This window comes from Enterococcus sp. AZ080, assembly GCF_051714945.1.
In the GTDB taxonomy this organism is placed as follows: Bacteria; Bacillota; Bacilli; order Lactobacillales; family Enterococcaceae; genus Enterococcus_B; species Enterococcus_B pernyi.
Map to the genome: position 1 here is coordinate 2,126,616 of NZ_JBIOSV010000001.1, position 57,056 is coordinate 2,183,671.

A 57,056-nucleotide genomic window follows, 5' to 3' on the forward strand; every position below is an offset into this window, starting at 1 on the left:
AAAATTTATTTCTCTAAGTTTGTCGACTACAGCATTTCCAGAAGAAAACACCTTTTCACCTTCTTTTTGATATAATAGCTATAAATAAAGTTTTCTCAGAACTTTATTGCCGAGTGTTCCTCCAGTCCGCAAACTTTCGGGAGCACTCTTTTTTATTTTTTTTTTAACATTTTTAATACCCTTTTCTGCATGTACACATTATATTGATCGAATTGGATTGAAGATAAATCTCGATTTTTTTTAATCAACTTTGCTACTCCATCATCACTCATATAATCACTTTCTTTTTCATATCAAAAGCACGCCACGCAACTTTTTTTATACTTCATATTCTTTGATAAATCTTGATAAATCTTGCTAATTCTTCTTTTCTAATAAACTGACAATCATTGATAATACTGACTTTCAATCCTTTTTCACGTATAAATTTCTTTAATGTACTTCTGCTCACACTTAAATATTCACATGCTTCTCCCAGCCTAAAAATTTCTTTGTTAAAAGAAGTTTCAATACGAACTTGATCAACAGCTTCTTTAGCAACTTGATAAAAATATTTGCGCAATGATTGATCCATTTCGTCTGGAAGTATCACTTGAATTTGTTGAACCTCCATAATCCCCCTCCTTCAGTTGTGTTTTTTCGCAACTTAATCAGCAAAAAAAATTTCATCAATGGTTATATCGTTTTTTACTTCTTTAAAAAGTTTTTTGAGCTTAACCTTTTCATTGTCACTAAATTTAATTTTACCTCGTTCCTTTAAACTATAACTCTGCTTACTAATTCCTATCAGTTTAGAAATCTGTTCTTGAGTCAAACCTAGCATTGTTCTATAGCCGCGAACTCTCATTGCAATTACCTCCCCCTTTTCCAAGTTATGAAATATTACAACTTAAATATTACCATAGTTTATCCCGATGTCAACCTCAGGTAATAAAATTGTGTAACTTCTTTATCATTCATGTTAAACTTAAATAGGAGGTGACAAGTAATGCCTGATGACAATAAAAATATTAAAATGATTGGACAACGCATAAGGGAAATAAGAAAAAAAGAGAATATGACATTAGAAGAATTCGGAAAACTGTTCTCTCCTACGGCTGATAAAGCTGTTGTAAGTAACTGGGAAAATGGTAAAAACCTTCCAAACTCAGAAAGAATTAAAAAGATTGCAGAAATTGGCGGGGTTTCTGAACTTTATCTTACGACTGGCGTCGATTCAAGCGTCACAGAATCAATGTATTTTCTATCCGAAGTAGCACTAGACTCTTTGGAACACCTCTCTAGCGAAGAAGTAAATAGAACAATTAAAAGCTTCGCTACGTATCTTAATGCAATTTCAAAAATTAATAATCCCGATGTAAAAGAAATATCGCTCAATCTTATTGGTTTGATTCAATTTTTATTAACTGGGAAAAAAGGAAACCGTGAATTATCCCCCACAGAGCTTTTCGAACTAAAATCTGTAATTGACCATTCGCTAAATGAAATTGTAAAAAAACATTTATCATAAATATTTTTCCTATCAAAAGCACGCCACGCAACTGATAGGAGGAAAAACAATGGCAACAATTAAACAATATGAAAAGAAAGACGGAACCAAAGCATGGTTGTTTCAAACTTACCTTGGAATCAATCCATTAACTGGTAAAGAAGTCCGTACTACACGTAGAAATTTTAAAACAAAAAAAGAAGCTCAAATCGAGCTTAATAGACTACTTGTAGACTTTGAAGAGAATGGACTTAAACAGGATACGAACGAGACTTTTCAAGAAATCTATGAACTTTGGTATGAAAGCTATAAAACCACTGTAAAGGAAGTCACTCAATTAAAAATTGAGATCAAGTTCAATAAATGGATTCTTCCAAAATATGGTAAATTCAGGATCAAAGAAATCACTGTAAAACACGTTCAGAAAATATTGAATCAATGGGCGAAAATGACAGATCAATATAAAGTCCTACATTCTACTGTAAGCCGTATTTTCAAATACGCAATGACTTTGGGGCTAATTACTAAAAACCCCTGTGAACTTGTAATCATGCCCAATAGAAATGTTGAAAAAAAGAAAGATACTGTCAAAATTTATTCACGGAATCAATTAGAAATTCTCTTCCAATACTTGGAATCAAAAAGAAGTACCTATAGAGCAGATTACGATAAAACGCTACTTCGCTTTCTGTTTTTTAGTGGTTGTCGAATTAGTGAGGCTTTAGCTTTGAACTGGTCAGATATTGACTTTGATTCAAACATCGTCACTATAAACAAAACCTTAAGTCAAACAAAATATGGGTACAAAATTTCAAGTCCAAAAACGAAAAATAGCTATGGTACTCTATCTTTAGACAATAAAACCATTAATTGGCTAAAGAAATGGCAAATCAATCAAAAAAGATATATGTTAACCCTTGGTATTACTGATCCAACAATGATTTTTTGTGGAATCTACAAGGAAATCATTACTAAACACGCTATTTATTCTCGTATGATCACAATCTGCAAGAACTCTGGTATTCCATTTCTAGGAAACCATGTAACCAGACACACTCATGCTAGTATGTTGTTAGAGTCAGGAGTTTCCATGAAGGAAGTTCAAGAACGCCTTAGACACTCATCAATCAAATTAACAATGGATACTTATGCTCATCTAACTAAAGAAACCAAAGAAAAAACCGTTGAAAAGCTTGCAGAACACCTAAATTTCTAGCGGAACGTATTCAATCTCGTATTCAAAACAAAACACAAAAAAGCTGAACCCTTATATACCAAGGGTTCAGCCATCATTTTAATACTATTCTTCTTCTTCAGCCATGAATGTATTGAAGACCTCTTCGATCATATCCCATTCAGCATCTGTTTCGATTTGTTCTAATTCGCCTTCTGTTCCGTCTTCGTTTTCAACGTAGGCATAGGCTTGTAATTCTACATCTTCATCTTCCGGTACGCCGGCTGGATAAAGCAATACGTAGTTACGACCAAATTCTTCTTGTCCATCGACTGTTAACAAGATTTCGTATAATGTTTCATTTCCTTGATCATCGACCAATGTGATATGTTCATGTCCTTCATGATCATGTGTATGATTGTGTTCTGCCATTAGAACCCCTCTTTTCATTTTTTAAAATAGTTGTTTTCCCGAACCATCTAAATAATTTTGTAAAATCATCACCGCAGCAAGCTTATCGATGACTTTTTTTCTTTTTGCTCTTGACGTATTTGCCTGTTCGACCAACATGCGTTCTGCTTGGACGGTAGTCAGTCGTTCATCTTGATAGTTGACTGGTAGAGAAAACATTTCTTTGATCTTTTCTCCGTAAACCATTGAGCTTTCTGCTCTCGGACCGATTGAATTATTCATGTTTTTCGGCAAGCCTACAACAAAACGATCTACTTCGTACTGTTTGACCAGTTCTGCCAATCGTTCAAATCCAAATTCTTCTTTATCTTCATCGATACGAATGATCTCTACGCCTTGTGCAGTCCAGCCAAAAGGATCACTAACAGCGACACCTACAGTCTTTGAGCCGACATCCAAGCCCATCACTCTCATAGATTCACTCCATGATTTGAGAGATAGTCTTTGACGATCACTTCCATGATTTCATCGCGTTCATGACGACGGATCAGATTCCTTGCATCACGATAACGAGGAATGTAGGCCGGGTCTCCAGAAAGCAAGTAGCCCACAATCTGGTTGATTGGATTGTAGCCTTTTTCTTCCAAAGCCCGATAAACGATCGCTAATGTTTCGCTGACTTCTTTTTTACGACTATCATCAAAACCAAAACGTACGGTTTCATCTGTAAAACCCATGATTCTACACCTCTTTCCGCAGGGTAGTCAAATTACCCTCTACACCCTTTATTTTACTCGAAATGTGGTAAAACTACAAATAAATATTCCAACTTCGCTGGAAATATAAAAATAATAATGATTTCTTATTTGATTGTATCGATTCCAACATTTATGAGTACACTTTCTTACAGTATACGTGATATTTAATCAAAAATAAGTCTTTTCTCTGTTTTTTCAAAAAATTCACAAAATATTCAAATAACGAACGCCTATGGATCATGTTTTCTTAGCTTGCCCCGTTTGATAGTTGATCGTATAACCGTCTTGCACATTATAGATAAACACATTGAACGAGATTTGGTTATCTTCAATGCTTTGGGCTTCTAACTGAACACCTCGTGCTACTAGTTCTTCCCCTTCAAAATGTGGTGTTACCCGATAGCGAACGTGATGATTGGTTTCTTTGATGTATGCGGCAATATCATTTTCATGTGCCAGCATATGAGGGGTATTCAACGAACGAGTCCCTGTCATCAAATTTTTGATGTTATTGTTTTGACCAGTTAGCTGAAAACCTATCAAGTGGCTTCGATTGTAAAGCCATTGTCCGTCACTCAATTTTTTTTGTTTCCAACCTGTAGGATCGATATAAAGAGACTCACGTTTTTCTTTAGGGAACATCTCTTTTCCTAACATGGCATTGGCTTGACCTACACGATTCAGTCGATCGATATCGGAATAACTTTCCCATGTTCCTTTATCTAAGCTCAGTTCTTCTTTTGTAAAAGTTGGCTTATTTTGATTGATTTCGATTTCTTGGTGCGTGCCGTCGTATTCTGGAACATTCGCCACTTGTGAGACTTGAGGTTTTGAATCAAATAAACCTGTCAGTTGTTGAACGAGATCAGAGTCTTTTTGCGTCGTTGAAATCCCTAATGCACCAGCTAAAAGAGCAACTGCGACTCCTATGATTGTTTTGGTTGTTTTTTTGCTCATGTATCTACTCCTTTATTCAGTCGAACTTCATAAATCTTAACATACGTTCCCCTTTTTTAAAATAAAGAAGTATTTAAATTCTTTCAACAATTCCTTCTTCAAAAATTATATACGCATGTTTAGTCTATTTCCTAAAATAAACAACCTAAATTTCCACGTGAAAGGAAATCTAGGTTGTTACTAAAACTTCATCACTCGATTCGATTGATCTTCTTATCTATTCTATCACCAAGTAAATACGTTTTCCGATAGGACAATTAGGCGCTCAACATCGATTCTTATTTCAAGTTTCTTTTACAAAGTTTGCTCTGTTCATTGCCTGTTCAATCATCGCGACTGTTGCTTCTGGGTCTTCTACTCCAATGATGAGACGATTGAATTCTTCATCTTTTAGTGTGATAACGACTGCGTTTTCTTTTCTTTTGAGGTCATAAAATACCTTGTTTGAATCTTGGACGAATGTTCCGGCAAAATAATGTCCATAGGCATCAACTCCCATTCTTTTTTCGCCAAATTTCGGTGTATCTTCCCAGACATCGGCATCCACAGTTGCGCCTAATACATTGGATAATGGTGTGGATATTTCATTTTTCAATGCCCACAGTTTTCGTACGCCCTCCATACTGATGATCAATCGATCATTTTGGATTTCAACTTTAGCCATTTTCTACTTCCCCCTGTCCGTAAGATCCGCTCGACGCATGACTCGATCAGCAATGATCGTTTCAATCGAACCTTCGTTTTTCTCTTCCAAAGCGGTGATTACCTTCTGTGCGACTTTCTTTACTTCGTTGTCATCTGCCGTACGTTCTAATAATGCGATGATCAATAAATCAATCAATAACCCATTATCGGTCACTCCATCTTCAGCTATATAGTTAAAGCAAGTCGTAAATAAACCAGCTTTACTATAATAAGCAGAGTATAAACTTCCTCGAAGCAAGCCAGTCGCTTTTACCAATTGACTGATCGACGTCCCTGCATACCCATTTTTGGCAAATATTTTTGCCGATTCTAGTAAAACTTTCTCTTCATTAAATTCTCTCGTTCTTCCCATAACTTAATTATGCCACATTATTGAACGATTGGTCAACAATTAACCAAAAAGCTTGATTTAGCCTAACTGTTGACTTAACACTTGGATCTCTTCTGCATTGCTCTCACTTGGATCTTATTTTACCTTTCACTGCTTATTTTTTTGATTCAAGTTTTCTTTTTATACGTTTTCCAATTTGTTTGTAGTAAAATAAATACAAGAAAACAACTATTGGAGAAAATGCCATGCCAGAAAGAGATTTAGATTTATTGCTTAATACCTGTTTATTGGCGGGAAAAATAATGACGGAAAGTAATGCAGAGATGTACCGTGTAGAAGATACGATGAGTCGGATCGCTTCTGCTTCTGGAAATTATCGCTTAGTTAGCTACGTGACCCAAACAGGACTATTTATCGGATTTGATCGGACTTCGACGATCCGCATGGAACAAATCACCAATCGAACGATCAATTTAGAAAGAGTAGTCAAGGTCAATAATCTTTCAAGAAAATATGTTGCCAATGAATTGACTTTGGAAGAACTATATAGCGCATTACAAGAAGTCGAGAAAGATCGTCGGATGTTCCCAGTATGGCTACAAATCATCAGCGCTGCTATCATTAGCGGGACGATCATGATTTTATTTGGTGGCGAATTGAAAGATTTACCGATCACATTGTCGATTGGTGGAGTGGGCTACATTGTTTATCTTTGCAGTTTGCGTTTTTTTAGAATCAAGTTTTTAGCTGAATTCCTTTCCTCTTTGATTATCGGCATTGCCGCTATTTTAAGTGTGCGTTTAGGAATCGGTCTCAATCAGGATTTGATCATCATTGGTTGTGTCATGCCGTTGGTTCCTGGTGTTCAAATCACCAACGCGATTCGTGATCTATTAGCGGGGCACTACGTTTCTGGTGTTTCTCGTGGAGCAGAAGCGATGATGACTGCGGCGATGATTGGTTTTGCAATCGCCTTTATCTTTCAAATCTTCTACTAAGAAAGGACTTTAGCCATGTGGCATGTATTGATTCAATTTTCTTTTAGCTTTTTAGCGACCGCTGCCTTTGCAATCATCACTAATGTACCAAGGAAAGCCTTAGTTTGGTGTGGTTTAGCTGGTGCCGTAGGTTGGATGATCTATTGGTTGTGTCTAGCTATGGGTGGCGGTGCAGCTTTAGGTTCATTACTAGGTTCATTAGGCGTTGCGTTTGCTAGTGATCTTTTTTCTAAACAACTAAAAATGCCCGTCACGATTTTCAATATCCCCGGTATGGTACCACTGGTTCCTGGAGGCTTAGCCTATCAAGCTGTTCGCAGTTTAGTTACAGGTGCTTATCAAGATGCGGCATTTTTCACTGTTCAAGCGATCATGATTGCTGGAGCGATTGCCTTAGGTCTAGTGATATCAGAAGTATTCAACCACAATATCCGTAGTTTTAAACTGAAACGTGAAGCGATTGTATTGAAGAGAAGAAAGAAAAAATGAGCGTTTCTCGCTTTAATCTTTTTTGTACAGAGCAATCATACTGTGGGATTCTTGCAAGCTTTAATAAAAAAAGTGATAAGAGAGGAAATTCTTACGAGTTTCATCTCTTATCACTTTTTTATTTGTGTTGTACATGACTACAACTTTATTTCGTTCATTTAAAATGCACGATACACATATTGATTTTCAGGAGCAGTGATTTTTTCTACTTTCGTCACTACGACTGAAGGAATCTCTCGCTTGAAAGGTTGATAAAAATCGGTTTGGATCGTTCCTTCGACTTTGTACCAGTCATCATTTTTCACAGTCATTCCTTCTGGCAGATGCGTCAACAATCCAAAAACCCCGGAATCAGCAACACAGTGGATGATCCCAAATCGAAAGAGAAAGGTATCAGTAGCCTTGTCATTTTTCGACTGATAGATAAAGCCTTCATAAGAGACTTTCTTACCAATGAATTCGCTTGGATAGTTGTAGATCAATTCCATGATCTCTAAATAATTATCGTCTGTGATCGCAATCGTTTGTTCATCTTCGTATTTGTCTTTTAACTCATTCATTTGATCTTGATAGTCGGATTTATTGAAATAAATACTCGTATCTGGTTTCAAATATTGCGTTTGCACTTGTGGATCACCGACAGATTCTTTGCTTAGTGGAAAGTTGAACCCTTTCGCTTCCACGATCGTTGTGTTTAAACTAACTGTCGGAAACAGTGTTCCTACAACGATCGGCAAGGCTAATAAGAGATAAGCAATCCAACGCTGATACGGTTTTGATAATCCGTGATCATGAGAATCATGGGACTCATGGACTCCTTTTTTTCCATCTGCTTTTACCCAAAGATACAACTGAACTAAGGCTAGTAAGGCAGATAAAACCATCGATAATACTGCCAAATAACGATAATGGACATTGATGTATTGATCTAAACGCCCTGAAACTTGAAGATACATCATCATTTCAAAATAACCAGATAAAATCAAAAATCGCAGCATGATTCTCCTCCTAAATAAATAGTGTAAAGCCGATAACACTTAAGGCAATCAGCCCGATCAATGAAACGATGAAGCGTGTGTTGAAGTAACGTTTCATCATCAATAGGTTTTTGATATCCACCATTGGTCCAAAAACTAAGAAAGCAACAACTGGCGCTGTTCCAAAAAGACTTAACAAAGAGGAACCAATAAACGCATCCGCCTCGGAACAAAGAGACATCGTGAATGCCAATACTAGCATGATCAAAATGGCTAATAGCTTTGTCGAACCTAACGTCAACATCACTCTCGTAGGTAAATAGGTTTGCATCCCTGCAGCAATCAAACCGCCAATGATCAAATAGCGGCCCGTATCGAAGAACTCATCAATCGAGTGAGTCAAGACATGGAGGATTCGATATCCCCATTTCTGTGGTGCGATTGCTTCCACTTCCTCATGCTCATGTGTATGGGAGTTAGGCTCAACCATCGCTGAATCAAATGAAGACTTCAAGATTGTGCCTTTTTGGATATAGGCCAACCAGACACCTACAATCAGTGCGACAATAAAACTTCCTAACATGCGCAGTCCCGCCATTTTCCAAGTATTGCCAAATGCAATAAAAGTTGAAAAGATCACGACTGGATTAATGATTGGCGCAGTGAGCATAAACGCAAATGCTGTGTGGACAGGAACCCCTTTTTTTACAAACTGATGAACGATTGGAACGATCCCACATTCACATGAAGGAAAGAAAAAACCTAAAATAGACCCAACAATAATCGATAAAAAGCGATTTTTAGGTAACCATCGTTTGACACGTTCGGGGGTCAAAAATACTTGTAAAGCACCTGAGATGATACATCCCAATAAAACAAACGGCAAGGCTTCGATAACGATCGATAAAAAAATCGTTCCCATCTGCGATACCGAATTTGGAATAAACGAAAACATATAATTTCTCCTTGTCATTTGAACTTCATTCGCCCATCAATATACGCTTTTCTTCAATAAAATACAAGAAAGCTTAAATTTTTTTCATAAGTTTAAGAAATCAAAAAAAGCTTTTTTATTGACATCTCCGTCATAAGGATTTACTTTTAGCACAGCTAAGATGAAGATTCAGGTAAAAAGAAGAGAGTCATTTGCCTATTTTCTATCTGTATACGACTGAATACTTTTTCACCATCGAATTAGCGATGTGCTAAAAGTAACCTTAAGGAGTTATCACCATGAAAGAAACCCATGATTTAACTGAAGTCTTAAAAACTATCCAAGAAGAACCGACTGTCGTGCTTGCGATTTCCACCCCCAATTGTAGTGTTTGTCATGCAGTAGTGCCAAAATTGGAACAATTATTGACTCATTATAATTTCCCAGCGTATCATTTAGATGCCTTCGAGATGCCGGAAGTAGCTGGCACATTCCAAACATTTACTGCACCAGTGATCTTGCTCTTCCATTTTGGAAAAGAAGTCGAGCGACAAGCCCGCTTTATTCAATTTGAACAACTGACAAAGCGTTTAGATCAATTAAATGAATCAAGTGATCAAATCGGCTACGATACTTTATTTGATCACTAGAAAAAAGAGCGACAAGTCATTTTCTACAAACAATGACTTGTCGCTCTTTTTATTTAAACATCCATCAAATAACGAGCTGTGATCGACTGTTCACAAGTAACGATTTTTTCTGGTGTTTCTTCATAAAGGATCTCGCCACCACGAATTCCCCCATCGATCCCTACATCGATCAACCAATCTGCCGCCTTCATGATTTCCAGGTTATGTTCAATGACGATGACCGTATTGCCTTTATTGACCAACCGCTCGATGATTTCTAAGATACTCTTGATATCTGCCATGTGTAAACCGGTTGTTGGTTCGTCCATAATGTAGATATTGCCTTTTTTACTTAATTCTTTCGCCAGTTTCAACCGTTGACATTCTCCTCCTGACAATGTATTTAACGGTTGTCCCAACGTCATATATCCTAGCCCTACTTCTAAAATTTGTTTCAATTTTCGTTGAATCGATTTTTCTTCAAAAAATGCCACCGCTTCAGTCACACTCATCGCTAATACTTCATCGATCGATTTCTCTTTTAATTTGTACTGATAAACTTCTTCTTTGAATCGTTTACCGCCACAGGCTTGGCAAAGGACCTCTACAGAATCCATAAAAGATAATTCCATTTTGATATGACCATGTCCTTTACAAGTTTCACATGCCCCTTCTGAATTATAAGAGAACAGTCCGGCAGAAACATTATTTTCCAACGAGAAGACCTTGCGGATATCGTTCATGATCCCTGAATAAGTCGCTGGGTTAGAACGAATATTCCCTGCAACAGCTGACTGATCGATATTGATTGCTTCCGGGTACTCCTTCGCAAACACACCATTCACTAAACTGCTCTTTCCTGAACCAGCTACTCCGGTCACTACTGTAAAAACACCTAATGGTACTCTGAGAGAAGTATTTTTAAGATTATGCAATGTCGATTTTGAAGTTTCAATAAACTTGTCTGTTTTTCTTGGCTCCTGTTTGAAATCTGTCATTTGTCCAAAAGCTTTTCCTGTCAATGTATCTGAAGCCAGTAATCCTTCGTAACTACCTTCATAGGTGATATACCCACCATTTTTTCCTGCTTTTGGTCCAACGTCAATGATATGATCTGCTGCTTTGATGACATCTGGATCATGTTCTACAACAATGACCGTGTTTCCTTTATCACGCAATTTGATCAATAGTTCGTTTAACCGATGAACATCTCGTGGATGTAACCCAATACTAGGCTCATCGAAGATATAAATGACGTCATTCAAACTAGAAGATAAGTGCTTGACCATTTTCACTCGTTGGCTTTCTCCTCCAGATAAAGTCGCTGGCTCGCGATCTAAAGAAACGTAATCTAACCCAATATTGATCAGATCTTGTAGTCGTGATTGGAGATTTTTCAACACTGGTTGGATCATTTCATCTGTGATCCCCGGTAAGATTTCTAATAGTTCATCCAGTTGCATCGCTAAGAAATCTGCGATTGAATATCCGTTGATCTTGCAGCCCAAAACCTTTTGATTGAATCGTTTTCCCTGACATTCTGGACATCTTTGTTCATCCATGAACGCTGCGATTTTTTTCTGGGTCGCGGCAGAGCTCTCATTGCCCCCTTTGATATTGGAACGATTGAAACGTGCCACTAATCCCTCATAGGTCGAACTCATCCCTTCCATATACAACGAATCGATTTTTTCTCCTGAAGCATACAAGAACTTTTCCATTTCTTCTGTTGAATAATCCTTTAATGGCTTATCATTGTCAAAAAAACCTGTGTTCGTGAAAGACTTCAATAACCAAGATCCGACTTTGTAGCCTGGAAGTATAATCGCTCCTTCATTCAACGATTTTTCTAAATCTAACGCTTTGTCTAGATTCAATCCAACGATCCGACCAATCCCTTCACACGCTGGGCACATGCCGTGAGGATCATTGAATGAGAAATTCCAAGCGGGGCCTAAATGGGGAATGCCAATACGAGAGAAAAGCAAGCGGATCAGTGGGTTGATATCTGTGATCGTTCCTAGTGTTGAACGCGAATTTCCACCTAAACGGCTTTGATCTACAACGACTGCCATAGATAAATTGTCGATGGCATCTGCTTCTGGCTGACTATACTTAGGTAAGAAATTCTGCACAAATTTAGAGAAATTTTCATTGAGTTGTCTTCCCGCTTCTTGGGCAATCGTATCAAAAACGATGGAAGATTTTCCCGAACCGGAGACACCTGTAAAAATCGTGATCTTTCTTTTTGGGATTTGTAAATCAAACCCTTTTAGATTGTTCTGTCTGGCATTATGTATCCTGATATATTCCTGCATTGCTGATCCTCCCGTCTGGCATTATGTATCCTGATATATTCCTGCATTGCTGATCCTCCCGTATTCCCTCGATTTTTTTGGTGAAGTATTATTATAACACAGAAACAATGTATCACTATAATAAATTTCGAAGCTTTCAGTTGTTCACCTATCAGCCTCCTAATTGAAGAGACGCCAATGAAGGAAAATATCACTTATTTTTATCTATTTCTAAAAAAGATCATAAAAAAACAAACTATTTTTTCTAGTGAATAGAAAAATAGTTTGTCATTGATGGTTTAACTTTTCTTTATTTCCGGTTATTCGTTGTCGTCATGCTCATGCAAGGACGCATCGGAATGCAAGAAGTAGATCAACGTTTGTAACTCGTTCGTCAAATCGACATTTTGGATCAATACTTCGGATGGTGCATTTAGTCGAGCAGATGTAAAGTTTAATATCCCTTTGACACCAGCTTCTGTCAAACGATTCACTACTTCTTGTGCTTTTTCGGCAGGTATCGTTAAGATTGCCACTTCGATTTGTTGGATCTTGATTTGTTCGATCATGTCATCCATTGGATAAACGGGGATACCATCAACGATCCGACCCACGATTTCTGGGTTCACGTCAAAAGCGCAGCTGACACGGATACTATTACTTTGGTGAAACTTATATTTCAACAAAGCACTTCCTAGATTACCGACCCCGATCAATGCAACGTTCGTCAATTGGTCATCATTCAAGGTTTTTGCAAAGAAATGCATCAAGTCCTCTACATCATAACCGTAACCACGTTTTCCTAGTTCGCCGAAATAGGAAAAATCACGACGGATCGTCGCACTATCTACTTGGACTGCTTCACTTAGTTCAGTTGATGAAACTTTTTTCTTACCTGCGTTATTCAAGATTCTTAAATAACGATAATATAAAGGCAGGCGTTTTGCGGTTGCCTTTGGAATTACATGGTCTTTCACTTCATTACCTCCACTGTATTTCTTCTCGATTTATACATCATATCAGTACTTACACAAAAAAATCAATTTCGTTGCTTGTATATTGTGAATTTTTATTCTTATTCTCATTTTCCTAGCTTCTCAGAACCTCGCAGTAACTATGAATTTGTGGTAGACTACAATAGAAAAAGTCCATGAAATTCTAGGATAATTCACAAAGTAGAAAAGAGGATTCGATGATACTATTACAAGCCAATCAAATCGCTCGCCATTTTGGCGCTGAGATTTTATTTGAAAATATCCACTTAGAGATCCAAACGGGCGCACGTATCGCTTTAGTCGGACGTAACGGCGCCGGTAAATCGACATTATTAAAAATCATTGCTGGCATTGAAGCCCCAGATGTAGGTAATATCGCAAAAAATAAAACAGCTACCCTTGGTTATTTGGCCCAAGATACAGGATTAGATTCCACTGAAACCGTCTGGAATGAGATGCTAAAAGCATTTGAAGAAGTGCGCTTGATGGAACAGCGGATGCGTGACCTTGAAGTATTTATCAGTGAAGGCACTCTTGACACGCCGGCTTATCAAGCCTTCTTGAAAGAATATGATAAATTGCAGCATGATTTTTCTGATAAGAACGGCTATAGTTATGAAAATGAAATTCGCTCTGTATTGCATGGATTCAAATTTGATCCGTCGTTTTACGAGCAAAGAATCGATACGTTATCTGGTGGTCAAAAAACAAGATTAGCTTTAGCTAGGATGCTTTTACAACATCCAGATATCTTGATCCTGGATGAGCCAACCAACCACTTGGACATCGAAACACTTGCTTGGTTGGAAAACTATTTGCAAAGTTATACTGGTGCCCTTCTGATTGTCTCCCATGACCGTTATTTCTTGGATAAAGTGGCGACTGAGGTATATGAACTAAGTCGGAAAAAGATGCGTCACTATAAAGGAAATTATTCCAAATATTTAGATATGAAAGCTGAACAATTAGCTTCTGATTGGAAAGCCTATGAAAAACAACAAACAGAAATCAATAAACTCGAAGATTTTGTTGCCAGAAATCTTGTCCGTGCGTCAACGACAAAACGTGCCCAAAGTCGTCGAAAAGCATTAGAAAAAATGGAACGGTTAGACCGTCCACAAGGAGATGAGAAACAAGCTCATTTTCTCTTCAACGTGGCGAAACCTTCGGGAAATGTTGTGTTGCAAGTAGAAGATGCCGCTATTGGCTATGACGGCACCATCTTATCTGAACCAATCAACTTGGATATCCGTCGTCAAGAAGCAATCGCATTAGTGGGACCAAATGGAATCGGTAAATCCACTTTACTAAAATCGATCATCCAACAGCTGCCTTTCATCCGTGGAAAAGAAACACTTGGTACGAATGTCAGCATTGGTTATTACGATCAAGGACAAGCGGAACTGCACACTAATAAAACGATTCTAGCTGAATTGTGGGATGAACATCCAACCGTTCCAGAAAAAGATATCCGTTCGATTTTAGGCGCTTTTTTATTTTCTGGTGAAGACGTTGAAAAAACGATCCCCTTGTTAAGTGGTGGAGAGAAGGCACGTGTCGCGTTAGCTAAGCTAGCAATGAATCAAGAGAACTTTTTGATTTTAGATGAGCCAACCAACCACTTAGATATCGACAATAAAGAAGTGTTGGAAAATGCATTGATCGACTATGAAGGAACATTGCTCTTTGTCTCTCATGACCGCTACTTCATCAATCGTATCGCCACTAAAGTCATTGAACTCTCAGAAAACGGAAGCAAAGTCTACTTGGGGGACTATGATTATTATTTAGAAAAGAAAAAAGAAGAAGAAGAAATTGCAGAACTGTTAGCAGCTGAACAACCTGAGGTCAGCACGCCTTCAACAAACAAATCCACTTACTTCCAAAGCAAAGAGCAACAAAAGATCATGCGGAGCTTGCAACGTAAGATCACGCAAATCGAAGAAGATATGGCTCAACTAGAAGAAACAGTGGATGAACTCGAACAACAGATGGTTTCTCCTGCTGTATTAGATGATCATGTCAAATTGAATGAATTAAATCAAGCGCTTGATGAAGCACATCAACTACAAGAAGAAAAGTTGTCTGAATGGGAAAACTTGAGTCTTGAGTTAGAAGAAATCGAAAATAATCAATAGACTCGCTCCTGTCATCCTTTTTAAACAAAACCGCTGAAAGCTGGCTTTATATCCTGCTTTCAGCGGTTTTACTTTAGACTTGTTGATATAAATCGAAAACATGTTTCAATTCGACAGTTACTGGAGAATGGTCTGGATTTGTTTCCATCAGATCTTCCATGAACACCCACCACTTTTGATTGATTGCTGTTTCTGGTACATGGCGCCATTTTTCTTCATCTTCAATCTCTAGATACCCAAAAAGAGTATTTGTTTCTGGATCAAGAAAAATCGAATAAGAGCGCGCACCATGTTCAGCCAACATGTCACGCATCTCCGGCCACAATTCATGGTGTCTTTTGAGGTACTCTGCTTCGTATCCTGGGTACAACTTCATTTTTACTGCTTTTTTGATCATTTTTATTCCCCTTTCACTGATTGTTCGATCTGCTCGACCCTAGCAATTATCATTTGGTTCTTACTTCTTTATTTTCCAATTTAAAGCAAGCGTTTACAATAGCAAAAAATAAGGATAATGGTGGCAGATTCACAGGAATTCATCATAGGACAAAAAAGCGACCGCGGTGGGTGGCCGCGGTCTAGGAGTTTATTTTTACTTGAGGAGTAAAAATGAAAAAGTATAGGGTTGTTGGTTGGTATGTATATAGAATAGAAGAAAAGTTTGAAGAATTTTCACTATAATATTTGTCTTTTGTTAGGATAATTCATTAAGAAAAAGTAAAATGCCAAGTCCTTTAGTTACTTAGTAACAAGATAATCATTCCATAGGATAAACTTTACACCTTGTTTTCCCCTTATCTAAGGTAGTTAAAGTAATCGGTTCGTCTACTTCTTACTTTCTTGCTTGCTTTTGCTTGTTGCTTTAAGAAACTTATTTTTTTTCGATTTCTGAAATTAAGTTTTCTTAGTTGGTTCCGAATAAAGACGAATCTTCTTCTATTATTCATTGATTTTTGTTTCTTTTGATAAATGGTTACTTTCCTATTCGCGATGATAATAGCCTTCTTATTTTTTTGTCTGGCGCTATTCTTGCTCGCATCTAGCACTGATGATAACTGTTTTTTTTGACTCTGATCATCTTTTGATGACGCTGTTCCTAATTCTTGGGGCTCTTTGTTTTTTTCTAGGATGGTCATTTTTCTATTTTGAACCATCACCGTTTCAAATACACCCACTCGTCTAGCATCCTGTTCTTGTTTCAGACGATTATTTTTTTCTAATACGCTCTCTGATGACAGGTTAGTCAATGAATCTTCTTGAACATTCGTTGATGGAATAGCGGCTTCTTGCTTGTCCATGTCTTTCAAATATTCTTGGATCATCGGATCAAGCATAAAAAAGCTAGGTTTCGCTCGGTGGCTCACTTCTTCTCTTACCTCATCCTTCAGCAGTCGATTGTACTTTGGATTCTTTAAGCAGAACTGAAGGATTCCCTTTCGTATATCAACGGTTTCTTCTAATGACTGAACTAATCTCGTAAGCACACTAGCATCGACATTTCCATCGATTGTTCGATTTTTCTGTTGCTGAAATTGCTCAAGTTTTTCTTTATCGATACTTAACCATAAATGTATATAATCCGATAAATAGAAATTTTTATCGTAATACTTAGTTATTTGATTAGTCAACTCATTTTGTCCACTGTCTTTGCAGTTGATTGCAATTTTTTCTGCTTGTTGGAGGCGAATGATGGCAGCTTCCTTACTTGACCAAGCCCCGTCAGGTATCTGGTGTTTTAGAATTTTCTCTACTTCTTCTTTGACCGTTTTGTCAAACTCATTAAAAGAAGTTTGTTGATTTTCAATCGTCAAGGTTGGTTCCTGATTTTGACTAAAGATATTCCTGATACGTTGGCTGATTCTCATAATATTCCTCCTTGTTTCTGTTGATAAAATGAGTATACAGTTTGTAAATCGATTCGTTCGCCTTTCTTTTCTTATACATGCAAAAAAAAGACTTGACGTTTTTATTGAACTTAACCTCTTCAAAAACAAGGCGCCATCCACAAAAATTTGAAACACAAATTCCGTGGATGACGCCTTATTTTTCGAGGTTAAATACTTCTGTATCGGTCTCTTGTTTTTCTTTTAATTTGGCGTATCCATCATGAATTACCTCACGCTTTTTTGCTCAGCTATATACTTCTTGCCTCGTTCTTCTCGTATATCCATATATCGCCAAACTTAGAAAGAATAGAATATAAATGACCAAGATGAGTATTTCCCTACTGTTAGCTCCCCATGTTTGTCCGGATTGAAGGTTTTTGATAATCGTCAAGACCCAATATTGCGGAGTAATCATCGATACGTTCTGCATCAATTCTGGCATCACCTCATGGGGGATCAAAGCACCCGATAGTAAACTTGTGACGGTAATCAAAATACTTTGCAAAGCCGCTGCCACACTTGTACTTGGTGCAAGCACACCAATCGCGATCGACCAACCTACCGCTAATAAACTAAATAGACTTAGTAGGCCAATCAAATCAAAAGCGCTTAACCCTGGGTCGATGTTGAATAGACTTGTCATGACGATAACTGCTAACATTACTTGGATCAGCATAGCGAATGTCGCAAAAATCGTTGTCCCGATAAAATACGTACTTTTAGCTACTGAAGTCGTCATCAAACGCGTATAAATTTTATTTCGTCGTTCTTGTTGAATCGTCGTCGTTCCAAAATTACCTGCTTGGAAAAGAAACATCATCAACAAAAAGCCAACGATTTGCACTGACATTCGTTCGGTCGTTGTGCTTTGATCTACTTGCTTGATCTCGATTTCTGTCGATTCTTTCAAGCGTTCCAGCGATTCGTCCTCCCCTTCAGCTTCTGCTAACAGATGGATACTAGAAACTTCTGCCAATGCGCGTTGGGTCAATCGGTCGATATTCTCCAACAGCTCCCCTTTTTGGAATGTTCGGAGAGAGAGTTTCGTATTTTCAGAAACATTTTCTTGATAACCTTTAGGGATTGTGATGACTGCCACCGCCTGTTGTCGGGAAAGAACCTGATCGATTTCTTCTACTGAACCAATTTCCTGAACGCTGACTCGTTTTTCCAAACTTTCAATAAGCAACTCACTATAGGATGAGCGGTCCTGATCAACTACCCCTATCGTCAGTAGATTCGTTTCTTGATCTCCATAAGCAAAAAGATAAAGGACGACACTCAAGAAAGGAATTCCTAAAAGAAACAAGATTTGCAATGGTCGATTTCTCCAAAGAACCAACCGTTCTCTAACGATCCAAAAGATATCTCTCATTAGAATACCTCCCTTTTATCTAAAATGACGACTGACGACATGAGTAAAACAAACATTAACCCAAAATTTCCATAGATACCTAACCCTTGTAAGGAATTGTTGGTCCACAAACTTTCTCTTACAGATGCTAAAACCCAACCTAATGGTGACAATCCCATCATTGTTTCATTCGTTGGAAAATAGGCACCACCTAAAAATCCAGTGAGTTGAATAAATATCTGGGTAATGCCAGAACCAATTCTTTTTTCATCACGGTCTCCAATGGTTTCTAAAAATAAACCGAGTGCGAGAAAACTGCCCATAAGTGCGATTAAGTTTAGGTAAGAAAAGCCAAATCTTAAATACCATGGAACATCAAATAAAAATTGAGAGATGAGCATCAAGACCAACACTACCAACATGCCAAATATGAAGTGTCCAGAAAATGTCGAAAAAATGATTGTTTTACGGCTAAGTGGCGTGACTAATTCTCTTTGCACCGTTCCATGCTGTCGTGCTTCTCGAAACATGCTCAGACCAATTTCAGAAAAATATAAAACAAATAGACTAATCATAGCAATCGCATAGTATTGGTAGGAAGATGCGCTTTCTCGTTGATTTTCTTGATCGACGACAATCGCCTCTGTAAACTGCTCTGCTGAAACTAGGCCAGTAGTTGGTGGCAAGTGCTGTTCCATAATGAAACTTTGTCGTTTGATTTCCTGTACGATTTCTACTAGATAGCTTTGTAGGATTGTTTTTTCTACATTGGTCAATTCCCGACTCTGCACTTCGATGCGATCGGAAAAATGTAAGTAAGCATCAGCTTCTTGTTGTCTTATATTCGCTAATCCTTCCTTTTCATTTGTCACTTCTTCAAAATGAATAGCACCTTCTGCAAAAGAACTTACTTGTTGGAATATTTCACGAACTTCTTGATCGTCTACCTGATATTGTACCGTCAATGGCTCCATATCAGAGGTTATGTCATTATTGAATACACCTTGGAGGACGGCCCCTAGAATAAACATCAACGTGATCGGAAAAGCGAGATAATAAATGTAATTGGATTTTTCACGAAAATTTTGTATCAGGGTCCGGATAATTATTCTTTCATTCATACTCACTCCTCCTAATCACGTAGATTACGTCCAGTCAAACTAAGAAAAACTGTTTCTAAATCTGGAGCTTGTTGCAGTACATCGACTACGCTAACTTCTTGCTTGATCAGTATCATTAATATTTGATTCAACAATTTGCTCTCAAGCACCGTCACGATCTGTACTTGCTGTTTGTCGAGTGAAACATTGATGATCCCGTTAATATTATTGATTTCTTCTAAATCCAGTGCCTCTGGATTCTCCACAGTGATTTGCAGATTGATTTTATCCGTGACGAGATTCACCAATTCTTCTTCACTACCGATAGCAATCACTTGACCTTTATCAATAATGACGATTTCATCCGCCAAACGTGCGACTTCTTCCATATAGTGACTCGTATAGATGATCGTCGTACCGTTTTCTTTCATTTTTTCAATGGCATCTAAAATATAATTTCTAGATTGTGGATCGATCCCCACTGTCGGTTCATCCATGATCAGTAAAGCAGGTTGATGGGCAATCGCCATTGCAATATTCAATCGTCGTTGCATTCCTCCAGAAAAAGCACTCGGTCGCTCTTTTCTTCGTTCATACAAATCAACCGTTCTCAATGCCTTTTCTACATTCTTTTTTAGTTCTTCCCCTCTGAGTCCATATAGCCCACAAAAAAAGCGGACATTTTCTTCAGCAGACAAATCATAATAAATCGCTAACTCTTGCGGAACAACGCCTAATTTTCGCCTAAGTTCTCTTTTTCGCTCGCTCATCTCTTCTGAAAACAACTGAACCGTTCCAGATGTCTTATTCAATAAACCAGTAATCATATTGATAACGGTTGACTTTCCTGCTCCATTTGGACCTAGTAACCCTAAAATCGTTCCTTCTGGTACTTCAAATGACACACCATCCACAGCAATTTTCTGTCCAAATTTTTTTGTCAATTTTTGCACACTGAGTATATTCATTCAATCACTCCTTTTCTTTATTTTATAAAAAAAAGAGAAACTGTAATAGTACAGTTTCTCATGATTTACGAATTAGAAATCTCATGTTCTTCATCAAAAGGTAATATCGTGGTGATGTGAAAACCATCCGTTCCATCGATCAACAATTTGCCGCTCAATACGGCTGTTCGTTCTTCCATTCCTACGATCCCCAGACCTTTACGATAGTCTATTGCACTTTTTCCATTGTTCTTCGATTCAAATCGTAAAAATTTTTGATACACATGTAAACGCACCGTAACCGTTGAAGCTTCACTATATTTCAACGTATTCGTCAAAAACTCTTTCAAATTCGCCGCTAATACTTGCCAATGAAAACGACTGATTTTATCTAAGGAACCGCTATATTGGAAATCCACGATAATCTGGTGAGTCTCGGAGAAACGTTGGAGTTCAGCCTTTACTTTATTGATGTTCAAGGCTTCATTCTTTGGTCGCTCGTCATGTAACACGTTGCGCACTTCGTTGATCGACTTTCTTAAGCGACCAGCAGATTGACTCAATAATTGATGCGCTTGTTCCGGTTGTTCTCGATTGATGACCTTTGCCGCCTCTATTTGGATCAAGCAACTCGTTAAGTCGTGCCCAAGATGGTCATGGATTTCATGAATGATCCGTTGTCTTTCTACTAACGTTGCTTCTTTTTGCATCGCTTCAGCATTCAAAGTGCTTTGTGCAAAGAGTTTTGATAATTTGTTTCGTTCAATCCGTAAAAAATCGGAAGAAGTAGTTAACTCTTCTTGTTGTTTCATCATTTTTTCCGCAGACCAAACGATACTGATCATCCCACTTACCCACAGTACAAAGAGAAAATAAAGTGAATCAGAGAGAAAAAAGCTGCCAACACTATAATTGATCAAGGCTACGACTAAAAGTAACCATGATTTTTGGAAGCAAAAATAACCTTGCAGCAAGGAAAGTGACAATAGAAAAATCGCTTGTTCGACAAAAATCAAACTCAATAGAACACTGATCAATTGCAAAGCAACAAACCAAGGCCGATGTTTCTGAAAACTTTCGCCTAAGAAAAAAAATGTCAACCATACCATACTTAAACTAATGACAAACATCAAAATGGTAGCGGATGTTTGATAGATCATCAACCCGATCAAACCAATGATCGATAGCAAGTTGATCGATAATTTGATTGTTTGCATCTACGTCATAACCTCACCTGTGAGAACATAGATCGCTAATTGCGTACGATGATCCAAGTTCAATTTTTTTAAAATCATTGAAAGATTGTTATGGACAGTTCCTTCACTTAAAAATAGTGTTTGCGCAATCACTTTATTTGTCATTCCTTTTGCGACGAGGTAGGCTATTTCTTGCTCTCGTTCCGTCAGTAAGGAGAGATCTGCTTCTTGATCATTCTTGTTACCTAATTGTTGCGTTGCCTTCACGAGGATTTCTTTCGAAAGGATCGTTTGTCCCTGTAACACACTCTTGATTGCTTGGATCACCGCTTCAGGAGGAGTTGTTTTCAGCAAGTAACCACTTGCACCGTTGCGTATCCCTTCCTCTATGTAACGATCTTCATCAAACGTAGTTAAAATGATGACAGGTATCTGATATTCTTCCGTAATCTGTTGCGTAGCAGTGACGCCATCCATTCCCGGCATTCGGACATCCATCAATACAAGATCGACTTGATTTTTTTCGCAAAAAGCAATAGCTGAACGCCCATCATGACAAATACCCACTACTTGAAAATCGTTTGTACTTTCTAAAATGATTTTTAAGCCGCTTGTAATCAGTGCACTATCATCTACTAATAAAATGTTTGTCATAGTGATTCTCCATTTTTTATTTTGAGCAAGTAGGAGTAACAAGCAATCAAATCAAAAAGTGTTGGCTTCTACTTACAAAGTAGTCTTTGCATGTGTTATCTTTTTTTGATGAGTTCATTTCTTTTGCCTCTCGTACTTGATCTTTTCTTATAGTATACTCGAAAGAATCAGCAAATAGAAGTTTGAGCCCGTAGGCGACGATTGTCTGTCGAATGACTACTCACTGATCTTCCCTATTCTTTTTTAATCAACGAAAAAAAGATTGAGACAATCATGTTAGTTCTCAGAAATAGTCCAAAACCTAAAAATCCGAAAAACAAATTCTAGATTCATAGAAATATTTCTTGACACTATACACAATTAGCTCAATCTTTATGTCACCACTTAATTATTTTTCTTACGCTTCAGCCAGCTAGCTAAAGCTGTACCTACCGAGCCAAAACCAAGTAATGCGAATGTACTAGCTACTTCGCCAGTTTTCGGTAGATTGCTGTCTCTGCCATTATTTTTTGTTGATGCAACATTTGTCGCTACACTGCCACTACCACCATTTGGAGTCGTGCCGGTTTGATTGTTGCCTGACTGATTGTTGCCAGAAGGAGCGCTGATGTTATTCCCACCATTTCCAGTATTCCCAGTGCCTCCCGACTGTGCTGTAGTAAGCATAATGGGTTCAGACTCTTCCCCTGCTAAAAAGTTGTCGCTCTCATCTGAAATTGCAGTGATCCAATAGGTAGTGTTGGCACTTAATCCTACAAAAACCCCATCTATCGCTGCTACACCATCCGCATAAGCTACTACTCGTGCAAGCGGAGTGGCTTGTGGATCTGTGTCGTAAATCAGGTAGGTCACATCTTGCAGCAATTCTTCCGCATGGTCATGGTACCAGTGCTCGCCTGGTGTATTTGGGGTGTCGTCATGGTGTAGAAGTGCAGTATCCGCAATCGTGATCACTTCATGGGTATTGTTTTGTTTTGCTAATTCCTCATCTATTCTCAGAAATGCACCGGCTGCTTTCGTGATTGCTTCGACATCAAAGAGATCTGTGACCAGATACTCATGATTCCCAATAGTCGGTAAGCCGGTAACCTCATAGTTGGAAAGGTTAACCGTGCCCCAATCAATGGTCCAGTTCGCTCCTTCGATCGTATTCGTTCCAGCAGCACTATTCGTATATTGGAAGCTTGCTTATTGCCAAATCACCTCATCTCCAGGTGCCACCCCAGTTAACGTCGGCATATCGAAATGATCAATTTCAGTCGTTCCATTGAATGAACGAGCAAAAACTGTCCCTTTTTCTAGAATGATCTCAGCCGGAGTCACTTCAATCATTGCTTTATTCCAATTCTGTCCAGGTTCTAATGTAGTGATACGACTGATTGGTGTAGCAGTCACTTCATAAATCCCAACACTAGAAATTTCCAAGATCAAATCCATACCATCGGCTGAAATGCTTACCCCATCCGCATTTGTCTCAAAAAGATAATCATCTGGATTTCCACCTCGTCCGAATAAAGAAAAGACATCAGTAAGTGGAATCTTTGTTTCTGCTCCACCATATGGCACTTGAAGCGTTTCTCCTAACGCATTGATCGGTAAAGTATCCATCTCGTTACCTAGTCCTAGCTTCGGATAATTTGTCGCAGTATCCCACACCCAAGTACTACCGAAATCCCAACCATTTGATTCATAAGTCGCTTGCGTGCGCAATTCAATGACATCTTTGATCACTTGACCACCAACTGGAACCCCGCCGTATAAAGCTTCAGAGTTATTATAGTAGTAATTATTGATATTCGTTCCACCTAAACCGAAATGATCGACATCGGATTCTCCAGTGACATCCCCCATCCCATAACTGTTTTTGATTGTTAAAGAGCCGGCATTACCGACAAAACCGCCAACAGCTTCAATGCCAGTTACATGTCCTGTACTATAGTCGCGTGCTACTTCAATCGCATATGGATGAATGGCCCCGAACGTTCGTTCTCCCAATAACATCGCCTGTCGCATAGGAATCGACTACTGTACTGTAGAAGTCGTGTCCACCAATCAAACCTCCCACGTTTTCACTTTCCGGGCTGTCAATGTTCCCAGTAGAATACGAGCGGCTGACTTTACCCCAGCTATTCAGACCAATTAGTCCTCCAGTATTGGTTGTATTCGCTGTGACATTTCCTGTGGCATAACTATCTACAACTGTATTTCCATTTACTCCGATCAGCCCCCCAACAGCTTGAGGATACATGTAAGGATTGGCATTAACTGTTATCGTTGCTGAAGAAGATGAGCGCGCAATCGTAGTACCTGCGACAGTATTCGCCATATAACCAACTAGTCCACCAATGTTATTCCCACTTGCTTCAATACTTCCACCAATAACAGTAGAATCAGTGACGGTCGTTGGTCCTTTAGATAGGTCATTGATTTGACCAATCAATCCCCCAACATTATTTCCGTAGAGCCCTCCCACAACCCGAGGATTTTCTAATGTGATCTCGGAAATCTTTGCACCGTCTGTCACACCGAAGAACCCACGATTATGCAGATCCCCAAGTTGTACCCCAGTATTCACTATCATATTACGGATCACTGTTCCAGGTTCAGCTGTAAAACTTCCAGTAAATTTTGTTGCTAAAGTTGTCCCATATCCAACAGGTATCCAATCTGAAGTGAGTGTAATATCATTCATCAATTGGTAATGCGCCGTGAGATCATTTCGCATTTCATTCAATTCAGCTTCAGTGGTGATTTGGAAGGGCGAGGTGAGAGAACCATCACCTGCTCCAGAAAAGTACGATTCAATGATCGTTTCGTTTTGCGCTTCCGTTTCTTCCATCACTGTCTGTTGCACTTCAACCAGTTGATCGGTTGTCTCGAGTGTTACATGGTCGTCTTCTTCAGTTACCACCACATGACGATCATCCTCCAGAACCACGACTTCCTCGGAAGACACTTTTTCATTTATGATTTCATCATCAAAGCTTTCTTTTTCTTCGTCTATTGGCTCTTCTTCAATAACTGTATGTCTTACTGGATCAATATCTTCTAGAACGTTTGCAAAAGTCGGTACTGTTTGCGTTAACACCATTGAACTTAAAAATATATTTGCAATAAGTTTTTCTTGTTCAGTTTAATCATAAATATGTCCGCCCTTCGCTCTCTAACCATATTTTAATTTATATACAAATTATCTCATAAAAAATTTGATAAATGAACTTTTTTTACTATCTAAGCAGCACCTATAATTAGAGAACTCCAATTATATTATAACTAAATGTTTTTTTATTTATGATATGAAAGTTCATGTTTACTTCATGAAACTTCTTGTTATTACTTTTTTACCAATAAGGAAACACAAGATATTAAAACATTGTTATGCAAAAAAAATCTTTTTTATTTTCCACTAAAATAAAAGTATGTCCCTCTCTGAATCGAGAGAACTTTCAATATCTTCTTAACGGCTTCCAGTTTAATTACTAATTTGTCGATCTCTTACTTCGTTTCATAGAATGATAATTATAATGTTTCCTAAAAATAGAAAAAACAACCGCCAACTTGCACATTGTAAATTTTACTCCTCATAAAATGATAAGGTTAATCATTGTTAATTCAGGCAATCAAAAGCGAAGGTGTCCGATAACCACCATGAATGATGATTCGATCAATCATAAAACAAATATTTTTTTTGTTATTTTATTTTGATAGTATTTTCGGATCTTTTAACTGACAAAAATAAGAAAAAAAGAAAAACAACCAGAAAATACACGGATGTATTTTCTGATTGCTTTCTTTTTCTTAGCAATTGATTTACGCAGATACAGATAAACAACTAACTATTTTTTAGATATTCAAAATATGAACCCATTGAAAAGGACGTAATCGCTTAAATTGATAGTGTCATTTTTCTAACTCTAAGTAACTGACCTTTTTGTCTTGATATAAAACAATCCAAACAATGATAGCTTTCGGTATGTTTACCGTTGCTTTAGTTGGTTTGGGTGTTACGATGCTGAAAAATGACAAAGAGAAGTAACCGTCACTTTAGCGAGCCGATGGTTTACTTCTCTTTGAGTTAACTATTACACTTGCCACTAGCTTTTAGCGGTGCTGTCAAAAGGGAACTGTTGACGCAGTTCCTTTTTTCGTTTTTATTATAGCACAACTCCAGCTTCTTCTTCAATTCTGATTCCTGATTCAGTGTATTTTAAGTGAACATACAAATTTTTCAAAAAAACATCCGTGTTTATCTAAAGTTCAAGGACTCTATCTAGGGCGATATGCTATACTTTTTGGGACAGTAAAGTTGAATGACGGTGGCGACTTTAAAAAGGTGGTGGTGCTTATGGAGATAAGTACTGAAATCGAAGAAAGGAGAAGCCTTTTGTCTGTTGAAACAGCGTTAGGGCTAATGATCAGTTTCGGTTCATTTACCGCTACTTTGATCTTTGGCATCCTAGCCTTGACCAACAAAAATGACAAAAAGAAATAGCCGTCACTTTTTCCCGGAGACGACTATTTCCAACTTAGAATAAAATTCTGTCACCGGGTTTAGCGGTGCTGTCAAAAGGGAACTGTTGACGCAGTTCCTTTTTTCGTTTTTATTATAGCACAACTTCGGCTTCTTCTTCAATTCTGATTGATATATAAGAAGGATTTATGGAGACAACTAATTGGCTGGACCAATAGATTCCGACTTAAAAAATGATTACTCAAAATTTATGACAAGCTTTTTATCCAATCCTTGTGCTAGTTCGATCACTAACTCAATACTAGGATTCATTTCACCTGTTTCAACTCGTGAAATGGTTGATTGAGGTTTCCCAATTTTTTGCGCTAATTGTTTTTGTGTTAATCCAGCACTTTTCCTTAATTCTGCTAGTTTTAACGCAACATCTAATTTATCTTCTTCAATTTCCATTAGATGCACAAATTCTTCACTTTTTTCCGCTCTTTTTTTTATATAATTTTGTACTTGACTCATCATATCCACCTCTCGTTCTTACTTACAAAATTGTCTCGCAACTTTCTACCTTTTTCTAACTCTCGTCTGGAAAGCTTATTTGCTTTCTTTCGAAACCCATGAGTAATAAAATATTCATTCCCTTTTCTTTGAAAATATATCCCTCTTAAAGCATTACTACTTATACTTGCTCGCACTTCATGTAGATTGCTCTCCAGTTTTTTTACCCACTTTTGCCGCATGGCTGTATGTATATCTGTTTTTTCAATTTTATCAATGATTGATAAAATTTTTGCAGCCTCCTTGTCACTCAATGAATCAAGGAAACTTTCAAAATCATCGTCCCACTTAAATTTAGGATGATTCAACTTATTTCCTTGTAATCATATCATTATATAGCGAATTAGCTATATTTTTCTACTATTTGTTAAAAACTTTTTTCTTTAGGCAAATCAAAATTGCATGTTTATTTTTCCCTTCTTTTCATGGTTGATTTATCCTTTACACAATCAATTACGCTAATTAAAGACTATTATTTTAATCTATATTGCTATCCTTAAATCAAAACAAAAAAAGACGCCTAAAAAGGCGCTTTTGGTAGAAATTTGAAAAACTGAGCTTCTAAAAGTACGAAAACAAAGTTTTTTGATCCTTGAGTTTTACCATCATTTCCGATACATCTTAAACTCTAAGAATAAATCATTATAGATTCCTAAGTATTCTGAACCGAGATTTTCGTAAACTTCAAGATGCGAAATCGTTTCATCAGATGGATAAAATTGTTCATCTTCGGAGATTTCCTTTGGTAACAATGCTTTGGCTGCTTTATTTGGTGTAGAGTAGCCGATATATTCTGCATTTTGAGCGGCATTCTCCGGATCGAGCATGAAGTTGATAAAATCATAGGCGCCTTCTTGGTTTTTAGCTGTTTTTGGCATGACGATGTTATCAAACCAAAGATTTGAGCCTTCTGTTGGGATCACATAATGTAAATGTTCATTTTCATACATCATATCTGCTGCTTCACCTGAGAAAGTCACAGCTGCTGATGCCTCTTCGTTGATCATATACATTTTGATCTCATCTGCAACGATTGCTTTGACATTTGGCGTCATTTTATTCAATTTTTGTGCTGCTTCGTTCAGTTCGGTCATGTCTTTGCTGTTCAAAGAATACCCTAAACTATTCAAAGATAAGCCCATCACTTCTCTTGCTCCATCAATCAACATCAAGCTGTCTTTTAATTCTGGTTTCCAAAGGTCATCCCAATGCTTGATTTCTTCTTCGTCGAACACTTTATCGTTATACACGATACCCAGTGTTCCCCAGAAATAAGGAATCGAATATTTATTATCAGGATCGAAATCCAAATCCAAGAAGCGATCATCGATATTGTTCAGGCCTTTGATCTTACTATGATCTAAAGGCATGACAAGTTTTTCTTCAATCATTTTTTGGATCATGTATTCACTAGGAATAGCAATATCATAATTGGTTCCGCCCTGTTGGATCTTGGTAAACATGGCTTCATTCGAGTCAAATGTTTCGTAATTGACTTTATAACCGGATTCTTGTTCAAACTTCGTGATCAAACTAGGATCGATGTAGTCTCCCCAGTTATAAATGGTCACGATTTTCGCTCCACTCATTCCGCTCGCTTTTTCTAATTGTCTAACACTGACAAGCAATACACCAATGATCAAGATAATACCGATCAGCAAAGATTGTAATTTTTTCATCGTAAACGAGCCACCTCCTCACGGTTGCGGCGATTTTTTTTCAATCGTTTTGGTCGGTTTTCTTTACTGATAAAGTAGTAGCCGATCACTAACACCATCGAGAACAGGAAGACAAGTGCGCTCAACGCATTGATCTCTAAGCTGATTCCTTGTCGTGCTCTTGAATAGATCTCAACGGATAAAGTAGTAAAGCCGTTTCCTGTTACAAAGAAAGTGACCGCAAAATCATCTAAAGAGTATGTGAACGCCATGAAATAACCGGCAATGATTCCTGGAGATAAAAACGGTAAAATGATATTTTTTACGACTTGGAAATTATTCGCTCCTAAATCTCTCGCAGCATCCACCATCGAATCGTTCATTTCTTGCAATTTTGGTAAGACCATTAAAACAACGATAGGGATACTAAAAGCGATATGGGAAAGCAAGACACTCTGAAAGCCTAACCCAAAGCCGATTAGCGTAAAGAAAATCAAAAAACTCGCACCGATGATCACATCGGGAGAAACAAGTAAAATATTGTTCATGCTCAATAGCGCCGTTCGTGCTTGACGTTTTTTCGTGTAATAGATCCCCATCGCGCCAAATGTCCCGATGATCGTTGCAATCAAAGCCGATAAGAACGCCAGCATAAATGTATTCAATACGATGATGATCAGTCGTGTATCCTCAAATACCGCTTGATAATTCTCCCAAGTAAAGCCGGTAAAGCTGTTCATCGTTCCGCCTTCATTGAAGGAATAAAAAATCAAATAAAAAATCGGTAAATACAATAATAGAAAGACAACTGTTAGATAGAGATACGACCATTTGAATTTTTTTCTCATGAGCGACCTCCTTTTTTCTTCTCACCAGTTAGTAACATCACAACGAACATAGCGATGATCAAAATCACGCCGATCGTTGAACCCATGCCCCAATTTTGCGTCACTAAGAAATGCTGTTCGATCGCTGTACCTAGCGTGATCACTCGATTTCCACCAATCAAACGTGTCAACATAAAAAGTGATAGTGAGGGAATGAAAACTGCTTGTACCCCACTTTTCACGCCGTTCAATGACAAAGGAAAAATCACTCGGCGAAATGTTTCAAAATTACTTGCTCCTAGATCTTTACTAGCACTCAATAATGAAGGATTCATTTCTTCTAAAGCATTAAAAATCGGCATGATCATGAAAGGAATCTCGATATATGTCGCTACGAATAAGAAGCTAAAATCAGTAAATAAAATCTGTTGTGGGCCAATGCCGACAAACTCGAAAAAGTGGTTGACACTTCCATGGATACTGAAAATCCCGATAAAGGCATATGCCTTCAACAATAAATTGACCCATGTCGGTAAAATGATCAACATCAACCATAATTGCTTATGTTTCAATTTCGTTAAAAAATAAGCTGTTGGATAGCTGATCAACAATGTGAATAATGTAATCAATAACGCATACCATACCGAATTGATCGTCATGGCGATGTAAGTTCCTGAAGTAAAGTACGCAGCATAATTGCTTAATGTAAACTGACCACTCATATCAAAAAAAGATTGATAGATGATCATCAAAACAGGCGCAATCACAAATAATCCAAGCCACAAAACATAAGGGATGGAATAGATCCTACGCATTGTTCTCATATTCTCTCCCCCTATTCTTCGTAGCTTTCCAAACGTGCATCGAAGTCTTCTTCTGACTCATTGAAACGCATAACGTGGATGTCTTCTGGTTCAAAGGCTAAGCCGACTTGACTCCCTTCGCGCGCTTTTTTCGTTGAGTGGACCATCCATTCATTTTGTTGCTCATCATAGCAAATGATCTCATAATGGACACCACGAAATAGCTGAGTGTCAACTGTCACGACTAATTTCCCTTTATCCGGTGTTGTGATCGTTAAATCCTCTGGACGAAGTACGACTTCAACTGGTTCATTGACGCGCATCCCACCATCGACACACTCAAATTGTTTGCCAACAAACTCAACCAAGTTATCTTCAATCATCACGCCATTGACGATATTGCTTTCACCAACAAAATCTGCCACAAAATGATTGATTGGTTCATCATAAATATCCACAGGAGTACCACTTTGGACGATTTTCCCTTTGTTCATCACAAAAATCTCATCACTCATTGCTAACGCTTCTTCTTGATCATGCGTCACAAAAATAAAGGTGATCCCTAAACGTTGTTGTAGTTCGCGCAACTCATATTGCATATCAGTACGTAACTTTAGATCCAAGGCTGATAACGGTTCATCCAATAACAAGACTTTCGGCTCATTGACGATAGCTCGCGCGATGGCCACCCGTTGGCGTTGTCCCCCTGACATCTCGCTGATCTCCCGCGTTTCATATCCAGGTAATTGCACCATACGTAATGCGTCTTTGACTTTTTTTTCGATTTCTGATTTAGGCATTTTTTTGATTTTCAATCCAAATGCAACATTATCAAATACATTCATATGAGGAAATAAGGCGTAATCTTGGAAAACCGTATTGACTTGGCGCTTATTTGCCGGTAGATCGTTTAGGCGCTTTCCTTCAAAATAAATATCTCCTTCGGTTGCTTCCGTAAATCCTGCAATGATTCGTAAAATCGTTGTTTTCCCACAACCAGAAGGCCCCAACAATGTATAAAATTTCCCTTGTTCGATCTCAAAACTGACATTCTTCAAAATTGTTTCATCATCATAGCTTTTTACGACCTGATCGAATGATATGATTGGTTTTCCCACTTTTTCTGCCCCCTATATTACAAGTATGATTCGGTTGCGACGATCAATACCTTAGTTTGTTTGTTTTGATGATTGCGTAATTGATGATGTGTCGTTGCCTGATAGTACATCGATTGACCTTTTTTTGCTACATACTCTCGCTCACCCAAGCTTAGCGCGATCTCCCCTTCTAAGACAAAGATAAATGTCTCTGAGAGTGAAGGTTCAAAGGTTTTATATTCACCAGCTGTATCGAATGTCAATAAAACTGGTTCCATTTCTTTTTCGTTGGAATCTGTCACTAACCATTCCAGTTCATAACCATTTTCCTCATCATAATAGACCGTTCGATCTTCTTTCGTATAAACGATTTGAAGGTTAGGTGTTTCTTGATGAAAAAAAGCTTCTGGGGTAACTCCTAATACTTCAAGGATTGAGAAAAATGTTTCCATCGATGGCGAACTTAAATCCCGCTCAAGTTGTGAGATATAGCCCTTTGATAAATCTGTCCGCTCCCCTAATTCTTCTTGTGTCAAGTTTTTTTGGATACGCAGATTTCGTAACTTCTCACCAATTTCCATTTGTCACTGTCCCCCTATGCGAAGTTTTCTAATAGTAAACTCCAAGTTTACTACCACCTGTATTAGTATACAAATTTCCGCTGAAAAAACAACCCTTTTGCTTGAATTTCTTTTGTACTTTTTCGGTTATCTCGACTTTTTTTTAGAAGAAATTAATCAGCAAACTACTAGAAAATGAAACGCTTTATGGTATGATTAAGGAAAATTTCGAAAGGAGTATCTTCTATCTAATGAATACATTCAAACAGTTTCAAGTAAACAACGAGCCTACTTTTCATACAAGCATCGTTGACAAAGAATTTCCTGAGCTGACTAATAATGAAGTTTGGGTAAAAATCGCTTACTCAGATGTCAATTATAAAGATGCGTTAGCTTGTAGTGAACATGGCCAAGTGATTCGTCATTATCCAATGACTCCCGGAATTGATTTTTCTGGTGTCGTCATGAAAAGCTTGGACAAACGATTTCAACCAGGAGATCAAGTTCTAGCAACCGGCTATGGGTTGGGTGTTAGTCAACCTGGTGGCTATAGCGATTACCAGAAAGTAACTGGAGATTGGCTCATCCCTCTTCCAGAAACGATGACCCTACGTCAGGCAATGGTTTTAGGCACCGCTGGTTTGACTGCTGCACTTTGCGTGAATGCTTTACTTACCCAAGGAATGAAAGCAGAGGACAAAGTGATCGTCACTGGTGCCTCTGGCGGAGTTGGTAGTGTGGCAATTGCCATGTTGCATAAAATGGGCTTTCAGCAAATCACCGCATTTTCTCGTAAAGAAGAAGCAAAGACTTGGCTACAGAAACTAGGGGCGACTCAAGTCGTTCATCCAGAAGCCTTTCTACCAGAAAAAAATAAACCGTTAGATAAACAACAAGTCGATTATGTGATCGATACTGTTGGGGGCGAACAGCTCACACGATTATTGCCTTTGATTGCTTATGATGGCGCAGCTGCTCTCTGTGGCAATGCGGGGGGCATCAAATTGACAACAACAGTGTTACCTTTTATTTTACGTAATATCCAGTTGATCGGTATCGATTCAGTCAATGTCCCACATGAGAAACGCTTGAATATCTGGCAACAACTAGCAGACCTATCTGTAACAGATCATTTAGTCGTCAATGAGATCACCTTAGATCAATTGGAAGAAACGACCCAAAAAATCCTTGATGGGACACACCAAGGAAGAACACTTGTCACTGTAGGTGAAACAATATGAAGGTATTGATCACAGCCGGTGGCACAAGCGAACGAATCGACCAAGTCCGCTCGATCACAAACCATTCGACTGGACGATTAGGTCAAGCCATCGCAGAAGTCTTTCTGGCTCACGAGACGGTGAGAATCGACTACGTGACGACACGTTCTGCTGTAAAGCCTACTGCTTCTGAGCATTTGAAGATCCATCTCATCGAATCTACTCAAGACTTATTGACTACATTAGAACGATTGATGCAAGAAAATACCTATGATGCCATTATCCATAGCATGGCAGTTAGTGATTTCACACCGGCTTTCAGTCTTTCTGAACAACAGTTTGCTGAGCGCTTGAGTAAAGAGGCATTGACCCCTGATTCACTGCCGGCATGGTTTGCAGAAACAGAACGAACCGCTAGTAAAGAAGCCAAGATTTCATCTGATACGGACTATCTCTTTTTGACATTGAAGAAAACACCAAAGATTATTCGTTCTTTACGCCAATGGCAACCAAATGCTGTCATCGTTGGTTTTAAATTATTAGTCGATGTCTCGAAAGAACACTTATTGGAAGTAGCTAAAAATAGCTTGATCACCAATCAAACCGACTATATTTTAGCAAATGACTTGACCCAAGTCAGTGAAACACAACATCATGGATACTTATTATCAAAAAATGGAGAGGTCATAGAAGCCGATACCAAGCAAGAGATTGCAAAATGTATCGTCACTGCGATTTTAAAATAAGGAGGAATTCACGATGAAAAAAATCCTATTAGGCGTATCGGGCAGTATCTCTGCTTATAAAAGTGCAGATATCACAAATCAACTAGTCAAACTCGGTTATCAAGTCGATGTCATCATGACAAAAAGTAGTACCAAATTTATTACACCTTTAACATTGCAATCCCTTTCAAAACGTGCTGTCCATACAGACGTTATGCAAGAAAACGATCCTTCAGTGATCAACCATATCGAGCTAGCCAAACAAGCAGACTTGTTTTTGATTGCACCAGCCACTGCAAATATTATCGGCAAGTTAGCGAATGGTCTAGCGGATGATCTCTTATCGACTGTTGCCATGGCACTTTTACCGGAAACACCAAAATTGATTGCACCGGCGATGAATACTAATATGTACCAACATCCGATCAATCAAAGAAATTTAATGACGCTAAAAGAAATCGGTTATCAAGAGATTGAACCTAGAGAATCCCTCTTAGCTTGTGGCGATTACGGAAAAGGTGCTTTAGCGGATAACCAAATCATTATCGACCAAGTCACACTTCTGCTGAATCAGAGGTCGGTCTAGTATTTAAGGAGTTATGATGAAAAATACCAAAAACTTTACTTTAACTGCTATGTTTTTAGCAATTATGATCTTACTCGCTGTCACGCCTCTCGGATTTATTCCGATTGGGCCGATCAACGCAACAACGATGCATATCCCTGTCATCGTCGCTTCAATTATTTTAGGTCCTCGGCTAGGTGCCTTTCTCGGTGGCACATTTGGTTTGATCAGTCTGATTCGCAGTACGTTCATACCAACACCGTTGTCTTTTGTTTTCTCACCGTTTATTCCGGTGATCGGCACAGATCAAGGAAGCTGGAAAGCCTTGATCATTGCCTTGATACCTAGAATCCTGATCGGTGTTGTTCCTTATTTCGTATATAAAGGAATACAGCGATTGACAAAAAACAAAGTTAGTCCGCTCTCATTGTTTCTCGCAGGGATCGCTGGTTCTCTGACCAATACGATCTTAGTGATGAACTTGATCTATTTTCTATTCCAACAAGATTATGCACAGGTTCTTGGGACAAATATCAATGCAGTCTATTCAGCAGTTTTAGCGGTCATCTTTACTAGTGGCGTACCAGAAGCAATCGTCGCTGGTTTAGTCACAGCTGCGGTATCTACCGTTTTACTACGAATGATTCATTAATGATCGGATTAAAAAACCAAAAAAGAGTGATGCGGTATGTTAGCTCTTTTTTGGTTTTTTTGTTGATAAGTGTTTAGTCCTGAATTTTTTATCTTTTGGTGTTACCATGATTGATACAGATATGTAGCGAAAGGATGAAGAAAATGAATATTTTTGTAGTAGGAGCAAACGGACAAATTGGGCGTCATTTGATCCAAAAACTGGGAACAACCGAACATCAAGTTTACGCGGGTGTGCGAGATGTTGCCAACCAAGCGATTTATGATGAAGAAAATATCGCTTATGTTCCCTTTGATTTAACTTGGTCTTCAGAAAAAATGACGGAAGCCTTTCAAGAGAGTGAACTCGTCATCTTTGCTGCTGGTTCTCAAGGAAAAAATCTTTTACAAGTTGATTTAGACGGCGCAATCAAAACAATGATTGCAGCAGAGCAAGCAAATATCTCTCGTTATTTGATGATCAGTGCAGCTTTTGCGGATAACCGTGAGAAATGGCCTGAGTCAATGACTGATTATTATATTACCAAATATTATGCAGACGAATGGTTGAAAAATCAGACATCATTAGATTATGTCATACTACAACCTGTAGCTTTGACGAACGACGAGGAGGTCACTTCGATCCAATTGACCAAACCAGACGAAAAACCAGCTCAATCGATTACAAGAAAAACGGTAGCAGAAGTTTTAGCAGCGTTAGTGGATCAACCAAACATTTCAAAAACAACTGTTGTTCTATCTGAAGGATCAGCTACAGTATCGGATGCCATCAAACAACTTGTTGAGGAGGCTTGATCATGCGTGGAATCTCTATGAAACATCCCGGTTCAGCAGACGTTTTGACTGAAGTGGATGTCCCTAGACCTATTCCAAAAGCTGGGGAGTTATTGTTAAAAGTCCACACCGCTGCGGTCAATCGTACGGATATCATGCGTCGCGAAAATACTGCACTTCAAGCGCCTTACCCGATCTTAGGTGTAGAGGTTGCTGGTGAAGTCATTGAAAACGCAAGTGACCGTTCTGAGTTTTCAACTGGAACAAGAGTCTATGGTCTAGTGAATTTAGGTGGCTATGCAGAATATGCCGTAATCCCAGCAGATCGAGCAATCCTCTTGCCCGATTCCCTTGACTACGTATCAGCCGCTGGTATCGCTGAAGTTTTCTTGACTGCCTATCAAACCTTGTATTGGTTAGGAAAACTCCAAAAAAATGAGACTGTCTTGATTCATGCTGGTGCAAGTGGCGTTGGTACTGCAGCGATCCAATTAGCCAAACAATATTCGCAAGCACGCATCATCGTTACCGCAGGTTCAGCTGAAAAGTTAGCCTTTTGCCAAGAATTAGGCGCAGATGAAGTAATCAACTATAAAACGCAAGATTTCGCGGAGGAAGTAAAAAAGATAACTGATGGGCATGGCGTTGATGTCATCTTAGATTTCATCGGTGCTTCTTATTGGGAAAAAAATCTGGCATCGATTGCTGTAGATGGTCGCTGGGTCTTGATTGGCACACTAGGAGGCACAACAGTCGAGTCTCTTGATTTAAGCGTTTTGCTGCAAAAAAGAATCCAATTGATTGGTACGCTATTGACACCAAGAAGTGATGAATACAAAGCAAAACTGACTCAAGAGTTTATGAAAAACATCGATCCTTATTTTGAAACCGGAGCGATCCGTCCAATCATTGATCGAACCTTTCCATTATCAGAAGCAAAAGAAGCCCATGAATATATGGAAGCCAACAAAAACGTTGGAAAAATCATTTTGACAGTCAGTGAAACTTAAAAAGAGAACCTAGGGCATGCGCCTTAGGTTCTCTTTTTATATCATTTCTATTATTGTGCAGAGACAAATTTTGCTGCTTGTTGTCCTGCTTGACGTCCAAAAATAATGATTTCCGCTACAGAGTTTCCGCCGATGCGGTTTTCACCGTGTAAGCCACCAGTGACTTCACCTGCTGCGTAAAGTCCAGTGATCGGTTGTCCGTCTTTATCCACAACTTCTGTGTTCGTATTGATTTTGATTCCACCCATCGTATAGTGGATACCAGGTGCGATTTTGATCGCATAGTAGTTTGGTTTAGACAGATCATGCTCCATGGCTGTCGTACGACCAAATGCTGTATCGTCTTGATTGGCAACTTCTTCGTTCCAAGTTGTTACTGTTTGTGCTAATGTTTCTGCTGGTAAGTTGATTTTCTCTGCCAATTCTTCAATCGTCTCACCTGCAGTTACATAACCTTTTTCATCATAAAACTCAATGGCTGTTGCGCGATCGCGTACCCCTTGGTCAAAAATCAAATAAGCAGATTTTTCTGGCAATGCAGTGATTGCATCTGATACTTTGTCTCGTGTATTCATTTCGTTGACGAAACGCTCGCCATCTTGATCGACTAAGATCGCTCCTTCACCACGTACCACTTCTCCGATCAAGAATCCTTCATCTTGTTGAACCGTTGGATGGATCTGGATCTTATCCATATCGACCGTTTGACCGCCTAATTTTTCAATCATCTTGATACCATCGCCTGTTGATCCCACTTGATTCGTCGTTACATATCCTTCCAGATCTGGACGGTAAGTTTGGATGTATTGCTCACTCGCACCGAATCCACCAGTTGTAACAACTACAGCCTTACCAGTGATTTCTTTTGGTTCTTCCCCTTGGACTTGGACTGTTACTTGGTTAACTGTATCTCCCGTTTTTTGGATATCTGTCACTTCAGTATTTACAAAAATCGGGATTTGGCGTTCGTGGACATTTCGTAATAACCCATCGACTAAATAGCCACCAATAGCAGAACCATCAGAAGGGCGATGTGTTCGTCTTTCGCTCATTCCACCAGTGATCGTCAAGTTATCTAATTTAATGCCATTTTCATCTAACCACTCGATTGCAGCAGCCGAATGATCGACAAAATAGCGTAACATTTCTTTATCATTTGTGCCATTCGCACCTGCTAATGTTTCTTCATAAAAGGCGTCGTTCGAATCAGTGATACCTTCTTCTTCTTGGAATTTTGTTTCAGATGCGTTCATTCCACTTGAAGATTTTAATGTATTTCCACCAGCAACTGGCATTTTTTCAAAAATGACTGGATTCAAGCCTGCATCTTTTGCTTCGATTGCAGCTGCCATACCAGCTCCTCCTCCGCCGACGATGATCAAATCATATTCTTCTTTCATATCAGCTGGATTTGTGTAAGTTTGAGCAGACGCTCCGGATGATACTTCTGTTGATTCTTTTGTGGAAGAGCTACTGGATGCAGATTCTTTTTCATCAGGCGTACAGGCACCTAAGGCAAAAATTGCTGTAACTGTCAGTAACCCTTTAATTGTTTTCTTCATAGTTGTCCTCCTAAAATTTAACACTTACCCCATCATAAGTGATAGCATTCACAAATTCAACCAACAATTTACATTTTCCGTACTACTGGTATCTCACTCTTTTATAAATAACCATTAATATTCCAAATTTTTCAAGTTTTCGTTAGTAACTATCGAAAAACAGTCGAGTTTCTTGAATAAATAGTCAGGCAAAAAAAAATTTTTTTTTTGATCCAAACAGAAGATTTGGGCTTTTTTCATTAGACAAGTATAATCGATATGAAACACGAAGGAGCTCATTTATGAAATTTATCAAACATTTTTTTTCAAAAGGGAGTAAGTCTGCTGGGAAGGTCACTCATGCGATTTACATCATTTTACGTATCATTGTGGTGGTCATGCTCGTCGACCAATTGATCGACCGGAACATGGGGAATATCATGCTCTTATTATTAACTTTATTATTGTTTGAAATCCCCTATTTACTAGAAAAATTACTAAAGATCCAAATCCCTAACACACTGGAAATCATCATCTTATCCTTTATTTTCAGTGCCACTGTCTTGGGTGAATTAAGTGACTTTTATGGCTACTTTTCACTATGGGACACAGCGTTACACGCACTAAGCGGCTTCCTAGCAGGTGGTGTCGGTTTTTCTCTTGTCTATCTTTTGAACAAAAACACGAAAACAATGAATCTGACGCCATTACTAGTCGCTCTAGTCTCTTTCTGTTTTTCCATGACCGTAGGGGTTTTTTGGGAATTTATCGAATTCTCTGCGGATCAAGTCTTGCAGATGGACATGCAAAAAGATAACTATGTTGATCAGATCAACAGTGTCAAATTAAGTGAGGATGGCAACACCGTATATAAGATCAAAGATATCCAACAAACAACCGTCACATATAAAGATGAGCATGGCAAAACCAAAGAGTATGTCATGGCAGATGGGTACTTGGACATCGGGATCTTAGATACGATGAAAGATTTATTCGTCAATTTTATCGGAGCCCTTGTCTTCAGCGTTTTCGGCTATCTTTATACACGAAACGATTATCGGAAATTTACGTTCATCCGGAACTTCATCCCTAGAAAAAAAGGTGTGACCACACGGATGGATACTGCTGGAAACAAAAAAGAGTAGCTGGAGAAAAAGTAAATTTGATTTTAGTTTTTTACCTCAAGCCCAAATAACCGGCTGAACCATAAGCGATAATAGTCAGAAAAAAGGTGAAATCCACAGAAATTCAAAGAGTAATTTTTGGGGATTACACCTTATTTCTCGTGACCAAACACTTCTGTCCCACCTTTTTTTGTTTTGTAGGATCAATAGCCATGACCTTTTGAAGTTCTGTTTTTTTGTCTGTTGTAAACCAGTCACAAAAACAATGATTGACATATTTATCTAATGAATGGCCTAAATCATTCGAACGATCAGGATAAATTGCTAGATTTGGCAGAAATACCTGCTTGGAATCCTAATAAGCTATTTTACGCTGGAAATGGACAAGTAATGAACGTGAGGTTCTTTTCCATGCGAAATTTTTGTAGTATTTTAGCAAAACACCTTGCATTTTTTGGTGATTCAACTATCTCGAGTATCTGATTGACTCTTATAACTAAATCATCTGGACGATTTGTTGTTTTTTTATTAACAGGATTATACACACAAACCTCTTTCTAAGTTGACCTATTATTTCTTGATATTTAAATAACGTTGGTATATGAACTAATAACTTTAATACCTTAGTGAAGGATTTCCCACTTAGCGATCAACCTAATAATTCTCTAACATTGAAGCAATTTGAAGCGTTAGGAAAAAAATGAAATTCCTTTTTGTTTCTATCCTTAAAATCGTGTATACGGTATTCGCAAGCCAACTCCGTCAAAAATAAGCCGTGAAACCCAAAAATTTGAAGAACAATTTTCGGGTTTCACGGCTTATTTCTCGGAGCTGAATACTTCTGTCATCACCTATTTTTTAGGTGCCTTTTTTAATTTTCGATGATAAAATATCTATCACCATTTCATAATCGGGATTTTCGCTACCATCAAATTTCTCAGGGATGAACGTGAAACCTAAACTTTGATAAAGTTTGATTGCTGGATGACTCCATGTCTGTGTGTGTAAATAAATTGGACTTTGTGTCGTTATTTGCTGAAAACAACGGAGCACTTCGATCGTCAAACTTCTGGCAATCCCTTTTCCTTGATGTTCTGGCTTGACCGCTAACCAATGAAAAAGCGGATATTCTTTCTCACGAAGCTTCCACCAAGCAGTGCATGTGGCAATGCGTTCACCTTGTTCGTTGACCACAAAATACATGCGCTTTGCCAGTTCTTCTGGATAAGGGGCAAAAGCTTGGTCAAAGTAAACCAGTGCTTCCTCCACAGAGTCAAATTCACCGACTGCTGTTTCAATGATTGCCCAATCCTGCTCTGCGCCTGGTTGATACTTTTCAAAGCGATACTGCTGATTCAAGGGATAAGAAGGCAATTCTTCATTGAGTGGGCGTGTCATCCAAATCTCTGCATAGGGCAATTGCTTATCTAACATCACGCCACCTACTTTCCTTTAGCTTCTTTTTTCACCAATGATCCGTACTTCTGTTTCTAATGCGACATCAAACTTCTCTTTGATCACCTCTTGGATATGGGCAATCAACTCTGTATAATCAGTTGCTGTTGCATGGTCGATATTGACGATAAAGCCGGCATGTTTTTCCGAAATCTGTGCGCCGCCCCATTTCAAACCTTGTAAGCCTGCTTCTTGGATCAGTTGTCCTGTGAAGTGTCCTTCAGGTCGTTTGAAGACACTACCGCATGAAGGGTATTCCAATGGTTGTTTTGCTTCACGCAATTCCGTCAATTCGTCCATCCGACCTTTGATCATCTCATGATCACCAGGTGTTAATTGGAAACGAGCTTCTAAGACGATGGCCTCCATCTTCTGTAATTCACTGTGGCGATAAGAAAAGGCCATTTCTTCATTTGACAGAGTTTGGATCGTCCCATCACTTAATAATAAATCGACTTCTGCAAACACGTCTTTGATCTCCCCACCGTAAGCTCCTGCATTCATGTAGACTGCACCGCCGATACTTCCAGGAATCCCACAGGCAAATTCGAATCCTGTCAAAGATTCTGCTAAGGCTGCATACGTCGTATCGATCAGTTTCGCACCTGCTTCTGCAATCACCATCGTGCCTTCAACGCTGATTTGGTTCATCTCTGTCAACATGATGACCACGCCGCGTATCCCACCATCTTGGACGATCAAGTTACTTGCATTTCCTAATACCAACCATGGCACTTGGTTTTCTCGACAATAGTCAACTAACTGTTTGACTTCTGATTTGGTTTTGGGAAAAGCTAAAACATCTACCGGTCCACCGGTTTTGGTAAATGTATAATGACTTAACGGTTCATCAAGCAACAGATTCAACTCTGGATTTTTTTTAACGATATCTTCTTTATTCACTGAGGACTTTCCTTTCTTTTCAAACGTCCCCATCATTCTATCACGCTTAAAACAATCTTGCCAGTTTTGCTCAAAGCTGATGACGATAAAGATTATTCAACATCTCCTCACAAAGTGCATGGCTCTCATAAATGTTGGTTTGTTTTAACTTTTCATTATTTGGCGTCGGTTGTTGGATTTCTTCAAAAAATCGTTCAACCATTGGCACAAAACCACGTTTGCTCAGCGTGGTTTCCCAATCACCAAATTTCTTTATTTCCACCGTATCTGGTTTACGGATGACTAATTCTGTCAGATCACTCAATTCATAGGTTCCTTGTTTGCTCGTTACTTGATAGGTTTCAGTATTTGCACCACTTCCAAGATCCATCGTCACAATTGCCATTTGGTTCGCAGTTTCAAGTTGCAACATCGCTACTTCCATAGATCCTTCCTTTTCTCGGATATGAGAAGTTGTTTTGATCACTGGTTCGTCTAATAAATAAACAGCCGTGTCCACCAGATGCAAGAACAGATCGTAAATGACAAAAGCAGTTGTTTCTTTTGCCGCAATGCGATTTTTTTGTAACTGGATCAACCGTTTTTCTGGAATCGCTTTTAATTCTTCGACCATTGGGGCGAATCGTCGGTTGAAGCCCACCATTAAAATCACTTGATGTTGTTCTGCCAATTCTTGTAACTCTTGGATTTCTTTTAGGTCGACACTTAAAGGCTTGTCGATATAAACATGGATATTATGTTCCAAACATTTTTTAGCTAATTGAAAATGAACGCTTGTTGCCGCATGGATCATACATGCTTCGATCTCCTCTTCAATTAAGTCATCCAAAGACTCATACAAATGAGCAAATCCATAGGTTTTCTTCAGACGATCTTTCGTTACCTGATTACGTGTCGCAAAATAAAAATCAACCATTCCTTGTTTCCCTGCATATGTGGGTAAATATGCTTTTTCGGCAATGTTACCTACTCCTACTACGCCAATTTTCATGGTTTCCCTCCTGCTATCTGTTATTACTCTTATCTTACACTATTTTTAATAAAAATGAGGTACAATATAATCGGACAGACTTGATAGGAAAAGGAGCGTGTTTTTTTGAAACTGATTTCGTGGAATGTCAATGGTTTAAGAGCCATCGTCAACAAAAATTTTCTAGAAACATTTAAGGAATTTGATGCAGATTTCTTCTGTCTTCAAGAAACAAAGCTACAAGAAGGTCAAATCGACTTGGATTTACCAGGTTACCATCAATATTGGAATTATGCAGTCAAAAAAGGCTATTCAGGAACAGCGATCTTCGCCAAAGAACCTGCATTGAACGTTTCTTATGGAATGGGCATTGATGTCCATGATCAAGAAGGCCGATTGATCACGTTAGAATATCCTGAATTTTACTTAGTCACTTGCTATACACCAAATTCACAAAATGAATTGAAACGTCTCGATTACCGTTTAGAATGGGAATCTGCTTTTTATGATTATTTAGAAGAGTTGAAAAAACAAAAACCGGTAATTGTTTGTGGGGATCTAAATGTTGCCCATGAGAACATCGATTTGAAAAATTGGAAAACGAATCAAAAAAGTGCCGGTTTCTCTATCGAAGAACGAAACGCATTGTCTCATTTACTTGATAATGGTTTTGTAGATACTTTCCGTTACTTCTATCCAGAGTTAGAAGGTGTCTATTCTTGGTGGAGTTATCGTTTCAATGCTCGAAAAAACAATGCAGGTTGGCGTATCGATTATTTCTTGACGAGTGAAGATTTGACACCTCGTTTGGTTGATGCAAAAATCCATACATCGATTCTAGGTAGTGACCACTGCCCTGTCGAATTAATTATCGAATAGTTAGGATAGCAACGGAAGAAATTGGGTTGTCCCGATTTTCTTCCTTTGATCCTTCACTGGCACCATATTTACTTGATACATAGTCTGAAAAAGCTATTTCTTTTCATACAAATCTATGTTATGGTTTATTTTTTAAAGGAGGCTTATTTGAAAATGAATTTTATCGCGATGGACTTTGAAACTGCGAACCACCAATCTCATAGTGCGTGTTCCTTAGCCCTTGTCAAAGTGGAGAACAGTCAGATTGTCGATGAATTTTATACCTTGATCCAACCGGAAACGCCATTTTTCTGGCGGAACATCCAGATCCATGGTATCCGACCCGAAGATGTCCAACAGGCACCTAAATTTCCAGATGTTTGGCAGAAAATCGAAAAGTATTTCCAAAAAAACCGATTAGTCGTTGCGCATAACGCCGCATTTGATACAAAAGTATTAGCTGGTTGTTTAGATTATTATCAGTTGCCTCAACCGAACTATCTCTCATTGTGTACCGTCAAAACAAGTCGCCGCTTGTTTCCAGAAATGCCAAATCATCGCTTGAATACAGTTTGTGAAAATTTGGATATCACGTTGAAAAATCACCATGATGCGTTAGAAGATAGTCGAGCATGTGCGGAAATCTTGTTATATCAGGAAAAATATTTTGGGACAGACCCATTGAAAAAATTAGTCACAGTGAAATAGTTCAACTAGCTAAAATAAGCTAATTCTTGCATTTCTATTGGTTGATTCCCTCGTACGAAAGAATCAAAGATGATGATAAATAAAGAACCTGAAAAGTGGACAACTATTTTTCAGGTTCTTTGTTTTTGAAATCAGTTTATTTTATGCTCGATCGTTCGTTTCATCTTGATTATCGCCAATGATTGACCTTGTCTTCTCGAAGAGTCAACACTTTGGGTTTCCTCTTGAAACCCCATTTTTTGATAAAGATTTATGGCTCGTTGATTGCCCGCCAATACGTCAAGAACCAACGTACTAAATCGCGCATTTTCTGTAGCCCAAATGATTGCCTCCTCTAAAAGAATCTTACCTAACCCCATTCCCCAATATTCTTTCAAGATACTGATCCCTATTTCGCCATGACGGGGCAAGTCAGGTTTGGGAGCAACAGAAACAACACCTACCACCTGTTTTTTGACACAGGCTAAAAATAATAAATGTTCTGCACTTTCTTTTATTCGAGACAATTCAGTTGCAAGTACCTCTTTACTTTTATTGAGTGAACGCTCCTCAACAACAAAATAATCCGTTTCTTGTCTCGCTTGGCGTAGCATCACTAACAATCCTTCAGCATCTGATTTCTCCGCTTCTTTTAACGTCAGTTCAACATCATTAGCCATGAGAATTCGCCCATGCTTCATAGATACGTTTTTCAAACTCTTGACTATTCGGTCCGTATGATTGGAATTTCACATATCTTTTTTCTAATTCTGTATCACTTTTCTCAATAATCAGTTCCAAATAATCTTCAGGTAAAGCATCTTCTAATAGATTTCCCCACTCAATGACTGAAAGTCCATCACCTTCAAAATATTCATCTAATCCCAAATCAGCACCGCTAGCAGCGACACGATAGATATCCATATGGTACAAAGGCATTTTTCCTTGTGTATATTCCCGAATGATCGTATAGGTCGGACTCTTGATCATTTGAACGATGCCTAATCCTTTTGCAATTCCTTTTGTCAAAGTCGTTTTACCAGCACCTAGATCGCCAGTTAACACTAGATTATCTCCCGGACGAGCGACTTTTCCAATGATTTCTGCTAATTGGTCTGTCATCGCCACACTTGTTAATTCAATCATCATCATTTCTCCTCATTCTTTTTTGTCAGTATAACGTGTAATCCAACAAAAAAAAAGAAAAGAGTCAGGAATCCTCAGCTCCCTAGCCCTTTTCTTTTTAGATCTACTGTTCGATTAATCTAATAATGTTTGTGCACCTGTAATGATTGCTAATTTGTAGACATCTTCTTCATTAGCACCACGAGAAAGGTCACTTACTGGTTTGTTCAATCCTTGTAAGATTGGTCCGATTGCTTCAAAGTTACCAAAACGTTGAGCGATCTTGTAGCCAATGTTTCCTGATTGTAATTCAGGGAAGACAAAGACTGTTGCTTGACCTGCCACTTTAGAATCAGGGGCTTTTAATTGAGCGACTGCTGGAACGTAAGAAGCATCAAATTGTAATTCGCCATCGATCGTATATTGAGGCGCTAATTCTTTCGCGATTCTTGTTGCTTCAACCACTTTATCTACTTCAGGAGCTGCTGCAGAACCTTTTGTTGAAAAGCTCATCAATGCGATTTTTGGATCGATATCGAATAGTTCAGCTGTTTTTGCTGATTCCACAGCAATTTCAGCTAATTCTTGTGCGTTTGGATTCACGTTGATCGCACAGTCAGAAAAGACATACTTTTCTTGATCTCTACCGCGAACCATGATCATAGCACCACTTGTACGACTTACACCTGGTTTTGTTTTGATGATTTGTAGTGCTGGACGTACTGTATCTCCGGTTGAATGGATCGCTCCAGAAACCATACCATCAGCAATGCCCATATATGTAAGCATTGTTCCAAAGTAATTGACATCTTTTAAGATTTTTTCTGCTTGTTCTTTTGTTGCTTTTCCATTACGGCGTTCAACAAAAGCTTCGACCATTTCATCCCATTTTTCATAATCATTTGGATTGATGATCGTGAAGTTAGATGTTTGGATACCACGTGCATTTGCTGCTGCTTCAATTTCTTCTTTGCTGCCGATCAAAATCGGTTCAACTAATTCTTCTGCTTTTAAACGTGCTGCTGCTCCTAAAATTCTTGCATCCGTTGCTTCTGGAAACACGATTTTGATGCCGCGACGTACAATTTTAAATCTTAAACTATCAAACAATTCCACAAGATGACCCCCAGTTATTTTTATTAACTACCATGATACACTATTATCAAAAAAAAGAACAGTTTTAAATTTCTGTATCAGTCAAATAATGGATAATAATTAAGTTTTTCACATAATCCGGAAAAACTGCACTATAACAGGAAAGTGCTGTATCATTACACTGTTTTAGGCAGTTGCCAATCAATCGGTGTTTCACCCAGAGCAAGCAACGCATCATTCGTTTTTGAAAATGGTTTTGAACCAAAAAAGCCACGATGCGCCGATAATGGGCTTGGATGTGGGGCTGTTATTATAATGTGTCGACTTTTATCGATCATTTTCATTTTTTCTTGTGCAGGTTTCCCCCAAAGAATAAATACGATCGGTTTGTCTCGTTCATTCAGCTTTTCAATGATCGCATCCGTCAATTGTTCCCAGCCTTTTCCGCGATGAGAATAAGCTTGCCCTTCTCTGACAGTTAGTACAGTATTCAACAGCAGCACACCTTGTTTGGCCCAAGTCACTAAATTCCCATGAGAAACTGGTTCGATCCCTAAGTCATTCTTCAATTCCTTGTAGATATTGACCAGAGACGGTGGTGTTTTTACTCCTGGTTGTACGGAAAAAGAAAGACCATGCGCTTGATTTACTCCATGATAAGGGTCTTGTCCTAGAATCACGACTTTGACTTCTTCATAGGGAGTCAGCTCTAACGCTTCATAAACATGATACATATCCGGATGGATTTTTTGAGTTGCGTACTCATTTTTTAAAAATATTCTCAACTGCTGATAGTAATCTTTTTCAAATTCATCAGCTAATACTTCTTGCCAACTATTGTGGATGATTTTCTTCAAATTTCCCACCTCCTATTTTCCAGAATAACTCACAAATTATTTGTTAACAAGTCAAAATCTTCCATCTTATCTCGCATTAGTATGTTAAACTAGGAGGGAGAAAAGGAAAGGAACGGTAATCACATGATCAAATTAATTGCCTCTGATATGGACGGCACTTTACTCGATGCACATATGAGTATCTCAACAGAAAATACTGAAGCAATCCGCATGGCAAATGAGCTGGGTATTGAATTTATGGTCGCTACTGGACGTAACGCACAAGAAGCACGAGCAGCCTTAGATGAAGCAGGAATCGATTGTGCGATGATCACTTTGAATGGCGCGCAAGTTTTTGACAGATCCGGTAAGTCGCTTTTTACAGTACCAATTCCAAGTCCCCAAGCCATGACAGTTATGGATATTTTAGATGCAAATGGTATTTATTACGAGGTAGCGACAAACCAAGGATTGTATTCGGAAAGCCAACCAAAAAGAATCGAAAGCTTTGCTTCTTCCATTGCGACCCATATGCCCCATTTGACTTACAAAATGGCGATCGCCATGGCTTCAGCTAATCTTGAACTCTTACACATCACTTATGTTGACAGCATTCGCGAATTACTACTTGATGATAAACTTGAAGTCCTAAAAATCATCTGTTTCCATACTGAAGGTCCACGTATTTTAGGCCCTGTAGGGAAAGAAATCAGTAATTTAGGCGAACTGGCAGTGACCTCTTCTGGTCAAAATAATCTTGAAGTCAACCATAAAAATGCTCAAAAAGGAATCGCAGTTGCTCATGTCGCTCATGAACGAGGGATCACTTTAGATGAAGTCATGACGATCGGTGATAATTTCAATGATGTCAGCATGTTGCAAACCGCCGGCGTTAGTTTCGCTATGGGAAATGCAGAGATCGAAGTCAAAGATTACGCTAAATACTTAACAGACACGAACCTTGAATCGGGTGTTGGCAAAGCCATCTTACGCGCAATCAACGAAAATCTATAGTTGTTTGAAGAAAGAGGGGAACAAATATGTCAGAATTTTTCATTCAGGAAAAACAGCTGAGTCGTGCGACCCGGACAATCGTCAAAGACGAAAAAGGCAAATCACTTTTTTTGATGGTCGGCCGCTGGGGAACGAAAGGAGATGCTTTATCTCTTTATGCCATGAATGGAGATCTAGTCGCTCATATCAAACAAATCAGTCTGACATTTGGGACACGCTTTGAACTTTATAAAGATTTCGAAAAAGTCGGTACGATGCAAAAGATTTTCAATTGGCCAGGAGATTTTTATTATATTCGCCGATTACATTGGACTGTTCAAGGAGATATCTATAATCATCGTTATCAGATCCAGCATTTCAATGAACCAATCATGGAAATGGACAAAGCAACCCTCTTTACCGGTGATTATTATGTCCTTGATATCCCTTGTGAAGAAAATGCGCCTATCTGTATCTGTATTGCTGCTGTCCTTGATTACTGGCTCTATCGAAAAAACAAAGACAAAGAAACACCTCTTTCTTATCGCTTTGATGTCAACTAAAAATAAGGTTGTGACAGAAATGTCCAGCTCCGAGAAATAAGCCAGAAAACTCCGAAAATTGTCTTTCAAATTTTTGGAGTTTTCTGGCTTATTTTTAAAGGAGTTACTTCTGGAACACCGTTTATTCAGGTTTAAAGGGATCAGACAATCGATGTCACAGCTTCGTTTTTTCTTTTACACCTGTTTTCTTCTATAGAAAAGAAGTGTCACTACATAGATAAGCACTGCACCTACCATGATCCACAAATTATTTCTTTCCCCATTTGTTTGAGGGAAAAGCTGTTGATTTTGTGATTGTACATTCTTAGTCGAAGGATCATCATTATTGGTATTTGATTCAACAGCTAGCGCTACTTTATTTTCACGTCTATCGTTCATTTGCATCGTACCTGATCCATCGCTTTCAACTGTTCCTTCTCCACTGATAACAGGCTCGTCAGACTCGTTTGTTGATGAAACACTACTAGCACTACTTGTTGTGGTACTTGTATCTGATTGCTTTCCATTTTTACCTGGATAGGTACTGCTTTCACTCGTGCTTGGCTCTGTACTGCTTTCACTCGTACTTGGCTCTGTACTGCTTTCGCTCGTACTTGGCTCTGTACTGCTTTCACTCGTACTTGGTTCTGTACTGCTTTCACTCGTACTTGGCTCTGTACTGCTTTTACTTGTGCTTGGTTCTGTACTGCTTTTACTCGTACTTGGCTCTGTACTGCTTTCGCTCGTACTTGGTTCTGTACTGCTTTCACTTGTCCTTGGTTCTGTACTGCTTTTACTCGTACTTGGCTCTGTACTGCTTTCACTCGTACTTGGTTCTGTACTGCTTTCACTTGTCCTTGGTTCTGTACTGCTTTCACTCGTACTTGGCTCTGTACTGCTTTCGCTCGTACTTGGTTCTGTACTGCTTTCACTCGTACTTGGTTCTGTACTGCTACTTGTTGTATCTGTCGTGTCATCATGCGTATTTGGTACAGCAAAAATTTCATTTGGGTCCCAACGATTTGTTGTAGCATTCAAGATCACATTTTTCCCTATGATCGTTCCATCTTGACTTTGATTGACTGTAATATCCGCACAAGGTGCAATAATCGTTCCTTGGAAAGGTGCATTGATTTCTAATTTTTCTGTTAGATTACCAAAATTCCAAGAAATATTGGCATCAGAAAAATCTTCTGTTTGATGATTGGAACGTTTATTATATTGGATCTGGGATTGTACCGAAAAATTAGTCGGTGCATCGACAACATTGATTATAAGCACTTTTCCCTCAGGATTGTTGATTCGTAAGGGGGTATTCTTTGCCAGAACAGAAGCAGCAACATTGATGACATAGGGCTGGTCCCCAACCAGATCTGTACAGTCAATCACACGATTATTCATATCAGGGAAATCATCTGGCGTATATGTTTTTAATGGATCTAATGACATCAACATATTTGATGTCAGCATTAAATTTTCAAACTCTTTGTTGAAATCAATATATTGAGCATCTTCTCGATCTTGATAGAACTCATCCACTGATAAATGATCCAATCTTGTTCCATTGACAATTATTTTATCGTTTTCCGTCGTGATCACATTGTTTGGTCCCACAATAAATTTATTCGATCGTTTAACAGAAGCCGCAGTTTCTGCTGAGCTAATGATTGTCTCAACGGATTGTGCATAATTGATCTCTTTATTTAAATCCCCTGTACTGATCGATGTACCGAAGTTATTCGTTGCTGATAAAACACTCGTTGCTACATTCCCCTCTGTATGCGCATTGATGGTCGTTTTTTCTTTTGCGAACACATGGAACTGAGAAGCAATCCCTAATACCCCATAATCACCAGTCAAATCATCATAAACACTTCCTGGATCTTGTGGAAGAAATGTCTCAGCAATTACTTGGATTGGAAAAAATAAATGGAGAAGCAAAACAGACATTAGGGAAAGATTCACAACTTTATTTTTGAACATTTTTTCATCTCTTTTCATCAATATATGAAATTTCATAACATAAAAACATTCGTAATTATATTCCTAAAAATCGATAAAATACATATTTTTCTGAAATTATATAGAAAAATTACATTAATTTCATACATTCTTCATTTAACATAACGTATAGTATTTATATTCTTTCACAATTATTTTTGAATTATGTGATATTCCTCACTTTTTTATTAATAAAAAAAGACACACCTTTTCAGGTATGCCTGCATTTTGTTAATCTGGTAAGCTTGATTGAGCAATAAAAACTCACTAGACGATTTTCTTTTGCATATGATCATACAGATGTCCACTAATCGTTCGTTCCCCGATTACTTTGAACCCATGGCGCTCGTACAATTTTCTAGCTTGCGGGTTTTGCTTATCGCAACTTAGTCCAATGACATCGCGGTTTTGTTTTTTGACGATTGGTGGCAATGCTTCTAACAAAGAGGAACCGATTCCTTGTCCTCTAAATTCTTCTGAAACACAGATAGAATCTAAATACCATTCATCAGGGAATGTTTCTCTATCCGTAAACATTTTTACTTGCTCATAAATGCCATGCTTTTGTAAGATTTTTTCTAACGGCTGGTCGATGATTGGTTCTTCTTCGTCTGTATAACCGTAAACGATTCCTGCTACCTTGCCTTCTCGCTCATCAACGATCCCTCTTGTATAGCTGTAACGATAGTCTGGGTCTGTAATGGCTTCTTCCAATACTTCTAATGTTTTTTCTTCACCGTACTTTAAAAGAAACGGTAAGTCCATATCTTTCAATATAACTAAAATAAGCGGAGCGATAGCTGCCGCATCTTCTTTTTTTGCATTACGAATCATTTCTGACACTCCTTTTTTTCATTTTACCATAATGAAATCTCAGAGCAAAACAGCTAATTCAAATAATCTTCAATTTTTTGTGTCACGAAATAACCATTCGAAACGATTGTTTTTGCTTCAAAACGACAGTAGGGGCAAACAATCGGCATCTCTTTTTTTACGTGTTCGACGATATGATTTACTTCTTCATAAGTGAATTTTTTTCCACAGTTTGGACAAACCATTTTTTGCATGATTCCCTCAATCCCTTCTTTGTTTTACACTTTTAGATTACTCTTATCTATAAAAAAAGAGAAGTGAAACCACTTCTCTTTCAAGCACTGATCAATACATCTTCTAAATGATTCATTCCATCGACGGCTACAGAATAATACAATTGACCACTTTTTGTCGTGATTTCCCAACTTTTTGCTTTCCCGTGATGTTTTCCGACTTTATGGACTGCTTCTTTCATTGCTGCCTGTGGATGTTTCACTTGATGGATCGTTTTCAAGTGAAAGAATTGCCCTGGTTCGTTTCGGCTTTCATCAACAACCATCGTCTTTCCTGAGATTGGATTCACTGTGATCACTCGATTGGGAGTATAAAAAATATATTCATACATCTTTTTATTACTTTGTTCTTCGTCTAATTGGTTGAACTGGATACGACTGACTTTCTCTTCATGGTACTCATCTCGCAAAATAGACACTGCCTTTTGCAATGAGATTTGATATTCTTGGTCACTGATGTCATCAAAAGAAAAGTTTGCATCCAATAGTCCTAACGAAGCCGCTAAGCTAACAATGATAGCAATCGATGCTGCAATGATTATTTTTTTCATTCCACTCTCTCCCCGTTTTTTTTTAGAATAACAAGAAATAGGAAAGAAAAAAATCGAATGAACGGAAGAAAAAGTGACAAATTTGTTACCTTTATTCGTGTAACTCCAACGGCAATCCGTCCGGATCAAAAAAGAAAGTCATTTTTTCGCCTGTAAAGGTATCGATACGGACTGGTTCAGTTTCAATCCCCAATCCTTGTAGTTCCGCGACTGTTTCTTCGATATGTTCCACTTTGAATGCTAAGTGCCTCAAACCACAAGCTTCTGGATAGCTCGGTCTTTTAGGTGCGTCTTTGATGCCAAAAATCTCAAGCTCCATATCTCCTAGTTTTAAATCTAGCTTATAATCGCCACGGTCTTCTCGATAATTTTCACGAATAACTTCAAAACCTAGCAAATCAACATAAAAAGCACGTGACTTTTGGTAATCCGACACAATGATCGCAACATGGTGAACGGTTGTTAAATTCATTCTCACACTTCCAATCTTTTTGTTTCCTTTATCTTATCAATACTTTTAGACATAGCATAGATTTTTCTCCCGCTGCACAAAAAAAGAGAGACCACATCAAATGGCCTCCTACTTTTCATCGTTTGAAAGTAAATGTTTCTCAGAAAACAATCAAATCGAATAATAACATATATTTTTTTAAAATGAAAGACTAGAAATAAATTTTAAAAGGAATACAATAATTTGTGTCTCTAAAATAAACAGACACTATATATTGTGTTTCAAGGAGTTTTTTATTATGAGTAATTATTTCAGATTTTTGATTCATCAATTGAAAGGTTGGCCTCAACAAAATTATTATCTATTCTATTTTAGCCTAGGTTGCCAAGTCATGACACTTGTGAATCAGCCAATCACTTGGTTATCGATCATTACCTTTATCGGGACAAATCTAGGGGTGTTATGTATTTTATCAATCAATGCCGCTAAATCAGTCAACGGTATTCTAGGAATTCTCTCTGCTATTTGTTTTATCGTCGTTGGCTTTTCTGCCAAAAACTATTTAAGTATCGGCGAACAAATTGCTTACATGGTCACATTGGATATCCCAGTTTTATTAAGTAAAGAATGGAATCATAATATGGCTTCTAAAATTCGAGAATTTAGTGGAAAAAGTTGGTTGATTGCATTAACCGGGACTGTTTTCGTTTACTTGATTTCAGGTTATTTGATTGGTACGTATACAGACGACCCTCGTCCTTGGATCGATGCCATTGCTTTTTCGATCAGTCTTTCTGCCGGCATCATTAGCTTCCTTCGCTACAACAATCAGTATTATTGGTGGCTTGCTTCTGGTCTTGCACAAATGGTCTTATGGTATGTTTCCTATACCCATGGGTCTGCTAGTTTAGCTATGTTTATCAATAGCTCTGTTTACTTGATCAATGACTTATTAGCCTTTACTGTCTCTCCTTGGTACAACAAAAAAGAAAGAGCGCGCATGCAGCGCATGGAAGCAGAATATTTTTCGCACCATGTTTCTTGATGGAAAACAATAAATAAACTTGTACTAGAAATTGGTTTGTTTTTCAAACCTCTTACTAAAGCGAGAAAGTCACCCAAAATAGGATGGGACTTTTCTCGCTTATTTCTAGGTATCGTCATACCAAGATTCTCTCAGCGGTTCGAGTCAACTAAATCAAATCCTTGAGCAACATTCTAATGTCTTCATCCATCGTTTGTATCACTGATTCCAATTCTTGGAATTTTTTTAATGCAAGCTGTTGTTCTGAAGTAAATACATAGTCTGCTTGTTCATATTCTTGGATAAAAGAGGCGACTGATTGTTTTTTGATTTTCTTTGCAAGTTCTTGCCATTCAGTTTCTGTCACAGTTTTTGTTGTAGCTTGCTGTTTTTCTTCGCGTTCTTTGCGTAAAATCTTTAGAAAACCATTTCTCATCACCCGAGGGATACTATCGAAAAAACCAGTTGTAAATCCATAACGCTGATATTGTTGCCAAACAAAATAATAAATTTGCGGTTGGATAAAACGCTGTTCTTTTGCTAATCGATCGACGTCTACAGCTTCATTCTTCGATCCTTCTCGCAGATTAGCGATAAACTCTGCAAAAAAAGCGACAGATGGTTGGCTTGTCTCAGCCATTGAAACAGATGACCAATCTTTTCGAAGAAATAGTTGATAATTAGTCAAGAACGCTTCAACATCTTTAGTCAAATCTTCTGAAAAATCCTCAAATAATGATTTTTTCTCAAGGATTTTTTTCGGCTTTTCTTTTGCCTGATAGCTCACTTGTTGGATGTACTTTTCCATTGCTTGATAGTCTGCCAGATAAATCGGTAACTGGGCATGACGAAATTCAGTGAGTCGTTTAGTCAGCTTTTTATCTGGTAAAATCGGTTGTTTCAGCCGGCGATTATGATACAACATTAGACAATATTCTTGCCAGAGTCGTTCAGGAAAGGCAATATTTTGTTGTTTCAGCCAGAGGATCTCATCCAGCGCTAGATCCACTTTAGTCATTCCCTGATTGATCGACGCTGCAACTGTTGGACTAACGTGCAAGTGTTCTGCAAAATGATTGATCCCTAGTTTTAATTCCTTACCCGTTTTAGGGGAACGAACGATGTATTGGACTTTCAGTTCACGGCCACATTCACAATAAAGTTTCTGTTGCCTACGTGATGTGCGATAAAATGGATTGATCTTAAAGTCAGAAAAAATCCAATCCGTTGCTGCTAAATAGTTTTCTTCCAAAAACCGTGAGTGGATCAAGTAACGACGATGTTGATCCATGACAATTCGTTGTTGTTTCGTCAATCGTTCATAGATTTCCCATCGTTGGCTACTTGTATATTGTTTGGAGATTTTTATTGGGTAGTGTTGCTTGATTTCTTTTGGGAACCATTCATCAAAAATTGCTTGCCAACTTTCATTCATACCTTTCACCTGCCTTTCTAAATTAAGAGAGTAAAAATAAATACGTTCAAAGAGCAACAAAAAAGCCGAAAATAATGTGAGCTATTTTCGGCTTTTCGCTTTTTTCATACGTGAAGCTGAGGTTGTGACAGGAGTGTCTTGCACTTGCTGCGCTTCAGCTAACTATCAGTGAGTTGTTCCTGCGTTACCTGAAATATCTTCTTTGTTGTTGACTGCTGCTTCTACCGCATAAGTCAATGAAGCCGCAATATCATCAAGTGACATTGCCGGTGTCCCTACAGGGCGATCGATGACTTGATCTGGTGAGAATGGTACATGGATAAAGCCTCCACGAATCGTTGGGAACTCTGTTTCGATCAAGTGTAACAATCGATACATGATGTCGTTGCAAACAAACGTACCAGCTGTATAAGAAATATAGGCTGGTAAACCATGTTCATGGACATTTTTTGTCATTGCTTTGATTGGTAATGAAGTAAAGTAAGCAGCTGGGCCGTCTGCTTCTAACGGCGTATCAAATGGCTGGTTACCTTCATTATCTGCAATACGTGCTTCAGCTAGATTGATTGCTACGCGTTCAAAAGAAATCGCTGAACGTCCACCCGCTTGACCAACACAAATCACGATTTCAGGTTGATGTTCTTGGATTGCTTCTTTTACGACTTGACCACTTTTACCAAAAACAGTGGGAACTTCTAATTTGATGATTTCTGCACCGGCAATCTCAGACGGCATTTTTTTGACTGCTTCATAGGCAGGATTTACTTTATCTCCACCAAATGGATCAAAACCAGTTACGAGTACTTTCATTTTTCATTCCTCCATTATTCTATAAAATGATGCGCTCAATTCATCCTTCAAAGATTTAACTAAACATTAAAATTTGATTGTTTCTCACTCGTGTATTTAGTACTTTCAGTAAGTCATTCCTATTAGAAGGACTCAGTGTCTATCTATTTTAACAAAAAACAGTCAATAATGAAATGCTTAGCTGTTCAGAAAAAGAATCAATCTTCTCCATATTTTA

63 protein-coding genes and 1 pseudogene are annotated in these 57,056 nt (G+C 38.3%); 20 read left to right on the forward strand and 44 right to left on the reverse strand.

Annotated features, from left to right (window positions below):
• Positions 1–325: 325 nt before the first annotated feature.
• Positions 326–613: a helix-turn-helix domain-containing protein gene (locus IGK01_RS10010; RefSeq protein WP_438840713.1), complete on the reverse strand. Its 288-nt coding sequence runs from the start codon at positions 611–613 to the stop codon at positions 326–328.
• A gap of 33 nt (positions 614–646) precedes the next feature.
• The gene (locus IGK01_RS10015; RefSeq protein ID WP_438840714.1) at positions 647–847 is read right to left on the reverse strand and encodes a helix-turn-helix transcriptional regulator; all 201 of its coding nucleotides are present in this window, start codon (positions 845–847) and stop codon (positions 647–649) included.
• A gap of 141 nt (positions 848–988) precedes the next feature.
• Between IGK01_RS10015 and IGK01_RS10020 the strand changes: the two genes are divergently transcribed.
• Together IGK01_RS10020 and IGK01_RS10025 are read left to right on the forward strand one after the other, a co-directional pair.
• Positions 989–1,510: a helix-turn-helix domain-containing protein gene (locus tag IGK01_RS10020; RefSeq protein ID WP_438840715.1), complete on the forward strand. Its 522-nt coding sequence runs from the start codon at positions 989–991 to the stop codon at positions 1,508–1,510.
• A gap of 49 nt (positions 1,511–1,559) precedes the next feature.
• Positions 1,560–2,705 (forward strand): tyrosine-type recombinase/integrase, encoded by a 1,146-nt coding sequence (locus IGK01_RS10025; protein WP_438840716.1) that lies wholly within the window; start codon positions 1,560–1,562, stop codon positions 2,703–2,705.
• A gap of 84 nt (positions 2,706–2,789) precedes the next feature.
• Here IGK01_RS10025 and IGK01_RS10030 read toward each other — a convergent pair whose 3' ends face one another.
• From IGK01_RS10030 to IGK01_RS10055, 6 genes are all read right to left on the reverse strand, one after another.
• A complete protein-coding gene (locus IGK01_RS10030) occupies positions 2,790–3,095 on the reverse strand; it encodes a DUF1292 domain-containing protein (RefSeq protein WP_010734809.1) in 306 nt (101 codons plus the stop codon).
• Positions 3,096–3,116: 21 nt separating this feature from the next.
• Entirely contained in the window at positions 3,117–3,548 is a 432-nt protein-coding gene (gene ruvX, locus IGK01_RS10035) for a Holliday junction resolvase RuvX (protein WP_409173519.1), read from the reverse strand.
• Positions 3,545–3,811: an IreB family regulatory phosphoprotein gene (locus IGK01_RS10040; protein ID WP_002290885.1), complete on the reverse strand. Its 267-nt coding sequence runs from the start codon at positions 3,809–3,811 to the stop codon at positions 3,545–3,547. Before IGK01_RS10040 ends, ruvX begins: the two co-directional genes overlap by 4 nt.
• Before the next feature lie 258 nt (positions 3,812–4,069).
• Entirely contained in the window at positions 4,070–4,789 is a 720-nt protein-coding gene (locus tag IGK01_RS10045; protein WP_023520078.1) for a DNA/RNA non-specific endonuclease, read from the reverse strand.
• A 283-nt stretch (positions 4,790–5,072) separates the two neighbouring features.
• Positions 5,073–5,453: a hypothetical protein gene (locus IGK01_RS10050; protein ID WP_023520079.1), complete on the reverse strand. Its 381-nt coding sequence runs from the start codon at positions 5,451–5,453 to the stop codon at positions 5,073–5,075.
• A gap of 3 nt (positions 5,454–5,456) precedes the next feature.
• Positions 5,457–5,846, reverse strand: a complete 390-nt coding sequence (locus IGK01_RS10055; RefSeq protein WP_010734805.1) for a TetR/AcrR family transcriptional regulator — start codon at positions 5,844–5,846, stop codon at positions 5,457–5,459.
• Positions 5,847–6,070: 224 nt separating this feature from the next.
• Here IGK01_RS10055 and IGK01_RS10060 point away from each other — a divergent pair, with 224 nt between their 5' ends.
• Both IGK01_RS10060 and IGK01_RS10065 read left to right on the forward strand, forming a co-directional pair.
• On the forward strand, positions 6,071–6,823 hold the full coding sequence (locus IGK01_RS10060) for a threonine/serine exporter family protein (protein WP_023520080.1): 753 nt from the start codon (positions 6,071–6,073) through the stop codon (positions 6,821–6,823).
• Positions 6,824–6,838: 15 nt separating this feature from the next.
• Complete coding sequence (locus tag IGK01_RS10065; protein WP_010734803.1) at positions 6,839–7,312, forward strand: threonine/serine exporter family protein; 474 nt, start codon at positions 6,839–6,841, stop codon at positions 7,310–7,312.
• Between the two features lie 158 nt (positions 7,313–7,470).
• Here IGK01_RS10065 and IGK01_RS10070 read toward each other — a convergent pair whose 3' ends face one another.
• On the reverse strand, positions 7,471–8,310 hold the full coding sequence (locus tag IGK01_RS10070) for a TIGR03943 family putative permease subunit (protein ID WP_062804858.1): 840 nt from the start codon (positions 8,308–8,310) through the stop codon (positions 7,471–7,473).
• Positions 8,311–8,320: 10 nt separating this feature from the next.
• Positions 8,321–9,244, reverse strand: coding sequence for a permease (locus IGK01_RS10075; RefSeq protein ID WP_023520083.1), 924 nt, complete (start codon positions 9,242–9,244; stop codon positions 8,321–8,323).
• 278 nt (positions 9,245–9,522) lie between these two features.
• Here IGK01_RS10075 and IGK01_RS10080 point away from each other — a divergent pair, with 278 nt between their 5' ends.
• The gene (locus tag IGK01_RS10080) at positions 9,523–9,873 is read left to right on the forward strand and encodes a thioredoxin family protein (RefSeq protein ID WP_224434150.1); all 351 of its coding nucleotides are present in this window, start codon (positions 9,523–9,525) and stop codon (positions 9,871–9,873) included.
• Between the two features lie 53 nt (positions 9,874–9,926).
• Here IGK01_RS10080 and IGK01_RS10085 read toward each other — a convergent pair whose 3' ends face one another.
• Entirely contained in the window at positions 9,927–12,170 is a 2,244-nt protein-coding gene (locus IGK01_RS10085; protein ID WP_438840717.1) for an ATP-binding cassette domain-containing protein, read from the reverse strand.
• A gap of 299 nt (positions 12,171–12,469) precedes the next feature.
• On the reverse strand, positions 12,470–13,126 hold the full coding sequence (locus IGK01_RS10090) for a redox-sensing transcriptional repressor Rex (protein WP_010734798.1): 657 nt from the start codon (positions 13,124–13,126) through the stop codon (positions 12,470–12,472).
• 215 nt (positions 13,127–13,341) lie between these two features.
• On the opposite strand from IGK01_RS10090, the gene IGK01_RS10095 reads away from it, so the two are divergent.
• On the forward strand, positions 13,342–15,282 hold the full coding sequence (locus IGK01_RS10095; RefSeq protein WP_438840718.1) for an ABC-F family ATP-binding cassette domain-containing protein: 1,941 nt from the start codon (positions 13,342–13,344) through the stop codon (positions 15,280–15,282).
• Between the two features lie 73 nt (positions 15,283–15,355).
• Here the strand turns inward: IGK01_RS10095 and rhaM are convergent, their stop codons facing one another.
• The 10 genes from rhaM to IGK01_RS10145 all read right to left on the reverse strand — a co-directional run bounded on the left by rhaM (position 15,356) and on the right by IGK01_RS10145 (position 25,507).
• Entirely contained in the window at positions 15,356–15,679 is a 324-nt protein-coding gene (gene rhaM / locus IGK01_RS10100; RefSeq protein ID WP_010734796.1) for an L-rhamnose mutarotase, read from the reverse strand.
• A 397-nt stretch (positions 15,680–16,076) separates the two neighbouring features.
• Positions 16,077–17,147: a hypothetical protein gene (locus IGK01_RS10105; RefSeq protein ID WP_409173522.1), complete on the reverse strand. Its 1,071-nt coding sequence runs from the start codon at positions 17,145–17,147 to the stop codon at positions 16,077–16,079.
• 265 nt (positions 17,148–17,412) lie between these two features.
• Positions 17,413–18,543 (reverse strand): ABC transporter permease, encoded by a 1,131-nt coding sequence (locus tag IGK01_RS10110; protein ID WP_023520086.1) that lies wholly within the window; start codon positions 18,541–18,543, stop codon positions 17,413–17,415.
• The gene (locus IGK01_RS10115) at positions 18,543–19,643 is read right to left on the reverse strand and encodes an ABC transporter permease (RefSeq protein ID WP_153830265.1); all 1,101 of its coding nucleotides are present in this window, start codon (positions 19,641–19,643) and stop codon (positions 18,543–18,545) included. Before IGK01_RS10115 ends, IGK01_RS10110 begins: the two co-directional genes overlap by 1 nt.
• An 11-nt stretch (positions 19,644–19,654) precedes the next feature.
• On the reverse strand, positions 19,655–20,590 hold the full coding sequence (locus tag IGK01_RS10120) for an ABC transporter ATP-binding protein (protein ID WP_023520088.1): 936 nt from the start codon (positions 20,588–20,590) through the stop codon (positions 19,655–19,657).
• A 65-nt stretch (positions 20,591–20,655) separates the two neighbouring features.
• On the reverse strand, positions 20,656–21,786 hold the full coding sequence (locus IGK01_RS10125) for a sensor histidine kinase (RefSeq protein WP_438840719.1): 1,131 nt from the start codon (positions 21,784–21,786) through the stop codon (positions 20,656–20,658).
• Positions 21,787–22,419, reverse strand: coding sequence for a response regulator transcription factor (locus tag IGK01_RS10130; protein ID WP_010734789.1), 633 nt, complete (start codon positions 22,417–22,419; stop codon positions 21,787–21,789).
• A gap of 384 nt (positions 22,420–22,803) precedes the next feature.
• Positions 22,804–23,373: an LPXTG cell wall anchor domain-containing protein gene (locus IGK01_RS10135; RefSeq protein WP_438840720.1), complete on the reverse strand. Its 570-nt coding sequence runs from the start codon at positions 23,371–23,373 to the stop codon at positions 22,804–22,806.
• Between the two features lie 234 nt (positions 23,374–23,607).
• Positions 23,608–24,414 (reverse strand): hypothetical protein, encoded by an 807-nt coding sequence (locus IGK01_RS10140; protein WP_438840721.1) that lies wholly within the window; start codon positions 24,412–24,414, stop codon positions 23,608–23,610.
• The gene (locus IGK01_RS10145) at positions 24,371–25,507 is read right to left on the reverse strand and encodes a GLUG motif-containing protein (RefSeq protein WP_438840722.1); all 1,137 of its coding nucleotides are present in this window, start codon (positions 25,505–25,507) and stop codon (positions 24,371–24,373) included. The genes IGK01_RS10140 and IGK01_RS10145 overlap by 44 nt, the downstream gene beginning before the upstream one ends.
• Positions 25,508–26,359: 852 nt before the next feature.
• Between IGK01_RS10145 and IGK01_RS10150 the strand changes: the two are divergent.
• Both IGK01_RS10150 and IGK01_RS10155 read left to right on the forward strand, forming a co-directional pair.
• Positions 26,360–26,455: pseudogene (locus IGK01_RS10150) on the forward strand (putative holin-like toxin); the annotation flags it as partial.
• Positions 26,456–26,764: 309 nt separating this feature from the next.
• On the forward strand, positions 26,765–26,911 hold the full coding sequence (locus IGK01_RS10155) for a putative holin-like toxin (protein ID WP_010734785.1): 147 nt from the start codon (positions 26,765–26,767) through the stop codon (positions 26,909–26,911).
• 216 nt (positions 26,912–27,127) lie between these two features.
• On the opposite strand, the gene IGK01_RS10160 is transcribed toward IGK01_RS10155, so the two are convergent.
• The 7 genes from IGK01_RS10160 to IGK01_RS10190 form a co-directional block, all read right to left on the reverse strand.
• The gene (locus IGK01_RS10160; RefSeq protein WP_077151091.1) at positions 27,128–27,403 is read right to left on the reverse strand and encodes a helix-turn-helix domain-containing protein; all 276 of its coding nucleotides are present in this window, start codon (positions 27,401–27,403) and stop codon (positions 27,128–27,130) included.
• Complete coding sequence (locus IGK01_RS10165) at positions 27,403–27,750, reverse strand: type II toxin-antitoxin system RelE/ParE family toxin (RefSeq protein ID WP_153830269.1); 348 nt, start codon at positions 27,748–27,750, stop codon at positions 27,403–27,405. The genes IGK01_RS10160 and IGK01_RS10165 overlap by 1 nt, the downstream gene beginning before the upstream one ends.
• 297 nt (positions 27,751–28,047) lie before the next feature.
• Positions 28,048–29,121 carry an ABC transporter substrate-binding protein gene (locus IGK01_RS10170; RefSeq protein WP_023520096.1) on the reverse strand — a complete coding sequence of 358 codons (1,074 nt, stop codon included), beginning with the start codon at positions 29,119–29,121 and terminating at the stop codon, positions 28,048–28,050.
• Complete coding sequence (locus IGK01_RS10175; protein ID WP_019723762.1) at positions 29,118–29,948, reverse strand: ABC transporter permease; 831 nt, start codon at positions 29,946–29,948, stop codon at positions 29,118–29,120. Before IGK01_RS10175 ends, IGK01_RS10170 begins: the two co-directional genes overlap by 4 nt.
• Entirely contained in the window at positions 29,945–30,751 is an 807-nt protein-coding gene (locus IGK01_RS10180) for an ABC transporter permease (protein ID WP_438748422.1), read from the reverse strand. The genes IGK01_RS10175 and IGK01_RS10180 overlap by 4 nt, the downstream gene beginning before the upstream one ends.
• Before the next feature lie 11 nt (positions 30,752–30,762).
• On the reverse strand, positions 30,763–31,848 hold the full coding sequence (locus IGK01_RS10185; RefSeq protein WP_010734779.1) for an ABC transporter ATP-binding protein: 1,086 nt from the start codon (positions 31,846–31,848) through the stop codon (positions 30,763–30,765).
• Positions 31,849–31,865: 17 nt separating this feature from the next.
• Positions 31,866–32,408 carry a helix-turn-helix domain-containing protein gene (locus IGK01_RS10190; RefSeq protein ID WP_019723760.1) on the reverse strand — a complete coding sequence of 181 codons (543 nt, stop codon included), beginning with the start codon at positions 32,406–32,408 and terminating at the stop codon, positions 31,866–31,868.
• Positions 32,409–32,638: 230 nt separating this feature from the next.
• On the opposite strand from IGK01_RS10190, the gene IGK01_RS10195 reads away from it, so the two are divergent.
• The 6 genes from IGK01_RS10195 (at position 32,639) to IGK01_RS10220 (ending at position 37,332) form a co-directional block, all read left to right on the forward strand.
• Positions 32,639–33,628, forward strand: a complete 990-nt coding sequence (locus IGK01_RS10195) for an acrylyl-CoA reductase family protein (protein ID WP_062804846.1) — start codon at positions 32,639–32,641, stop codon at positions 33,626–33,628.
• Positions 33,625–34,353 (forward strand): phosphopantothenate--cysteine ligase, encoded by a 729-nt coding sequence (locus IGK01_RS10200; RefSeq protein ID WP_137072688.1) that lies wholly within the window; start codon positions 33,625–33,627, stop codon positions 34,351–34,353. Before IGK01_RS10195 ends, IGK01_RS10200 begins: the two co-directional genes overlap by 4 nt.
• A 13-nt stretch (positions 34,354–34,366) precedes the next feature.
• Positions 34,367–34,918, forward strand: a complete 552-nt coding sequence (gene coaC / locus IGK01_RS10205) for a phosphopantothenoylcysteine decarboxylase (RefSeq protein ID WP_010734775.1) — start codon at positions 34,367–34,369, stop codon at positions 34,916–34,918.
• Positions 34,919–34,934: 16 nt separating this feature from the next.
• Positions 34,935–35,549, forward strand: coding sequence for an ECF transporter S component (locus IGK01_RS10210; protein ID WP_438840723.1), 615 nt, complete (start codon positions 34,935–34,937; stop codon positions 35,547–35,549).
• Between the two features lie 143 nt (positions 35,550–35,692).
• Positions 35,693–36,343: an NAD(P)-binding oxidoreductase gene (locus tag IGK01_RS10215; protein WP_438748427.1), complete on the forward strand. Its 651-nt coding sequence runs from the start codon at positions 35,693–35,695 to the stop codon at positions 36,341–36,343.
• A 2-nt stretch (positions 36,344–36,345) separates the two neighbouring features.
• Positions 36,346–37,332: an NAD(P)H-quinone oxidoreductase gene (locus IGK01_RS10220; protein ID WP_010734772.1), complete on the forward strand. Its 987-nt coding sequence runs from the start codon at positions 36,346–36,348 to the stop codon at positions 37,330–37,332.
• Positions 37,333–37,382: 50 nt separating this feature from the next.
• Here the strand turns inward: IGK01_RS10220 and IGK01_RS10225 are convergent, their stop codons facing one another.
• Entirely contained in the window at positions 37,383–38,894 is a 1,512-nt protein-coding gene (locus IGK01_RS10225; RefSeq protein WP_137072690.1) for a flavocytochrome c, read from the reverse strand.
• Between the two features lie 281 nt (positions 38,895–39,175).
• On the opposite strand from IGK01_RS10225, the gene IGK01_RS10230 reads away from it, so the two are divergent.
• Complete coding sequence (locus IGK01_RS10230) at positions 39,176–40,018, forward strand: hypothetical protein (protein ID WP_023520102.1); 843 nt, start codon at positions 39,176–39,178, stop codon at positions 40,016–40,018.
• Positions 40,019–40,855: 837 nt separating this feature from the next.
• On the opposite strand, the gene IGK01_RS10235 is transcribed toward IGK01_RS10230, so the two are convergent.
• The 3 genes from IGK01_RS10235 to IGK01_RS10245 form a co-directional block, all read right to left on the reverse strand.
• Positions 40,856–41,431, reverse strand: a complete 576-nt coding sequence (locus IGK01_RS10235; RefSeq protein ID WP_137072692.1) for a GNAT family N-acetyltransferase — start codon at positions 41,429–41,431, stop codon at positions 40,856–40,858.
• An 18-nt stretch (positions 41,432–41,449) separates the two neighbouring features.
• The gene (murB, locus tag IGK01_RS10240) at positions 41,450–42,355 is read right to left on the reverse strand and encodes a UDP-N-acetylmuramate dehydrogenase (RefSeq protein WP_062804841.1); all 906 of its coding nucleotides are present in this window, start codon (positions 42,353–42,355) and stop codon (positions 41,450–41,452) included.
• Positions 42,356–42,425: 70 nt separating this feature from the next.
• Positions 42,426–43,346, reverse strand: a complete 921-nt coding sequence (locus IGK01_RS10245; RefSeq protein WP_077151088.1) for a Gfo/Idh/MocA family protein — start codon at positions 43,344–43,346, stop codon at positions 42,426–42,428.
• A 105-nt stretch (positions 43,347–43,451) separates the two neighbouring features.
• On the opposite strand from IGK01_RS10245, the gene IGK01_RS10250 reads away from it, so the two are divergent.
• Together IGK01_RS10250 and IGK01_RS10255 are read left to right on the forward strand one after the other, a co-directional pair.
• Positions 43,452–44,204, forward strand: a complete 753-nt coding sequence (locus tag IGK01_RS10250) for an exodeoxyribonuclease III (RefSeq protein WP_023520106.1) — start codon at positions 43,452–43,454, stop codon at positions 44,202–44,204.
• 153 nt (positions 44,205–44,357) lie between these two features.
• Complete coding sequence (locus IGK01_RS10255; RefSeq protein ID WP_010734765.1) at positions 44,358–44,891, forward strand: 3'-5' exonuclease; 534 nt, start codon at positions 44,358–44,360, stop codon at positions 44,889–44,891.
• Positions 44,892–45,022: 131 nt separating this feature from the next.
• Here IGK01_RS10255 and IGK01_RS10260 read toward each other — a convergent pair whose 3' ends face one another.
• From IGK01_RS10260 to IGK01_RS10275, 4 genes are all read right to left on the reverse strand, one after another.
• Positions 45,023–45,550, reverse strand: coding sequence for a GNAT family N-acetyltransferase (locus IGK01_RS10260; protein WP_023520107.1), 528 nt, complete (start codon positions 45,548–45,550; stop codon positions 45,023–45,025).
• A complete protein-coding gene (gene tsaE / locus IGK01_RS10265; RefSeq protein ID WP_409173532.1) occupies positions 45,543–46,016 on the reverse strand; it encodes a tRNA (adenosine(37)-N6)-threonylcarbamoyltransferase complex ATPase subunit type 1 TsaE in 474 nt (157 codons plus the stop codon). The genes IGK01_RS10260 and tsaE overlap by 8 nt, the downstream gene beginning before the upstream one ends.
• A 114-nt stretch (positions 46,017–46,130) precedes the next feature.
• The gene (gene pta, locus IGK01_RS10270; protein ID WP_010734762.1) at positions 46,131–47,111 is read right to left on the reverse strand and encodes a phosphate acetyltransferase; all 981 of its coding nucleotides are present in this window, start codon (positions 47,109–47,111) and stop codon (positions 46,131–46,133) included.
• A 155-nt stretch (positions 47,112–47,266) separates the two neighbouring features.
• Positions 47,267–47,947 carry a uracil-DNA glycosylase gene (locus IGK01_RS10275; protein WP_023520109.1) on the reverse strand — a complete coding sequence of 227 codons (681 nt, stop codon included), beginning with the start codon at positions 47,945–47,947 and terminating at the stop codon, positions 47,267–47,269.
• A gap of 123 nt (positions 47,948–48,070) precedes the next feature.
• Between IGK01_RS10275 and IGK01_RS10280 the strand changes: the two genes are divergently transcribed.
• Both IGK01_RS10280 and IGK01_RS10285 read left to right on the forward strand, forming a co-directional pair.
• Entirely contained in the window at positions 48,071–48,940 is an 870-nt protein-coding gene (locus IGK01_RS10280; protein ID WP_023520110.1) for a Cof-type HAD-IIB family hydrolase, read from the forward strand.
• A 26-nt stretch (positions 48,941–48,966) separates the two neighbouring features.
• On the forward strand, positions 48,967–49,482 hold the full coding sequence (locus IGK01_RS10285; protein ID WP_010734759.1) for an LURP-one-related/scramblase family protein: 516 nt from the start codon (positions 48,967–48,969) through the stop codon (positions 49,480–49,482).
• A gap of 174 nt (positions 49,483–49,656) precedes the next feature.
• Here IGK01_RS10285 and IGK01_RS10290 read toward each other — a convergent pair whose 3' ends face one another.
• The 5 genes from IGK01_RS10290 to gloA2 form a co-directional block, all read right to left on the reverse strand.
• Positions 49,657–51,444, reverse strand: coding sequence for a hypothetical protein (locus IGK01_RS10290; RefSeq protein ID WP_438840724.1), 1,788 nt, complete (start codon positions 51,442–51,444; stop codon positions 49,657–49,659).
• A 285-nt stretch (positions 51,445–51,729) separates the two neighbouring features.
• Positions 51,730–52,296 carry a GNAT family N-acetyltransferase gene (locus IGK01_RS10295; protein ID WP_023520112.1) on the reverse strand — a complete coding sequence of 189 codons (567 nt, stop codon included), beginning with the start codon at positions 52,294–52,296 and terminating at the stop codon, positions 51,730–51,732.
• A gap of 53 nt (positions 52,297–52,349) precedes the next feature.
• Positions 52,350–52,529 carry a hypothetical protein gene (locus IGK01_RS10300; RefSeq protein ID WP_010734755.1) on the reverse strand — a complete coding sequence of 60 codons (180 nt, stop codon included), beginning with the start codon at positions 52,527–52,529 and terminating at the stop codon, positions 52,350–52,352.
• 80 nt (positions 52,530–52,609) lie between these two features.
• On the reverse strand, positions 52,610–53,119 hold the full coding sequence (locus IGK01_RS10305; RefSeq protein WP_153830274.1) for a hypothetical protein: 510 nt from the start codon (positions 53,117–53,119) through the stop codon (positions 52,610–52,612).
• A gap of 91 nt (positions 53,120–53,210) precedes the next feature.
• Positions 53,211–53,591, reverse strand: coding sequence for an SMU1112c/YaeR family gloxylase I-like metalloprotein (gloA2, locus tag IGK01_RS10310; RefSeq protein ID WP_010734753.1), 381 nt, complete (start codon positions 53,589–53,591; stop codon positions 53,211–53,213).
• 277 nt (positions 53,592–53,868) lie between these two features.
• On the opposite strand from gloA2, the gene pnuC reads away from it, so the two are divergent.
• Entirely contained in the window at positions 53,869–54,615 is a 747-nt protein-coding gene (pnuC, locus tag IGK01_RS10315; protein ID WP_010734751.1) for a nicotinamide riboside transporter PnuC, read from the forward strand.
• A gap of 148 nt (positions 54,616–54,763) precedes the next feature.
• On the opposite strand, the gene IGK01_RS10320 is transcribed toward pnuC, so the two are convergent.
• Positions 54,764–56,029, reverse strand: a complete 1,266-nt coding sequence (locus IGK01_RS10320; protein WP_438840725.1) for a hypothetical protein — start codon at positions 56,027–56,029, stop codon at positions 54,764–54,766.
• A 165-nt stretch (positions 56,030–56,194) separates the two neighbouring features.
• Positions 56,195–56,839 (reverse strand): pyroglutamyl-peptidase I, encoded by a 645-nt coding sequence (pcp, locus tag IGK01_RS10325; RefSeq protein ID WP_010734749.1) that lies wholly within the window; start codon positions 56,837–56,839, stop codon positions 56,195–56,197.
• Positions 56,840–57,056: the final 217 nt, after the last annotated feature.

Bases quoted from the DNA above. Each gene is read 5' to 3' on its own strand.
- IGK01_RS10200 (WP_137072688.1), top strand. From the start codon at position 33,625: ATGAAGGTATTGATCACAGCCGGTGGCACAAGCGAACGAATCGACCAA.
- IGK01_RS10070 (WP_062804858.1), bottom strand. From the start codon at position 8,310: ATGCTGCGATTTTTGATTTTATCTGGTTATTTTGAAATGATGATGTAT.
- IGK01_RS10085 (WP_438840717.1), bottom strand. From the start codon at position 12,170: ATGCAGGAATATATCAGGATACATAATGCCAGACAGAACAATCTAAAA.
- IGK01_RS10280 (WP_023520110.1), top strand. From the start codon at position 48,071: ATGATCAAATTAATTGCCTCTGATATGGACGGCACTTTACTCGATGCA.
- IGK01_RS10195 (WP_062804846.1), top strand. From the start codon at position 32,639: ATGAATACATTCAAACAGTTTCAAGTAAACAACGAGCCTACTTTTCAT.
- IGK01_RS10015 (WP_438840714.1), bottom strand. From the start codon at position 847: ATGAGAGTTCGCGGCTATAGAACAATGCTAGGTTTGACTCAAGAACAG.
- IGK01_RS10020 (WP_438840715.1), top strand. From the start codon at position 989: ATGCCTGATGACAATAAAAATATTAAAATGATTGGACAACGCATAAGG.
- IGK01_RS10170 (WP_023520096.1), bottom strand. From the start codon at position 29,121: ATGAAAAAATTACAATCTTTGCTGATCGGTATTATCTTGATCATTGGT.
- rhaM (WP_010734796.1), bottom strand. From the start codon at position 15,679: ATGATCAAAAAAGCAGTAAAAATGAAGTTGTACCCAGGATACGAAGCA.
- IGK01_RS10225 (WP_137072690.1), bottom strand. From the start codon at position 38,894: ATGAAGAAAACAATTAAAGGGTTACTGACAGTTACAGCAATTTTTGCC.
- IGK01_RS10045 (WP_023520078.1), bottom strand. From the start codon at position 4,789: ATGAGCAAAAAAACAACCAAAACAATCATAGGAGTCGCAGTTGCTCTT.
- gloA2 (WP_010734753.1), bottom strand. From the start codon at position 53,591: ATGAATTTAACAACCGTTCACCATGTTGCGATCATTGTGTCGGATTAC.
- IGK01_RS10245 (WP_077151088.1), bottom strand. From the start codon at position 43,346: ATGAAAATTGGCGTAGTAGGAGTAGGTAACATTGCCGAAAAAGCATAT.
- IGK01_RS10025 (WP_438840716.1), top strand. From the start codon at position 1,560: ATGGCAACAATTAAACAATATGAAAAGAAAGACGGAACCAAAGCATGG.
- IGK01_RS10210 (WP_438840723.1), top strand. From the start codon at position 34,935: ATGAAAAATACCAAAAACTTTACTTTAACTGCTATGTTTTTAGCAATT.
- IGK01_RS10155 (WP_010734785.1), top strand. From the start codon at position 26,765: ATGGAGATAAGTACTGAAATCGAAGAAAGGAGAAGCCTTTTGTCTGTT.
- pnuC (WP_010734751.1), top strand. From the start codon at position 53,869: ATGAGTAATTATTTCAGATTTTTGATTCATCAATTGAAAGGTTGGCCT.
- IGK01_RS10050 (WP_023520079.1), bottom strand. From the start codon at position 5,453: ATGGCTAAAGTTGAAATCCAAAATGATCGATTGATCATCAGTATGGAG.
- IGK01_RS10095 (WP_438840718.1), top strand. From the start codon at position 13,342: ATGATACTATTACAAGCCAATCAAATCGCTCGCCATTTTGGCGCTGAG.
- IGK01_RS10040 (WP_002290885.1), bottom strand. From the start codon at position 3,811: ATGGGTTTTACAGATGAAACCGTACGTTTTGGTTTTGATGATAGTCGT.
- IGK01_RS10105 (WP_409173522.1), bottom strand. From the start codon at position 17,147: ATGAGAATCAGCCAACGTATCAGGAATATCTTTAGTCAAAATCAGGAA.
- IGK01_RS10075 (WP_023520083.1), bottom strand. From the start codon at position 9,244: ATGTTTTCGTTTATTCCAAATTCGGTATCGCAGATGGGAACGATTTTT.
- IGK01_RS10160 (WP_077151091.1), bottom strand. From the start codon at position 27,403: ATGAGTCAAGTACAAAATTATATAAAAAAAAGAGCGGAAAAAAGTGAA.
- IGK01_RS10120 (WP_023520088.1), bottom strand. From the start codon at position 20,590: ATGAATATACTCAGTGTGCAAAAATTGACAAAAAAATTTGGACAGAAA.
- coaC (WP_010734775.1), top strand. From the start codon at position 34,367: ATGAAAAAAATCCTATTAGGCGTATCGGGCAGTATCTCTGCTTATAAA.
- IGK01_RS10190 (WP_019723760.1), bottom strand. From the start codon at position 32,408: ATGGAAATTGGTGAGAAGTTACGAAATCTGCGTATCCAAAAAAACTTG.
- IGK01_RS10260 (WP_023520107.1), bottom strand. From the start codon at position 45,550: ATGGCTAATGATGTTGAACTGACGTTAAAAGAAGCGGAGAAATCAGAT.
- IGK01_RS10125 (WP_438840719.1), bottom strand. From the start codon at position 21,786: ATGCAAACAATCAAATTATCGATCAACTTGCTATCGATCATTGGTTTG.
- IGK01_RS10215 (WP_438748427.1), top strand. From the start codon at position 35,693: ATGAATATTTTTGTAGTAGGAGCAAACGGACAAATTGGGCGTCATTTG.
- IGK01_RS10180 (WP_438748422.1), bottom strand. From the start codon at position 30,751: ATGAGAACAATGCGTAGGATCTATTCCATCCCTTATGTTTTGTGGCTT.
- ruvX (WP_409173519.1), bottom strand. From the start codon at position 3,548: ATGAGAGTGATGGGCTTGGATGTCGGCTCAAAGACTGTAGGTGTCGCT.
- IGK01_RS10230 (WP_023520102.1), top strand. From the start codon at position 39,176: ATGAAATTTATCAAACATTTTTTTTCAAAAGGGAGTAAGTCTGCTGGG.
- IGK01_RS10235 (WP_137072692.1), bottom strand. From the start codon at position 41,431: ATGTTAGATAAGCAATTGCCCTATGCAGAGATTTGGATGACACGCCCA.
- IGK01_RS10010 (WP_438840713.1), bottom strand. From the start codon at position 613: ATGGAGGTTCAACAAATTCAAGTGATACTTCCAGACGAAATGGATCAA.
- IGK01_RS10060 (WP_023520080.1), top strand. From the start codon at position 6,071: ATGCCAGAAAGAGATTTAGATTTATTGCTTAATACCTGTTTATTGGCG.
- IGK01_RS10115 (WP_153830265.1), bottom strand. From the start codon at position 19,643: ATGAATGAAAGAATAATTATCCGGACCCTGATACAAAATTTTCGTGAA.
- IGK01_RS10055 (WP_010734805.1), bottom strand. From the start codon at position 5,846: ATGGGAAGAACGAGAGAATTTAATGAAGAGAAAGTTTTACTAGAATCG.
- pcp (WP_010734749.1), bottom strand. From the start codon at position 56,839: ATGAAAGTACTCGTAACTGGTTTTGATCCATTTGGTGGAGATAAAGTA.
- IGK01_RS10220 (WP_010734772.1), top strand. From the start codon at position 36,346: ATGCGTGGAATCTCTATGAAACATCCCGGTTCAGCAGACGTTTTGACT.
- tsaE (WP_409173532.1), bottom strand. From the start codon at position 46,016: ATGATTGAATTAACAAGTGTGGCGATGACAGACCAATTAGCAGAAATC.
- IGK01_RS10285 (WP_010734759.1), top strand. From the start codon at position 48,967: ATGTCAGAATTTTTCATTCAGGAAAAACAGCTGAGTCGTGCGACCCGG.
- IGK01_RS10065 (WP_010734803.1), top strand. From the start codon at position 6,839: ATGTGGCATGTATTGATTCAATTTTCTTTTAGCTTTTTAGCGACCGCT.
- IGK01_RS10290 (WP_438840724.1), bottom strand. From the start codon at position 51,444: ATGTTCAAAAATAAAGTTGTGAATCTTTCCCTAATGTCTGTTTTGCTT.
- IGK01_RS10080 (WP_224434150.1), top strand. From the start codon at position 9,523: ATGAAAGAAACCCATGATTTAACTGAAGTCTTAAAAACTATCCAAGAA.
- IGK01_RS10030 (WP_010734809.1), bottom strand. From the start codon at position 3,095: ATGGCAGAACACAATCATACACATGATCATGAAGGACATGAACATATC.
- IGK01_RS10175 (WP_019723762.1), bottom strand. From the start codon at position 29,948: ATGAGAAAAAAATTCAAATGGTCGTATCTCTATCTAACAGTTGTCTTT.
- IGK01_RS10305 (WP_153830274.1), bottom strand. From the start codon at position 53,119: ATGAAAAAAATAATCATTGCAGCATCGATTGCTATCATTGTTAGCTTA.
- IGK01_RS10300 (WP_010734755.1), bottom strand. From the start codon at position 52,529: ATGCAAAAAATGGTTTGTCCAAACTGTGGAAAAAAATTCACTTATGAA.
- IGK01_RS10255 (WP_010734765.1), top strand. From the start codon at position 44,358: ATGAATTTTATCGCGATGGACTTTGAAACTGCGAACCACCAATCTCAT.
- IGK01_RS10295 (WP_023520112.1), bottom strand. From the start codon at position 52,296: ATGATTCGTAATGCAAAAAAAGAAGATGCGGCAGCTATCGCTCCGCTT.
- IGK01_RS10320 (WP_438840725.1), bottom strand. From the start codon at position 56,029: ATGAATGAAAGTTGGCAAGCAATTTTTGATGAATGGTTCCCAAAAGAA.
- IGK01_RS10110 (WP_023520086.1), bottom strand. From the start codon at position 18,543: ATGAGAGATATCTTTTGGATCGTTAGAGAACGGTTGGTTCTTTGGAGA.
- IGK01_RS10130 (WP_010734789.1), bottom strand. From the start codon at position 22,419: ATGACAAACATTTTATTAGTAGATGATAGTGCACTGATTACAAGCGGC.